Source organism: Cohnella sp. SGD-V74, from assembly GCF_003001675.1.
Classification (GTDB): Bacteria; Bacillota; Bacilli; order Paenibacillales; family Paenibacillaceae; genus Cohnella.
The window spans coordinates 115,343-173,013 of record NZ_PVYW01000004.1; the positions used below are offsets into that span (position 1 = coordinate 115,343).

At 54.6% G+C, this 57,671-nt stretch carries 48 protein-coding genes, 8 tRNA genes and 1 pseudogene (2 of these 57 running past the window's edge); 47 read left to right on the plus strand and 10 right to left on the minus strand.

The genetic code is table 11. The features are described 5' to 3' along the window. From B0G52_RS07795 to B0G52_RS07810, 4 genes are all read left to right on the plus strand, one after another. Positions 1-484, plus strand: partial view of a helix-turn-helix domain-containing protein gene (locus B0G52_RS07795; protein ID WP_094042973.1) — the 3' end only. It extends 1,748 nt beyond the left edge of the window; 484 of the gene's 2,232 nt are visible here — the last part of the coding sequence; the start codon falls outside the window, past its left edge; its stop codon occupies positions 482-484. Positions 485-825: 341 nt separating this feature from the next. Beyond that, the gene (locus tag B0G52_RS07800) at positions 826-1,269 is read left to right on the plus strand and encodes an SPASM domain-containing protein (RefSeq protein ID WP_158223621.1); all 444 of its coding nucleotides are present in this window, start codon (positions 826-828) and stop codon (positions 1,267-1,269) included. Between the two features lie 211 nt (positions 1,270-1,480). Continuing rightward, positions 1,481-3,229 (plus strand): AraC family transcriptional regulator, encoded by a 1,749-nt coding sequence (locus B0G52_RS07805; RefSeq protein WP_158223622.1) that lies wholly within the window; start codon positions 1,481-1,483, stop codon positions 3,227-3,229. 225 nt (positions 3,230-3,454) lie between these two features. Beyond that, the gene (locus B0G52_RS07810; RefSeq protein ID WP_094042976.1) at positions 3,455-4,282 is read left to right on the plus strand and encodes a YitT family protein; all 828 of its coding nucleotides are present in this window, start codon (positions 3,455-3,457) and stop codon (positions 4,280-4,282) included. Between the two features lie 156 nt (positions 4,283-4,438). Here the strand turns inward: B0G52_RS07810 and B0G52_RS07815 are convergent, their stop codons facing one another. After that, positions 4,439-5,278 (minus strand): alpha/beta fold hydrolase, encoded by an 840-nt coding sequence (locus B0G52_RS07815; RefSeq protein ID WP_094042977.1) that lies wholly within the window; start codon positions 5,276-5,278, stop codon positions 4,439-4,441. 23 nt (positions 5,279-5,301) lie between these two features. Continuing rightward, positions 5,302-5,553, minus strand: a complete 252-nt coding sequence (locus B0G52_RS07820) for a ribbon-helix-helix domain-containing protein (RefSeq protein WP_233162469.1) — start codon at positions 5,551-5,553, stop codon at positions 5,302-5,304. Between the two features lie 215 nt (positions 5,554-5,768). On the opposite strand from B0G52_RS07820, the gene B0G52_RS07825 reads away from it, so the two are divergent. The 7 genes and pseudogenes from B0G52_RS07825 (at position 5,769) to B0G52_RS07850 (ending at position 15,410) form a co-directional block, all read left to right on the plus strand. Beyond that, positions 5,769-6,836, plus strand: coding sequence for a fibro-slime domain-containing protein (locus B0G52_RS07825; protein WP_158223623.1), 1,068 nt, complete (start codon positions 5,769-5,771; stop codon positions 6,834-6,836). Between the two features lie 8 nt (positions 6,837-6,844). Beyond that, complete coding sequence (locus B0G52_RS07830) at positions 6,845-7,978, plus strand: S-layer homology domain-containing protein (RefSeq protein ID WP_233162508.1); 1,134 nt, start codon at positions 6,845-6,847, stop codon at positions 7,976-7,978. Positions 7,979-8,448: 470 nt separating this feature from the next. Further along, positions 8,449-9,195, plus strand: a pseudogene (locus B0G52_RS36835) (Kelch repeat-containing protein); the annotation flags it as partial. An 87-nt stretch (positions 9,196-9,282) separates the two neighbouring features. Then, on the plus strand, positions 9,283-11,805 hold the full coding sequence (locus tag B0G52_RS07835) for a chitobiase/beta-hexosaminidase C-terminal domain-containing protein (protein ID WP_233162471.1): 2,523 nt from the start codon (positions 9,283-9,285) through the stop codon (positions 11,803-11,805). Positions 11,806-11,944: 139 nt separating this feature from the next. After that, positions 11,945-13,177, plus strand: coding sequence for an aminopeptidase (locus tag B0G52_RS07840; RefSeq protein ID WP_094042981.1), 1,233 nt, complete (start codon positions 11,945-11,947; stop codon positions 13,175-13,177). A 269-nt stretch (positions 13,178-13,446) separates the two neighbouring features. Next, entirely contained in the window at positions 13,447-14,493 is a 1,047-nt protein-coding gene (locus tag B0G52_RS07845; RefSeq protein WP_094042982.1) for a hypothetical protein, read from the plus strand. Positions 14,494-14,867: 374 nt separating this feature from the next. After that, on the plus strand, positions 14,868-15,410 hold the full coding sequence (locus B0G52_RS07850) for a DoxX family membrane protein (RefSeq protein ID WP_094042983.1): 543 nt from the start codon (positions 14,868-14,870) through the stop codon (positions 15,408-15,410). A gap of 692 nt (positions 15,411-16,102) precedes the next feature. Here B0G52_RS07850 and B0G52_RS07855 read toward each other — a convergent pair. Continuing rightward, entirely contained in the window at positions 16,103-16,405 is a 303-nt protein-coding gene (locus B0G52_RS07855) for a type II toxin-antitoxin system Phd/YefM family antitoxin (protein WP_094042984.1), read from the minus strand. A 375-nt stretch (positions 16,406-16,780) separates the two neighbouring features. On the opposite strand from B0G52_RS07855, the gene B0G52_RS07860 reads away from it, so the two are divergent. From B0G52_RS07860 to B0G52_RS07895, 8 genes are all read left to right on the plus strand, one after another. Beyond that, entirely contained in the window at positions 16,781-18,538 is a 1,758-nt protein-coding gene (locus tag B0G52_RS07860; protein WP_094042985.1) for a sensor histidine kinase, read from the plus strand. Beyond that, entirely contained in the window at positions 18,531-20,204 is a 1,674-nt protein-coding gene (locus B0G52_RS07865; protein ID WP_094042986.1) for a response regulator transcription factor, read from the plus strand. The genes B0G52_RS07860 and B0G52_RS07865 overlap by 8 nt, the downstream gene beginning before the upstream one ends. Positions 20,205-20,327: 123 nt before the next feature. Continuing rightward, complete coding sequence (locus tag B0G52_RS07870) at positions 20,328-22,043, plus strand: extracellular solute-binding protein (RefSeq protein WP_233162473.1); 1,716 nt, start codon at positions 20,328-20,330, stop codon at positions 22,041-22,043. Positions 22,044-22,172: 129 nt separating this feature from the next. Next, positions 22,173-23,063 carry an ABC transporter permease gene (locus B0G52_RS07875; RefSeq protein WP_094043308.1) on the plus strand — a complete coding sequence of 297 codons (891 nt, stop codon included), beginning with the start codon at positions 22,173-22,175 and terminating at the stop codon, positions 23,061-23,063. Between the two features lie 20 nt (positions 23,064-23,083). After that, a complete protein-coding gene (locus B0G52_RS07880; RefSeq protein ID WP_233162475.1) occupies positions 23,084-23,971 on the plus strand; it encodes a carbohydrate ABC transporter permease in 888 nt (295 codons plus the stop codon). Further along, positions 23,968-24,771, plus strand: coding sequence for an HAD family hydrolase (locus tag B0G52_RS07885; RefSeq protein ID WP_094042987.1), 804 nt, complete (start codon positions 23,968-23,970; stop codon positions 24,769-24,771). Before B0G52_RS07880 ends, B0G52_RS07885 begins: the two co-directional genes overlap by 4 nt. A 90-nt stretch (positions 24,772-24,861) precedes the next feature. Beyond that, positions 24,862-27,843, plus strand: coding sequence for a lamin tail domain-containing protein (locus tag B0G52_RS07890; RefSeq protein WP_158223624.1), 2,982 nt, complete (start codon positions 24,862-24,864; stop codon positions 27,841-27,843). A gap of 126 nt (positions 27,844-27,969) precedes the next feature. Continuing rightward, a complete protein-coding gene (locus B0G52_RS07895; RefSeq protein WP_233162477.1) occupies positions 27,970-28,644 on the plus strand; it encodes an HAD family hydrolase in 675 nt (224 codons plus the stop codon). Positions 28,645-28,657: 13 nt separating this feature from the next. Here B0G52_RS07895 and B0G52_RS07900 read toward each other — a convergent pair whose 3' ends face one another. Beyond that, positions 28,658-29,494 carry a WYL domain-containing protein gene (locus B0G52_RS07900; RefSeq protein ID WP_094042989.1) on the minus strand — a complete coding sequence of 279 codons (837 nt, stop codon included), beginning with the start codon at positions 29,492-29,494 and terminating at the stop codon, positions 28,658-28,660. Beyond that, complete coding sequence (locus B0G52_RS07905; protein WP_094042990.1) at positions 29,469-30,791, minus strand: helix-turn-helix transcriptional regulator; 1,323 nt, start codon at positions 30,789-30,791, stop codon at positions 29,469-29,471. Before B0G52_RS07905 ends, B0G52_RS07900 begins: the two co-directional genes overlap by 26 nt. 328 nt (positions 30,792-31,119) lie before the next feature. On the opposite strand from B0G52_RS07905, the gene B0G52_RS07910 reads away from it, so the two are divergent. The 21 genes from B0G52_RS07910 (at position 31,120) to B0G52_RS08010 (ending at position 44,537) form a co-directional block, all read left to right on the plus strand. Beyond that, positions 31,120-31,320, plus strand: coding sequence for a cold-shock protein (locus B0G52_RS07910; protein ID WP_094042991.1), 201 nt, complete (start codon positions 31,120-31,122; stop codon positions 31,318-31,320). A 74-nt stretch (positions 31,321-31,394) separates the two neighbouring features. After that, positions 31,395-31,613: a cold-shock protein gene (locus tag B0G52_RS07915; RefSeq protein ID WP_369827024.1), complete on the plus strand. Its 219-nt coding sequence runs from the start codon at positions 31,395-31,397 to the stop codon at positions 31,611-31,613. A 144-nt stretch (positions 31,614-31,757) separates the two neighbouring features. Then, complete coding sequence (locus B0G52_RS07920; protein WP_094042992.1) at positions 31,758-32,534, plus strand: hypothetical protein; 777 nt, start codon at positions 31,758-31,760, stop codon at positions 32,532-32,534. Between the two features lie 137 nt (positions 32,535-32,671). After that, on the plus strand, positions 32,672-33,184 hold the full coding sequence (locus tag B0G52_RS07925; protein ID WP_369827030.1) for a hypothetical protein: 513 nt from the start codon (positions 32,672-32,674) through the stop codon (positions 33,182-33,184). A gap of 237 nt (positions 33,185-33,421) precedes the next feature. Beyond that, the gene (locus tag B0G52_RS07935; RefSeq protein ID WP_094042994.1) at positions 33,422-33,862 is read left to right on the plus strand and encodes a DUF1641 domain-containing protein; all 441 of its coding nucleotides are present in this window, start codon (positions 33,422-33,424) and stop codon (positions 33,860-33,862) included. A 37-nt stretch (positions 33,863-33,899) separates the two neighbouring features. Further along, a complete protein-coding gene (locus B0G52_RS07940; RefSeq protein ID WP_094042995.1) occupies positions 33,900-35,078 on the plus strand; it encodes an NAD(P)/FAD-dependent oxidoreductase in 1,179 nt (392 codons plus the stop codon). A gap of 989 nt (positions 35,079-36,067) precedes the next feature. After that, positions 36,068-36,142 (plus strand) — tRNA-His (locus tag B0G52_RS07945). Positions 36,143-36,147: 5 nt separating this feature from the next. After that, positions 36,148-36,221: transfer RNA gene (locus B0G52_RS07950), tRNA-Gln, on the plus strand. Between the two features lie 83 nt (positions 36,222-36,304). After that, positions 36,305-36,381 (plus strand) — tRNA-Glu (locus B0G52_RS07955). A 4-nt stretch (positions 36,382-36,385) separates the two neighbouring features. Continuing rightward, positions 36,386-36,460 (plus strand) — tRNA-Asp (locus tag B0G52_RS07960). Positions 36,461-36,464: 4 nt separating this feature from the next. Further along, positions 36,465-36,543, plus strand: a tRNA-Pro gene (locus B0G52_RS07965). A 6-nt stretch (positions 36,544-36,549) separates the two neighbouring features. Next, a tRNA-Glu gene (locus B0G52_RS07970) sits at positions 36,550-36,626 on the plus strand. A gap of 6 nt (positions 36,627-36,632) precedes the next feature. Beyond that, a tRNA-Asn gene (locus tag B0G52_RS07975) sits at positions 36,633-36,708 on the plus strand. Position 36,709: 1 nt separating this feature from the next. Further along, positions 36,710-36,784 (plus strand) — tRNA-Trp (locus B0G52_RS07980). 72 nt (positions 36,785-36,856) lie between these two features. Beyond that, positions 36,857-37,447 carry a ribonuclease H-like YkuK family protein gene (locus tag B0G52_RS07985; RefSeq protein ID WP_233162479.1) on the plus strand — a complete coding sequence of 197 codons (591 nt, stop codon included), beginning with the start codon at positions 36,857-36,859 and terminating at the stop codon, positions 37,445-37,447. A 413-nt stretch (positions 37,448-37,860) separates the two neighbouring features. Further along, complete coding sequence (locus tag B0G52_RS35240) at positions 37,861-38,838, plus strand: hypothetical protein (protein ID WP_143762539.1); 978 nt, start codon at positions 37,861-37,863, stop codon at positions 38,836-38,838. A 157-nt stretch (positions 38,839-38,995) separates the two neighbouring features. Next, positions 38,996-40,222 carry an RtcB family protein gene (locus B0G52_RS07990; protein ID WP_094042997.1) on the plus strand — a complete coding sequence of 409 codons (1,227 nt, stop codon included), beginning with the start codon at positions 38,996-38,998 and terminating at the stop codon, positions 40,220-40,222. A 355-nt stretch (positions 40,223-40,577) separates the two neighbouring features. After that, complete coding sequence (locus tag B0G52_RS07995; protein ID WP_094042998.1) at positions 40,578-42,008, plus strand: RtcB family protein; 1,431 nt, start codon at positions 40,578-40,580, stop codon at positions 42,006-42,008. 8 nt (positions 42,009-42,016) lie between these two features. Continuing rightward, positions 42,017-43,318, plus strand: a complete 1,302-nt coding sequence (locus tag B0G52_RS08000; protein WP_094042999.1) for an AAA family ATPase — start codon at positions 42,017-42,019, stop codon at positions 43,316-43,318. Positions 43,319-43,342: 24 nt separating this feature from the next. Then, the gene (locus B0G52_RS08005) at positions 43,343-44,083 is read left to right on the plus strand and encodes an NAD-dependent protein deacylase (protein WP_094043000.1); all 741 of its coding nucleotides are present in this window, start codon (positions 43,343-43,345) and stop codon (positions 44,081-44,083) included. A 235-nt stretch (positions 44,084-44,318) separates the two neighbouring features. Further along, positions 44,319-44,537 carry a cold-shock protein gene (locus B0G52_RS08010; protein WP_094043001.1) on the plus strand — a complete coding sequence of 73 codons (219 nt, stop codon included), beginning with the start codon at positions 44,319-44,321 and terminating at the stop codon, positions 44,535-44,537. Between the two features lie 28 nt (positions 44,538-44,565). Here B0G52_RS08010 and B0G52_RS08015 read toward each other — a convergent pair whose 3' ends face one another. Further along, positions 44,566-45,915, minus strand: coding sequence for a sensor histidine kinase (locus tag B0G52_RS08015; RefSeq protein WP_094043002.1), 1,350 nt, complete (start codon positions 45,913-45,915; stop codon positions 44,566-44,568). After that, on the minus strand, positions 45,912-46,598 hold the full coding sequence (locus B0G52_RS08020) for a response regulator (protein ID WP_094043003.1): 687 nt from the start codon (positions 46,596-46,598) through the stop codon (positions 45,912-45,914). Before B0G52_RS08020 ends, B0G52_RS08015 begins: the two co-directional genes overlap by 4 nt. A 167-nt stretch (positions 46,599-46,765) precedes the next feature. On the opposite strand from B0G52_RS08020, the gene B0G52_RS08025 reads away from it, so the two are divergent. Then, positions 46,766-47,134, plus strand: coding sequence for a DUF6220 domain-containing protein (locus B0G52_RS08025; RefSeq protein WP_094043004.1), 369 nt, complete (start codon positions 46,766-46,768; stop codon positions 47,132-47,134). A gap of 29 nt (positions 47,135-47,163) precedes the next feature. On the opposite strand, the gene B0G52_RS08030 is transcribed toward B0G52_RS08025, so the two are convergent. Further along, the gene (locus B0G52_RS08030) at positions 47,164-47,637 is read right to left on the minus strand and encodes an ion transporter (RefSeq protein WP_094043005.1); all 474 of its coding nucleotides are present in this window, start codon (positions 47,635-47,637) and stop codon (positions 47,164-47,166) included. A gap of 162 nt (positions 47,638-47,799) precedes the next feature. On the opposite strand from B0G52_RS08030, the gene B0G52_RS08035 reads away from it, so the two are divergent. From B0G52_RS08035 to B0G52_RS08050, 4 genes are all read left to right on the plus strand, one after another. After that, positions 47,800-49,389 carry an AraC family transcriptional regulator gene (locus B0G52_RS08035; protein WP_158223625.1) on the plus strand — a complete coding sequence of 530 codons (1,590 nt, stop codon included), beginning with the start codon at positions 47,800-47,802 and terminating at the stop codon, positions 49,387-49,389. Positions 49,390-49,472: 83 nt separating this feature from the next. Continuing rightward, on the plus strand, positions 49,473-50,504 hold the full coding sequence (locus tag B0G52_RS08040) for an ABC transporter substrate-binding protein (RefSeq protein WP_158223626.1): 1,032 nt from the start codon (positions 49,473-49,475) through the stop codon (positions 50,502-50,504). 177 nt (positions 50,505-50,681) lie between these two features. Beyond that, on the plus strand, positions 50,682-52,436 hold the full coding sequence (locus B0G52_RS08045) for a methyl-accepting chemotaxis protein (RefSeq protein WP_158223627.1): 1,755 nt from the start codon (positions 50,682-50,684) through the stop codon (positions 52,434-52,436). Between the two features lie 105 nt (positions 52,437-52,541). Next, positions 52,542-53,567, plus strand: a complete 1,026-nt coding sequence (locus tag B0G52_RS08050; RefSeq protein WP_094043009.1) for a S1C family serine protease — start codon at positions 52,542-52,544, stop codon at positions 53,565-53,567. 90 nt (positions 53,568-53,657) lie between these two features. On the opposite strand, the gene B0G52_RS08055 is transcribed toward B0G52_RS08050, so the two are convergent. Further along, positions 53,658-55,478, minus strand: coding sequence for an alpha/beta fold hydrolase (locus B0G52_RS08055; protein WP_094043010.1), 1,821 nt, complete (start codon positions 55,476-55,478; stop codon positions 53,658-53,660). 57 nt (positions 55,479-55,535) lie between these two features. After that, positions 55,536-56,123: a TetR/AcrR family transcriptional regulator gene (locus B0G52_RS08060; protein WP_094043011.1), complete on the minus strand. Its 588-nt coding sequence runs from the start codon at positions 56,121-56,123 to the stop codon at positions 55,536-55,538. 164 nt (positions 56,124-56,287) lie between these two features. Here B0G52_RS08060 and B0G52_RS08065 point away from each other — a divergent pair, with 164 nt between their 5' ends. Next, positions 56,288-57,496 carry an MFS transporter gene (locus tag B0G52_RS08065; protein ID WP_094043012.1) on the plus strand — a complete coding sequence of 403 codons (1,209 nt, stop codon included), beginning with the start codon at positions 56,288-56,290 and terminating at the stop codon, positions 57,494-57,496. Between the two features lie 109 nt (positions 57,497-57,605). Then, positions 57,606-57,671, plus strand: partial view of an SLC13 family permease gene (locus B0G52_RS08070; RefSeq protein WP_094043316.1) — the 5' end (the start) only. It continues 1,797 nt past the right edge of the window; only the first 66 of its 1,863 coding nucleotides appear in the window; the start codon lies at positions 57,606-57,608; its stop codon lies beyond the right edge, outside the window.

Consider the following 57,671-nt stretch of genomic DNA (forward strand, 5'->3'; position numbering starts at 1 on the left):
CTTCGACGTCCGCTTCCATGAGCTGTTCGCCGAGTTGTCCGAGCTGGAACGGCTGGAGGACATGAAGATGAAGTTCTCGGAGCTCTTCCATCATATGGAGAGACGGATGAACGAGAAGAAGAATGCGAAGTACGATGAACTGATGAACCGAATTACCGAAATGATCGACAACCAATTCATGAATGAGGACCTGGGCTTGGACAGCATCGCCGACGCGCTGAACATGTCCCCGGTCTACCTCGGCCGTCTGATCAAGAAGTATACCTCCAAGTCTGTGGTCGATTACATCAACGAGGTACGAATCGAGAAGGCGGCGGGCATGCTGCGCGATTCGGATAAATTGATCGCCGCGATCGCCCGCGATACCGGGTTTACCGGCAACAGCTATTTTGGGCGCGTTTTCAAAAAATACAAGGGCATCACGCCGAACGAGTATCGGCTGCAGTCGAGAAATTCAGCGCAAGAGATGGAGGAAGCGGAATGAAACCGGATAGGCTGATCTATACCTATGTAAGCAGGCCTCCCATTACGAAACCTCCTGGGGAAACGGGACGCCTATAGAGGGCGTAGAGCGGACGGCCGCGACGGCTCATCGACACGATATTCCAGTAACCTGGATCGTGAACAGCGGATCGATCAAGGTGCTGGGCGAGCGGATTCGGGAGTGGCATGAAGCATACGGCGACGACGTGATCTTGAAATGTCCGAACTATTACAGAGACGCCGGGCACTCGAAGGAAAAGCTCAAAGAGCTTCTGGAGCGGGAGTGGAAGATGCTTCAAGACGCGTTTCCTTGGGCGGAAACCCGAATCCTGCTCGAAAACGTTGATTCTGGAGCGCAACGGCGACGCTTATCCATGCGACTTCTATATCCATCCCGATTGGAAGCTCGGCAATGCGGGGACGGATTCGCTTACGGATCTTGTCGCTCATCCGCTGTACGGCGATTTTTTGAAGCTGAAATCCAAGCTGCCCGATGCATGCCAAGCATGTCCGTGGCTGGAGCTGTGCTTCGGGGGTTGTCCGCGAAACCGGCGGTGGAACGAGGCGACAACGGAATCGACAACGGATTATTTTTGCCGCAGCTATCGCCAGATTTATGCGTATGCTCATGACAGAATGGCGGAGCTTGGAGTTCGGCTTCGCCGGCAACTGTACGAGCAAGGAGCCGCGCTTCAGTATAACGGGAAGAGACCGGGGAGAAATGAGCTGTGCGCTTGCGGCAGCGGCAGGAAGTACAAGGATTGCTGCATTGGACAGCAAAAATAAGCGCTTGTAAAATGAATATCTAGAAGAAGCGGAGTGGATCGGCTGCAGAGGGAGAGAGAGTATGGATTGGGAGGCCCACGTCGAGCGTTGGAGTCGAGCCGCCGTCAGGCTGCTGGATATTCGACAGTTTCGTGCTGAGAATGGAACCGTGCCTGATCGCTATCCAGCGCATACGGGCTTTTTCGTAGTTACTACCCGTGGAGAGGCGAGAGTGAGTCTGTCGGGAACCGTCTATCGAACCCGCTCGCCCTACATTTTGCACGGAGGGAAGGATGCAGAGCTGGGCTTTATACCGTTGGGAGATGAATTCACCTGCTATTTGATTTTGTATAAAGCCGATTGTGAGTCGCCGGAGGACGGAGAAAGCTTCCATGTGCCGTATGCATTCGCTCCTCATGCGTTGCTGCCTTTGCAGGAAAAGTGCCAGACGATGCAGCGCCTATGGCAGCAAGGAGCTCCAATGGACAGGCTGCAGGCGCAGTCCGTCTTTTTTCCGTTCGTCTACGAGGTCATGCGGCAAATCCGCAAGTCGGCAACCGAAGGCGGAAGGCCGAATCTGGTAACCGAAGCGATTCACTATATTCAAGAGCATTACAAGGAATCGATTACTGCCGAGGAATTGGCCGGGATCTACGATTGCAGCGCAAGCTACTTGGCTCGCTTGTTCAAAAACCAGCTGGCAGTCGGTCCGATCGAATATCTGATTCATGTACGCATTCACAAAGCGAAGCAATTTCTGCTGAAATCGGAGGCTCGTATCCAGGAAATAGCGAGCAGCGTGGGTTATGCTGATGTCTATTATTTCAGCCGCTTGTTCAAGAAGCATACCGGATGTTCTCCGCTCCAGTATCGGGAGGACCACAGGCAGGCGGTTCAGCATAATCCATTGCGTCGGTTAAAATCGTCTATTGTATCCCCATTGCCTGCTTCCCATAATGAGAATGAGATTTATTATCAATGGGATGAGGAAGGGGACACATCGATGTTCGGATTTTCAAGACCAGCGGTCGGAGCCAAGATGCTGCTATGCACAGCTTTGCTTTTGAGCGCATGCCAGGCAGGCGGCAATACAGAGACTCCGGCCTCCCAACCTGCTTCAACGAATGCCGCGGAGGAGAGCGGCACAGCGGAAACAACTCGTATTTACGAGCATCTGAAGGGCCAGACGGAAATTCCCGTGAAGCCTCAGCGCGTCGTCAGTCTGTTTCACTTGGGAGAACTGATGGCGATTGGAGTAAAACCGGTAGGAGCTACTACCTACATTCTGAATAATCCGCTGATAGGCGATACGTCAGATATTGCGGATGTCGGAGTGCCGCCCGATGCGGAGAAGATTCTGTCCCTGGAGCCCGACCTGATTATTACGACGGCGCCGTTCGCCGAGGTAGTCGAGGGCGGTTATGATGCGCTGAGCCAGATCGCGCCGACAATTGTTGTGGAGCAGTACAACGATCCGATCAAGGACGTTGAAATGTTCGGCGATATTCTCGGCAAGCAGGAGGAAGCGCGACAATGGAACGAGGCATTCGCGACCAAGATTGCCGAATACAAGGACAAGATTAGCCCGCTGATCAAATCCGACGAAACTTTCTCGATATTGAATGTGCGTCCCGGCTCGCTATTTGTTTACGGCGACACGAATATGGGAGGCAACATTATTTACAAGTATTTAGGCTTGAAGCCGAACGAGAAAGTCAAGACGGACGTCATTAACGGCGAAACCTGGGAGATATCCGCCGAGGTGCTCACTGATTTCATAGGCGACCATTTGTTGTTGGCCGTGAATGAAGGCGCGGAGGAAGATTTGAAGGGAGTGGACAAGTTTATTCAAAATTCTCCGGCAGGGAAAGCCGGGAACGTCTACAACATCGATTTCAATCAATTCCTGTTCAGCGATCCGATTTCAGTAGAACAGCAGTTGGATATTATCGCGGGTTTGCTGGTTGAAAACAACAAGTAGGGATTGCAGCAGCCTCAAGCGCTTGGCGGCGAATACCGTTTTATAAGCACGTTTCGAGCATGACGGTCTATCGGACCGCTCATGCTTTTTATATATGAATTTTTTTGAAAATCTTGCAGTTATACGTTTTTACGCAGTAAAATTGAAAGGCGGTTTGACGAGATAAAGAAAAGAGGAACTTAAGTGGGAGTAGTTTCTAAACAAGCTTTAATCAGAAAAAAGATCATGAAGGCAGTTACCGTGATTGTTGGCGGTTTTATTACGGCTTATGGCTTGGAAGCGGTGCTTATCCCCAACAACGTATCGGATGGAGGCGTGACCGGCCTAAGCATCGTCGGCTCGCAATGGACGGGCTTGCCCTTGGCGCTGCTGCTCGCACTGATCAATATTCCTTTTATTTTCTTGGGTTATAAGCAGATTGGCAGAAGCTTTGCGATTTATTCCGTGCTTGGCATTGCATCGCTTGCGATCGGTACGACGGTGATGCATCATATCCCGACGATTGTTAAGGGAGATACGCTATTAATTACCGTCGTCGGCGGTATTATTATCGGTTTCGGCATGGGGCTGGCGCTGCGCAACGGCGGCGCTTTGGACGGGATCGACATGCTGGCCGTATTGCTGTCCAGAAGGCTGCCGTTCGGAACGAGCGATCTCATTTTATTCCTGAACCTGTTCGTATTCATGGTCGTCTCGACGGTGTTCGGGCTTCAAGGGGCTATCTTGTCGGGGATTGCTTATTTTATCGCTGCCAAGGTCATTCATATCGTGGAAGAAGGATTCAGCGGCTCCAAAACGTATAAAATCATTACGAGCCAGGCGGAAGAGATGATCGAGACGATTCGCGATCGATTGGGTCGAAGCTCGACCTACACGTTCGTCCACGGCGGCTATTCCAACGAGCAATTCAAAGAAATCACCTGCGTAATCAACCGGCTTGAGGAAAGCAAGATGAGGGAAATTATTAACGAGGTCGACGATAAGGCCTTTATTATTGTATATGACATAGCGGAAGTGAAGGGCGGCAGCTTCCGTAAGCACAATATCCATTAGATGGAATCTGGCAAAAGCTAAACTTCGACCTGCGCGGTCGGAGTTTTTTGTGGGCCGAAGCAGTTCTCCGTTTCTTCTGTTGTGCGATCCCCACCTGAACGCAGCGAGGCTGTACGAGTTTGATGTGTTCGGTTCGCTCACACAGCGGCCTCTGGGCTATTGGCGTTGAACGGAAGAGTCTTCCCGATTGCCAGAGTCGGTAGTCGAGATGAAATCGAGAACCCGTCGATTGAATTCGTGCGGCTCCTCTACAAAAGGAAGGTGGCCGCAATCCCGCATGATCGTTTTGGTCGACAGCCTTAAGCTCGCATGCAAGGTTTCCGCTGTTCGTATGTTAAATGGATGCTCCCGATCCGAAGTAACGATAAGGGTCGGAATACGAATCTCTCCCAACCGGCGGATGGCGTAAGGTCGAATAGCGACGGGCAGGGTCGGGGAGAATCGACAGAAGTTGCTTTCGTTTCTAACATTGCGAAGGACGTTGCTCCGAGCTTCTTCTTTTCTCAAAGGGGGAAAGAAGTACTGCCAGAAACGATTCGCGATGAAGGACTCAATAGCGGCTTGATGTCCTTTTGTCCGAACATTAATATAATTTCTAATGCCTTGCCATGTCATGCTAAGGGGGTAACGATTACCGTTAACGGAAGGCGACACCAGGATAAGGGCTCGAATAAGATGGGGATAGGTGAGAGCGAAGTCTATCGCAACGCCGCCACCGGACGAAGAACCGATTAGCGTGAGAGAATGCAGCTTTAGGGCATCGACCAGGGCTTTCAAATCGTCTACATTCGAGAATGAAGCTTTGGGCGTGCTGGACAAGCCGTATCCGCGCAGGTCGCAAAGAACGAGTTTATGATCTCGGGATAAAGCGTCAATCTGCTCGCTCCAGATTCGGTGATCGTTGAAGTTTCCATGCAATAACACAATCGGCTCCCCGTTTCCGACAACCGTATAAAAAATGCGTCCATCCTCTACCGTTAAATAGTTCCGAATCATAACGCTCTCCCTTTGCGGCTGCTTCACAGACTGTCTGCATGGTGCAGGTTGTCTTCTATAAGGGCTCTCAGCACTTCGGATATCGAGTAATCGCCCTTGCGGCAGCACCGGTCGATCTCTTCCCAGTATTCCTGGGGCAAGGTTAGCGAAATTTTGCGAGTGATTCCGATTGGTTTGCGGCCTGCGCCGTTTCGGGCGCCGCCTCTGCGACCGGCAAGGAGCCCCTGATCTTTGTTCTTCTTCAGTTCCACCGTCTCATCACCCCGTCTTATCATTTCACATCCTCATTTCTCGGTCAATTGATGCTACTTTTTTCAAAATCAAGATGGTGCTGGGAAAACGGTTGTCGCAGAGATCCTTCTGTGATGATTGCTTTTTTGCAATAAAAACCATTTTGTAATATGACAAAAATACAGACTAAGTTCACTATTTGCCCCTGTTTCTTTGTACTATAGTAGTTCCTATGGCAGATGGAAAGGATGGAAGAAAGGTGACAGGGACAAGCAGAAAGTTAGCGATCGCGATCTTGATTATTCTTTTTACTATAGGTCTGATTCCAGGGAAGCTCGGCGCGGGCATTGGCGGCATATCGAACGTTGCGGCGGCTGCAAACGTCTTCAGTCAGGACGGGATCGGATATAGCGGACCTGTGGCCGGAAATGAAGTGGCGGGGAACGCTTTTACGGGATATCGAAGTTGGCCCAACGGATTTACAATAGGATCCTCCGCCTTCGTTGGAGGCGTCTATGACGACACGAGCATATGGATGATCCCGTTTGCGGCCGACCGTCTGATGAAGATCGGAGCTAGCTCCGATCTAAGAGGTCTGACGCTTAGCTCAGGAACGTTGTCGCCGGTGTTCAACGCGGAGACGACGAGCTACACGGCAAGTGTCGGGAACGAAGTGACGAGCATCGACGTTACGCCGACGACGGCAATCGAGCTGCCGGTCACGATTCGCGATTTTTCCGTGCAGGCTCCGAACAGCCATTCTGATTTCGGTAAAACCGGCTTCGGCCCTGAATCGGGTATCGTGAGACCGACGTTGGCTGCGGACCGAACCCCGGAGTTCAATGCTTCGCTCTCGGGACAAGTCGCAAGCGCGAATTCTTTCTACCAATGGTTCCATGACGACGATTCGGTGAACCAGAGAAAGGATACTACGCTTACGCTGATCAGGAACGCAGGAAGCGGCGATTATGAGTTCATTAATCCGACTTATGGTGCTTCCGGAAAGGGTTTCTATCCAATCGACGGGGAGCTGTGGGGGAACGAGGGAAGGGACGGGAATGGGAATGAGCGTAACTTCGATTTTACGCTGGAGGCCCACAGTCAATTCGTCTACCAGGCAGGACAAGGTCAGCGGATGATGCTTGTCACCGACGATGACACCTGGCTGTTCATTAACGGAAAGCTGGCTCTCGATTTAGGCGGAGTACGGGGCGCTACGACCGGCATCGTGTGGCTGGATGGTATGGCAACAACGTTGGGCCTGGTCTCCGATCAAGCTTATGCCATCGATATCTTCCATGCGGATAGAGGGCCGTCGATACGTTAAAGCCGATCATTACACTTAACGGGGCGGCCTCCGTTCAGGTCGTTGCAGGAACAAGCTTCACGGATCCGGGCGCAACGGCTCTGGATAACGGAAGCATAGATCTCACATCGTCAATCGTCGTGTCCGGGGATACGGTGAATACGAGCGTTGTCGGCAGCTATACGGTAAATTACGACGTTACTGATCTCGCCGGCAATTCGGCAGATCGGCTAAGCCGCATCGTAACGGTCGTTGCGCCGTCGTCTGGGGGTTCGTCGCCGTCTGGCGGTTCTCCGTCTTCTACCGCTTCCAGCAACGCAGGGCTGAAGTCGCTAACGTTATCGGCTGGCGAAGAGGGCATGCTGAAGCTAAAGCCGGAGTTCCGGACGGATGTATTTACCTACGAGGCCGACACGAATGCGGCTCAGATCGTCGTCGGCACAGCAACGGATCACGGGGCTGCGAAGACAACGTATCGGCTGAACGGACAAATCGCAGCCGCGGGCACGAAAGCGGATTTGATCGTGGGTAAGAATGAGTTGATTATCCAAGTTCAAGCAGAGGATGGCACGACTCGCACGTATACGGTAAATATCAATCGCAGCTCTCAAGCTGAAGTGCCGGCGTATAGCGACACGGCGAGACACTGGGCAGCGCGGCAGATCGAGCAAGCGTCGCGATTGGGCATTGTCAGTGGATACGCGGATGGTTCGTTCGCTCCGAACAAGTCCGTCTCGCGCGCTGAATTTCTGGTGATGCTGATGAACGCATTGCAGCCGCAGACGAACGGCATCGAGTTGGAATTTGCCGATGCAGGCAGCATTGGAGCCTGGGCGCGCAGCGCCGTGGCACAAGCGCTGCAGGCGGGTATCGTAACGGGGTACGGAGACGGGACTTTCCGTCCGCATGCTGAGATTACGCGTTCCGAGATGGCGGTCATGATCGCGAGGACGCTCGGATTGTCGGCTAAAGGGAATGCAAGCGATACCGGCTTCGCGGACGATCGGGACATTCCGGCTTGGGCCAAGGAGGCAATCGCGGAGCTGAAGCAGCTCGGCGTCGTCAACGGCAAAGGCGCGAACAGTTTCGATTCCGCGGGATTGTCGACCCGGGCAGAGGCCGTGACGGTTGTCTTGAACATGTTGGAGCAGTTAAATAAGTAGGTTACGAGCATGAGCGGTCTGTCGGGACCGTTCATGCCTTTTATGTATGTGCGGCAGAATGCGTCCAATCGCGTGAGGAGATCGGCACCGTCGACAAAGTCGTGCTTGGATGGCTGCAAAAGAGGGGAGCTGACGTAACGCCGGCTCGGTAACGAGCGGCTATTCGATGTTTAGAAAATGTTTAGAGTGACTAGTATAGTTTATGTTTATGATTAGCGCGAAAAATGACTATTTTTGTCGAATGAGAGGAGGAAATGTGAGAAGCCGCAAAGCAAGATTCGTATCGAATACATCCTTGACCATCACATCGATAGAGGAGAACCAAGAATATGAAAAACATCTTTCAGAAACTACTTGCATCGTTATTAATTATGGCGCTCATGTGGCCAGCCGGATTCAACGGCGTATTGGCTGCCGATGATCTCGCTTCAATGCCCGGGGATGCGCGACAGTTGCTTGGGGCGGTTACAATGGCCGACGGCAAGGTGATGGTAATCGGGGGGAACAATGGGATTAACCATTTGACCTCAACTCTGATCTATGATCCTGCAACCAATACATGGTCTTCGGGCACTTCCCTGCCCAAACCTATTTTCAGCCATGCTGTCACTTTGCTGAAAGATGGGAGGATATTGGTAGCTGGTGGAAACAGCTTCAGCAACGGCGTCTCATCGGATGTCTTTATCTATAATCCTTCTACGAGTACATGGAACAGTGCTGCCTCATTGTTGACGGCACGAGCCAGTGCCGCTGCATCGACTCTGCCCGATGGTAAAGTATTGGTTGTCGGCGGCGGAAATGATGAAGGGGATTTGCAATCCACCGAGATTTATGATCCGATTAACGATACTTGGTCTGCGGGGCCGGATCTGCCAGGCACACGCAAAGAAACCAGTGCCTCGCCCTTAGGGGACGGCCGCGTGTTGGTAGCGGGCGGTACGGTAAATGGAATGATGTCCGAGAGTGCGCTCATTTATGATCCCGTCCTTAATAGTTGGTCGGCAGCGGCCAACATGCCGTCGCAGAGATACGTCCATGCTTCCACTTCTTTGCTAGATGGAAGAGTTGCACTCAACGGCGGACTCAACTCCAATTATGAGATGCCTACATCGACAGCCATCTACGATCCCGAAACGAACGAATGGAATATTGGGACGACTACGAATGTCGGTCGGGTTGGCCATGCCGCTGTTCTGCTTCCCAACGGTAAAGTATTCGTTATCGGAGGATCTGGCGTTAGTGGCCCGGTCCGGAGCAGCGAATCTCATACCCAGACGCCTCGAACGCCAAGGCCGACGGCAAACGTGTCTTCCGGCGAGATCTCACCGGGGACGAACGTTACGCTGTCCTCGATTGTGACGGGTTTGAATATCCATTACACGACGGATGGCAGCACGCCGACTCTTGCAAGTCCAATCTATACAGGTCCGATCCCGGTGAATGAATCCATGACGATCAAAGCGATTGCGCATCATGCGAGCTGGGGGATCAGCCGCATGTTGAGCGTCGACTACACGATCAGCGTTCCGCGCGCCGCAAAACCGACGGCAAGCCCGGCAAGCGGAGCCGTAGCGTTCGGAACGATGGTCGCTTTGACGACCGAGACGGAAGACGCAGTCATCCACTACACGACGGACGGCAGCACGCCGACGGTGAGCAGCTCCGTATACAGCTTCGTGTACAGTACTCCGATCAGCATTACGGGCGCGATGACGATTAAGGCGATCGCGGTGAAAGCTGGAATACTCGACAGTGCCGAGATGACGGAGGCGTATATAGTGCTGCCTCAAGCGGCTGCTCCGACGGCCGCTCCGGCAGGCGGAGCTGTAGCGTCCGGAACGACGGTTGCTCTGACGACCGAGACGGAAGACGCGGCGATCTACTACACGACGGACGGCAGCACGCCGACGGAGAGCAGTCCAGTCTACAGCGCGCCGATCATCATCACGAGCGCAACGACGATTAAGGCGATCACAGTGAAGTCAGGCATGATCAATAGCACCGAGATGACGGAATCCTATACGCTGATGTCTCAAGTCGCAACGCCGACAGCGAGCCCTTCAGGAGATGCTGTAGCATCCGGGACGCTGGTCGCCTTGACAACCGAGACGGAAGACACGACGATCCACTATACGACGGACGGCAGCACGCCGACGACGAGCAGTCCTGTCTACAGCGCACCGCTAAGCATTACGAGCGCGATGACGATTAAAGCGATCGCGGTGAAAGTCGGAATGATCGACAGTGCCGAGATGACGGAGTCGTATACGGTGCTGCCTCAAGCGGCTGCTCCGACGGCCGCTCCGGCAGGCAGTGCCGTCTCGTCCGGAACGACGGTCGCCTTGACGACTGTGACGGAAGACGCGGCGATCCACTACACGACGGACGGCAGTACGCCGACGGAGAGCAGTCCAGTCTACAGCGCGCCGATCATCATCACGAGCGCAACGACGATTAAGGCGATTGCAGTGAAAGCCGGCATGACCAATAGCGCTGTCATGAGTGCGAGCTATACCATCGCTGCCCCGCCAACAGGATCGACGCCAACGCCCTCGGCTCCAACACAAGTGCAACCTACGGACGCGAGCGTCCTGGTAAACGGTAAAGTCGAATACGCAGGCACGGCAATCACCGCTCAGAAGGATGGCCGGTCGATCACGACCATCGTTATCGATCAGCAGAAGCTGGAGCAACGATTGGCAGCGGTTGGCGCTCGTGCAGTGATTACGATTTCGGCCAACGCGGCTGCGAATGTGGTTGCAGGCGAACTGACCGGTCAGATGGTCAAGAATATGGAAAGCAAGCAGGCTGTTGTAGAAATCAAGACGGATGCTGCAACGTACAGTCTCCCCGCGAGGCAGATTGACATTGATGCTGTGTCCGCAGCGATCGGAAGCAACGTGAACTTGCAGGAGATTAAGGTGACGATTGAAATCGCGGAGCCGAAGAGCGAGACCGTAAAGGTCGTTAACCAAGCTGCTTCCATGGGGAATTTCACGCTCGTCGTGCCGGCGCTGGAATTCAATGTGCGTGCGACATATAATAGCCAGACGGTGGAGGTAAGCCGGTTTAACGCTTATGTGGAACGAACGGTAGCTATCCCTGAAGGCATAGATCCAAGCAAGATTACGACCGGGGTAGTCGTCGAAGCGGATGGAACGGTACGCCATGTTCCGACGAAAGTGATCCAAATCGATGGAAAATATTACGCTAAGATCAATAGCTTAACGAACAGCGTTTATTCCGTCGTATGGCATCCGCTGGAGTTTTCGGATGCGGCTAACCATTGGGCAAGAGAAGCCGTTAACGATATGGGATCGCGTATGGTGGTTAACGGTTTTGAAGACGGGACGTTTAAACCGAATGAGGACATGACACGAGCAGAGTTTGCAGCTATCGTGGTTCGCGGGCTAGGACTTAAGTTGGTTAAGGGGAGTGCTTCCTTCAGCGATGTCCGTGCTAACGATTGGTATAACGATGCGATTCATACGGCTTTGACCTATGGCTTAATCGATGGGTTCAAAGACGGCACTTTCCAGCCTCAAGACAAAATTACCCGTGAACAAGCGATGACCATTATCGCGAAGGCTATGGAGATAAGCGGGTTAAAAGACAAATTGGATGGTCGGGACGCAGTGGAGATAGCGGAACGATTCCAGGATTTCGATACTGTCGCTGGGTGGGCCAAGAGCGGCGTCGGCGAGACGATTGCTGCTGGCATCGTTACGGGCAGGAAGAACGATACTTTGGATCCCAAATCCCACGTAACTCGTGCGGAGGTAATGGTCATGATCCGAAAATTGTTGATCCAATCCGAATTGATCTAGGTTAGGATAGCTTTCTGCAAAAAAAGATGGATATTGCAATGGCGGCATCAGGGAGGCTATCCCTGGCCGCCGTTGCGCGTTTTTGTGTGCCGTATGGATCTGTTACAATTGTTCTGTATCTGATCAAAGGAGCCTCAACATGAACAATCTCGAAATTCTTCTCAACAAATACGCCGAGCTGGTCGTCAAGGTCGGAGTGAACATCCAGCCCGGGCAAGTGCTTATTGTTCACTCCCCGATCGAGACCGCGGAGCTTGCCCGAGCCATTGTCTCGCATGCGTACGAGGCAGGAGCCAAGTACGTTATGGTCGAGTGGGACGACGACGCGGTAACACGGGCACGGTTCGAGAAAGCCGCGGACGATTCCTTTGACTTTTACCCTCAATGGCAGGCGGATGCTATGGTAAGGTTCGCTGAAGAGGGCGGAGCGATTTTGCATATTAAAGTGCCCAATCCGGATTTGTACCAAGGCATCGATTCCGGCAAAGTATCTAGAGCGGTCAAAGCTGCCGCAGTCGCCCGCAAGGAATACTCGAAGTATACGAGGAGCAGTAAAATCAGTTGGTCGCTGATCAAAGCGCCGACCCGTGCATGGGCGGACAAAGTGTTCGCCGACCTTCCGGAGGAAAAGCGGATCGAAGCGATGTGGGAAGCGATCTTCCGCATGGTTCGCGTATATGAGGACGATCCGGTTGCCGCGTGGCGCGAGCATATCCGGCAATTAAAGACGAGGCAGAATCTGCTGAACGCCAAGCGCTACAAAAGTCTTCGCTATCGCGCTCCCGGGACGGACATTCGCGTGAGTCTCCCCGAAGGGCACTTGTGGCGGGGAGGCGGCGGGGAGAACGAGAAGGGCATCTACTTCGTGGCGAACATGCCGACCGAAGAAGTGTATACGATGCCGCACCGGTTGGGCGTGAACGGAACGGTGAAGAGCACTCTGCCGCTTAACTTGAACGGCAGGCTCATTGAAGGCATTACAATGACCTTCCAAGATGGGAAAGTGGTTTCCTACGATGCGGAGTCCGGCAAGGAGCACCTTGCTTCGCTGCTCGACACGGACGATGGCGCTTCGTATCTCGGCGAGATTGCTTTGGTTCCGCACGATTCGCCGATCTCCAACATGAACCGGATTTTCTACAATACGGGGATCGACGAGAACGCTTCTTGCCATTTCGCCCTGGGCAGCGCATACCCTGTGAATCTGGAAGGCGGAACGAAGCTTGCTCCGGAGCAATTGTTGGAACGGGGGGCGAACGTCAGCCTGACGCACGTCGACTTCATGATCGGATGCGCTGAACTCGATATCGACGGCGAGCTTCCGGATGGTAAGCTCGAACCTGTTTTCCGCAAAGGCAATTGGGCCTATTGAAAGTGGAGAGGTCGGCTGATTCTTCGTGGTGGCGATCTCGCACCGACCGTCCATTTTCTGGAGAAATAACGCTGCGCCACTCGTAGAATTCTTCAATTATTGGTAAAATATTGGAGTATAAGCGGGAATATTGGCGAAGGCGGTGCCGCATGTCTCTTGTGTTTAATAAAAAAAGCAAGTCGCAATCCTCCTCCGGCAACAAAACCGGCAGTCACCAGGACAGGAAGTTCGGCCTGATTCCTCAACCGAGTACCGTTGGAGATTCACTCTTGGAGCTTCAGCAGTCCATAGGCAACCAGGAAGTGGAGAGGTTGTTGAAGGGCGATTCTACCGATGAGCTCTCGACGAAGTCCGGGTCGTCGAATGACATGGAAGATTTGCTGCTTGATTTCGGAGAAGAGGAGAAGACGCGGGAGGACACGGAGAAGGTGAACCGTTCTCTCAAACCGTCGGTTCCGATGGAGACGCTGCAGGATCAATTTGCGGAGGTGCTTGAGGAAGCTTCCGACTACGAGAAGATGCCGGATTACATCCAGATGCTGGCTCAATCGAACGAAGAGATGTACGACCTGCCTCCCGATGAAGCGCGGGCCGAGATGAACAAGCTGGTGCACCTGCACAAGCTCGCCCAGGCCAAATATGCCGAACAGAACGTCAAGGTGCTGGCGAGATTTTTCGTCCAGGACGAAAACTCCGGCGTGACGCATCCCGGTTTGAATTCGTGGGCGCACTTGGCCGGGGAGCGGTCGAATCTTTCCGACGAAACCGTCCAGCAAAGCGCGAAGCAGCATATGAAGTATGGGCACGACGTTCCCGGCAAGGAGGGGATTATGAAGAACAGTCCCTTCGTGTCGACGACGGAGGATCTTGGGATGGCCTTGCTGGCAGACAGCAAGTATAACAAGAAGAAAAATATGGCGCGCATGACGTCTCGGTTAGACGCTCCCGGGGACAATCGCAAAACCGACCTGCGGAAGCAAATGATGATGAAGAAATCGTCGTCCGCTCCGTCCGAGCAGGTTGGGGGAAAATATTACTCGGAGCGGATCGATCGGCTGATCTACGGACACGGGAGCGAGGGGATGAATCGGAACTTGATGAGCCAAGCTCCCGTGGCCAACAAATTGGCGTTTATCGCGGTGAACTCCGGGGCCGATCACTTGTACACGCCGGAGGATGTCCAGGGCGAACCGATGGATTGCTGCACGCTGGAGGCGGAGAATACGGTGTTTGCTCCCGACCAGGACCTGAATGAGCTCGCGCTGCATATTCAGGATAACAGCATGGTCGCGCTGAAAAACGAGGGCAAGCTTTGAAGCTCGAGTCATCCGGGAATGCACTCGGCTAGTGTGGCGAAGAAGCTCGATTATTTCGAGCTTCTTTCACTTTGTCGCGGCTCTCTAAGGGGGCTCTAACTTTACCTGAACTTCCTGAACCTTTTTTTGGCCGGGGCACACGCTCACGAATGTGTCATGTTGATGAATACGTCACGCTTTGTGATTTTAATCACAATCATTTTCTGACAATGGCCTTACAATAAAGACATGAAAGACAGACAGCCAACGAGGATGGTGATCCCGATGTCAGCGAAACGATCTCATACATCGGTGAATATGACGATACAGACCAACGGATAATCGGAAGTCGAGCAAATCTCCGCCAAAACCAAACCCAATAGGGAGTGAGTACGATGATGAAATTTTGGAGAGAAAACCGCATAGCGGCGGTCATTATAACAATTGTAAGATTCGTAGTCGGATATGCTTGGTTGACGGCCGGATGGCACAAACTGACCGGCGAGACGCCGTTTAACGCAGCAGGCTTCCTGAACAACGCGATCAACAACCCGATCGTCGACAAGGCGACAGGCGAAGCGGTCTACCCGACCTACGTAGCGTTCCTTGAGCACTTCGCCCTCCCGAACGTCAAGCTCATCAACATTATGATTCCTTGGGGCGAATTCCTGGTCGGACTTGGACTCATCCTTGGAACGTTGACCTTAACGGCCGCATTCTTCGGGCTCCTGATGAACTTCATGTTCCTCTTCGCCGGAACTGTAAGCACGAACCCTTGGCTCTTGCTCCTGGGCATGCTGGTTGTCGTCGCCGGAACGAACGCAGGGCGCTTCGGACTTGACCGCTACGTGCTCCCGCTCATCCACAAAGGCACCGACCGCCTCTTCCACCGCAAGCCGAAAAACCCGACAACCGGTGAAGGGGCGCTGGCCGAGTAGAACCAAGTAGATTCAAATAGATTACACTTTCCATCTCTCATAGTCAGGCAACAAGAGGCGCTTCCGATATCCGGAGCGCCTCTTGCACATAGGTTGCAGCCTTCCTCCGGCCTTCTAATTTTACGCAGGTCAGTGGAGGGGCTTGGATCGGGTCATTGCTGCATCACTCCAGCTTGGTTCCGGCAAACCAAACACCTCGCAGTGAACCCTTGGCTGTGGCTTGCGGTAAGATAGAACAAGTCGTTCTATTTCTTGGACAGATCGTGTTTATTTTCCTTAATTGGGTCTCCCTTTACACGTATCATATCCTTCCACCTTTTTTGTTTCTCGTGGAGCTTACGAGATTCTTCTTTGGTTAGTTTCCTTAATGTCCTCATCCGGGAATGAGCGATTTTAAATGCCGCATCACGATTACGTCGCTCAATGGTCAGTACAAGGACGATACGAAGCACATGAACGACTTGATCCGTCACGCGGTATACGATGCGAATACCTGCGTCACTTAGCTTTATCTCTCTGCAGCCTGCGAGTTTAGTATCAGCTATTATTCCTCAGCGACTTGCCGACTTCATCTGCTCGCAGGATTAGTTCGTCGATCGATTTGTTTACTATGCTGAGAACAGAACCATCCAGCCGGTTTTACTCCTCTTCGGCATCGGGATCGAATCGAACATCAAAACGATCTTCGGACATCATGACTCCGGATTTCTCCTGATGTCTTTCCATGATTTTGCGGCTGATGGATTCTGCTCGTTCCGTTCGATGCGCTGTAACAAGAGACGGTTCTCTTCTTCATTCTCTAGCTGAGTGAGCCGATCGTACATTTGCTCGAAGAGTTCATAGCTAATTAAGACGGAATCGACAGTACCGTTATCCGTAATAAATTGAGGGAGTTTCTTGGCTTTTTTTCGCAGGTCGCCAAACTTTTTGGCTGCTTCCGACGAGGTAATTAACTGATCAACGGTAAGTGTTGGTTTGGTCATCGTCTTCACCATCCTTATTTCTCCTTCCTAATCTTATTATTTTATGCTCATTTTTAAAATAGTCATACTTACTTTACTCATTATGTTACGGAAAATTATGCGCAATTACAAGGGAGCTGACGGGAATCTATCGCAAGCAAGGGCCACACAGTCCCCCAGTTAAAATCCACAATCAACTCCGCTGAACACGCCCGCAAAATGCAGGATGTACAGCGCTTAGCGACATACGCCCGATGACCCAATCAACAAGTCAACAAATCGAAAGAAAGTCATTCGATTGAGATTGCACGCGATTTGTTCAGGCTATTAATCTTAAGAAAACGGGCCTTATAATAGAACAAAAACGAAAATTGTCGAAGGACAGTCTGCATCCGAAGGAGCGATCGCTTGAAGAAGACACCCTCGATTTGGCCCAGATTATTCGTGTACCAGAAGATCATGATCGTGTTTTGCGTACTGGTCGTTCCGAGCTACGCCCTCAGCCTGTGGCTGAATACGACGGGCATGAATTTTATCCGCAAGCAGTATTCCGACTCCATCGTCTCCAATGCAACCTTCTATGCCGACCAACTTAATCGGCAGATCTCCTTTATCCGCAGCCAGCAGCTTCAGGTCATGAACAATTCCGACGTCCAAAATTTAAGCTTTCTCGCGGGAACGCTGAACACCTATGAATTGCTTCAATACTTCAGAAAAATATCGGAGCAGTTGGCGGCGATTCAAAGCTCCGACGATTTTGTCGTCAATGCCGGCATATACGTCCGCTCGCTGGGCAGGGGGATCTCCATTCGGGAAGGCATGACCGAGCCGTCCGATAGCGTATGGAAGCTCGTCTCCGACTATTCTTCGATATCGAATCATACTTCCATGATCGATATCCAAGGAAGGTTATTTTTCATAGAGACGTCCAACAGCGGCAAGATTGTCTCGTTCGTAGAGCTGTCGGCGGCCAAGTTCGGCGAATCGCTGGCCAGTCTCGTAAAACCCGATAACGATGCGGGGGCAGTGCTTTCCATCGATCGGGAGAGTCCGGGAATTTCTACTCAAGAGGATAACGGGCTTTTTCGAAATTTAATGCAGCCCGGCGATTGGGATGACGCGAAGCGGCAGACGGGGGCGTTCAGCGACGTTCGCGCTTTTGAAGGAAAGCGCTATCAGATCACCTCGGAACGAATCCGTTCGATCGGATGGGTTTTATTTACGTATACGGATCAGAACAAAGCGACGGGACCGCTTAAGCTGTTCCTGAAATGGTTAACGGCGCTGACGGTCATTTCCGTCGTCGTCATTTTCCTGTTTTCCTTTTCGATCCATGCCATCATTCATCGTCCGCTTCGCAAGCTGATCCGATCCTTCGAGTCGTTAAAAGGCGATAACCGAATGTTCTCCGACAGATCCGCCAAGGACAACGAATTTCTATATCTTTTTCGCAGCTACGATCAAATGGTCGAGAGATTAAACGATTCCATCCGGCAAAATTACGAACAGAAGCTGGCCCTGCGTCAGTCCGAGCTTAAGCAGCTTCAATCGCAGATCAATCCTCATTTCCTCTACAACGGATTTTATAGCATCTACCGGCTTAGCAAGACGGGGGATATCGAAGGCGTCGGCACCTTGTCCCAGAAGCTGTCCAGCTATTATCAATTTATTACGCGCAGCGGTGCGGCCGAGGTTCCATTAAGCGCGGAATATCGGCATGCGATGGACTATTGCGACATTCAGCGTATCCGGTTCTCCAATCGCATCCGCATCGACGCCGCCGCGCTCCCGGAAGCCTGCGGCTCGATTCAAGCGCCTCGCCTGATCATACAGCCGATTATCGAGAACGCCTTCGAGCATGCATTCGACTCGGAACCGGGCAGGGGCTATATTCGAATTCTGGCGAGCTGCGCGATGGATCGATTGGTCATTTCCGTAGAGGATGACGGACGCTCGTTAACGGACGATTCCCTAAGCAAGCTCAAGACGAGGTTGGCCGACGTGTGGAGTGCCTCGGAAACGACTGGGCTCATTAACGTAGCCCGACGGATCGTGCTTCATTATGGAGAAGGCAGCGGGCTAACCATATCGAGAAGCGAGCTGGGAGGCTTGAAAGCGGAGATTGTCATTTTACCGAACGACTCAAGGAGGACGGCCGATGTATAGACTGCTGATCGTAGACGACGAGCCCGTCATACTCGAAGGCCTCGTGCAATTGTTCGAACAACTGGACGAGCCGAAGCTGGACGTATGCCAAGCCTATTCCCCGGGGGAAGCCATCGAGCTTGCGAAGAGAACCAAAATCGACATCGTGCTAAGCGATATCCGCATGCCCGGCAAGACCGGACTTCAAATGATCGACGATATCGTATTTTACTGGCCCGATTGCCGGATTATTTTCCTGACCGGGTACAGCGAGTTTGATTATATTTACACGGCTTTTCAGAAAAACGTAGAGAGCTTCATCCTGAAAACGGAGGAGGACTCCGTCGTAATCGCAGCCGTGAGGTCGGCGGTCGGCAAGCTGGATTCCGAGCTGAACGAGCGAATGCTGGCGGAGCAGGCGGAGGTGCGCAATCGGGAGATGAATGAGCTGCTGAAAGCCGAGACAATCCGCGCTTTTCTTGCCGGAGAACGGCTCCCTCATTCGATTCACGACTGGTTCCCAACGGGCCAAGAGCGGGAAGGAGCGGACCGCTCGATCTTGCTGCTGGTCGGACGCGTAATCGATTCCTCTTCCGAGATGGGCTACGCCGCCAAGCTGAAAGCTTTAACGGTCGTTCGGGGGTTATTTGACGATCTGTTCCCCCGGTGGCTTCTCGCCGAATCCGCGGTATACGACTCCTCCACGCTAGTCTGGCTGGTACGTTGCTATCCAGGGGATGAACGATTCGGTTCGGCGGACGGCGCGGTCGATTGGCCGGGAGTAGCCGCGCACTTGAGGGGCGTGCTCGAAGCGGTCCAGAACGGCTGCCGCGATACGCTGGACCTGCACATCTCGTTCGCGATTACGGGGCCTGCCGTCCATGAGGAGGGCATCCCCGATTTATTTCGCCAAGCCCAATCCTTCATCGGTCCTTCGCTCGCGCGCGAGCCTTCGCTCGTCGTCATCGGCGCCCATTGGGAAGGTGCGGAATGGCTAGGGGGCAAGCTGATTTCCCTCGACCTCCAACCTTTCAAGCAGCGAGTTAAACAGTTGGAGCAAGCGCTTGCGGAAGCCGATGAAGCGCGCGCCGCAGCTTTATGCCGCGAATTGTTAACCCGCTTAAAGGAGCAGATGCTCGCCAACCCCTGGACGGGAACGGAGCTGTATTACGAATTTGCATTGCTCTATTTCGCCAAACTGGGCGACGTGGAAGGGGAGGATGCGAGGCGGGTGCCGCTGCGGCTTCAATTGCTCACGTTATTGTCCGTTCCCAAGGACTGGGGCAAAGCCGAGGAGGACTGGCTGCGATTGACTTCAGAGCTATGCGCCCTGCAGCAGTCCCGCGAATACGACCGTGAGCAGAAGATCATAGAGCGGGTTCACCGGTTTGTGGACGATAATATTGGGCGGCATCTGTCTTTGGCTCAGATCGCGGAGGCGGTCTACTTTAATCCGTCCTATCTGTCGAGGTACTACAAGAGGATAACCGGGCGCAATCTGTTTGATTATATCAACGGCTCGAAGGCGGATGCGGCATGCGCTTTGCTGGAGAATCACCAGATGAAAATTCAGGATATCGCGATGAAGCTCGGCTTTGAATCCGCTTCGTATTTCACGACGTTTTTTCGCAAAATGTTCGGCAGAAGTCCCCAAGAGTACCGGGAGGAGCTTCAGAACAGGAAGTAAACGGAGTTCAAGGATGTCAACCGTTTGTGATTGTCCGCTCCCCGCGCGACCTTCTATCATGAAGAAGTAAGGCTCGAGACTTACGCAGACGCTTGAATTTCATATAAGGGAGTGGTCAACGGTATGAAAATAAAATCGGGCTCCGGCCTGTTCTCCGTGCTGATGGTCGCCGCACTGATGCTGGCGGCATGCAGCAATTCCAACGGTTCGTCTTCTCCGTCCGCCTCCGGCCCGGCAACCTCCGCTTCCGCGCCGGCTTCGGAGTCGGCTTCCCCCTCTGCGGAGGAACAACCGAAGGACCCGCTCGGCAAGTATCCGGAGCCGGTCACCGTGTCGATGGTGCTGGGCGCAAGAACGCCGGAGTCCAAGGACGTCCCTTCCGGACTGACGCCGGACCAGAACGGCTATTTGAAGAAGCTCAAAGAAATGACCAATATCGAAGTGAAGTATGCCTGGACCGTACCTTACGAGCAGTTTAACCAGAAGTTCAAATTGTCCATCGCTTCGGGCGATCTGCCGGACGTGATGTGGGTCGATCAGGTGACGTTCGAGCAGTTCAAGGAGCAAGGCATTCTGGGCGATCTCACCGAAGCTTATCGGGATTATGCATCGCCGACGATCAAGAAATGGATGGAGTTCGACGGCGGCGCCACGCTGAACATGATGAAGTCCGAGGACGGCAAGCTGCTCGGTCTGCCGAGCTACTCCGACGCCAACCAATCTTTGCAAACCGTATGGATTCGCGCCGATTGGCTGAAAAACGTCGGTCTTGAAGTTCCCCAAACGTTCGAGGATTTGGAGAGGGTGGCGGACGCTTTTGCGCACAACGATCCGGACCAAGACGGCCAGCAGGACACTTACGGCTTGGCGCTTATGAAATCGCTTAACTTCTGGGGATTCGACGCAAGGGGATTCTTCAATACGCTTGGCGCCTATCCCTATAACTTTATTCCGGGAGCGGACGGCAAGCTGGTGGCCGGAGAGACGCTGCCCGAGACGAAGGATGCGCTCTCCAAGCTGGCCGACTGGTATAAGAGGGGCTTGCTCGATAAGGAATGGGCGTTCAAGGACGAGAACAAGGTCGTCGAGGACATGATTGCGGGCAAGGTCGGCATGTCGTTCGGCGAATGGTGGTACCCGAACTGGCCGCTTAATCTGGTCAAGGATAACGATCCCAAGGCCGAATGGATTAACGTGCCGCTGCCTTCCTATAACGGGAATCCGGGCAAATCGCTCGTTCCTCGCGCCCGGCTTGGCAAAATCGTTGTCGTGAACAAAAACTTCGCCCATCCCGAGGCGGCGATCAAGATGGCCAATTTCTATCCGGAAATGACGAAGAAGGAGTACAACGATGTCGCCACTCCGGCCAACGGTTACGTGTACGAATGGTATGAGCCTAGGGTCAGCAATCCGACGGAGATGGAGACGAACTACATTCAAGTGAACGAAGCGCTGAAGACGAACAACGACGGCTACGAGTTCGAGAACGGCTCGGGAGCGCTGCTGTACGAAACCGCCAAGAAGTATGCGAACGGCGATCAAGCCAGCTGGGGGCTGACCTTCAGTCGGGCTTCCGAGGACGGCGGCTGGGGCATTACGCGCCAGGTTCGCGACTCGGGTCAGATCGTGCGCAGCGGCTTCGCGGGACCGCCTACGCCTACCCAGGTGGAGAAGGGGGCTTCGCTGCTCAAGCTGACGGACGAAACTTTTACGAAGATTATTATGGGCTCCGCGTCCGTCGACGAGTTCGACAAGTACGTAGAGGACTGGAAGAAGCTTGGCGGCAACGACATTACCGCTGAAGTGAACGACTGGTATGCCAAAAATCCGATGAATTAGCACAGACCGGGTAACAGATTCAGATTAGGGAGAGCGGATGGATGCGCGGCTCTCCCTTTTCTTATAGCCATTATGATCATTGAAAGTCTGCAAGGAGGGATGCCAGGCATGAATCGTACGTCTAAAAGAATGCTCCGTCTCAAGGAAGAGCTGCCGTTTCACCTGCTGCTTTTGCCGGGAGTCGTGTTCATAGCTATCTATCATTACGGGCCGCTTGCCGGACTTGCGATGGCGTTCCAGAAGTTTCAGCCTATCGCCGGCTTCTTTCATTCCAAGTGGGTCGGGATGAAAAACTTCGAATACATTTTCAATTTGCCGGATTTCAGTCAAGTATTCTGGAACACCCTGGAGATTGCCGTACTGAAGATCGTATTCGGCTTGGCCGTGCCGCTCCTTCTGGCGCTGCTGCTCAACGAAGCGACGAAAAGCTGGTTCGTGCGCTCCGTGCAGACGAGCGTGTTTCTGCCTTTTTTCTTATCGTGGACGATTCTGGGGGGAGTTCTGTTCGAGCTCTTCTCTTTCAAGGGGCCGATCAATGCGCTGTTTGCCTGGCTGGGTGTCGATCCGGTGCTGTTCATGGGCGATGCCGGGTGGTTTCGCGCCATCCTTGTCGGTTCCGACGTGTGGAAGGGGATGGGCTACAACATGATTATTTTCCTCGCATCGATCGCGGGCATTAATCAGAATCTCTATGAAGCGGCGCAGGTAGACGGGGCGGGCAGATGGAAGCAGGCGATCCATGTGACGCTTCCCGGGATGGCGCCTATGATTATTCTGATCAGCACGCTCAGCATCGGAGGAATTCTTAACGCGGGCTTCGAGCAGGTGCTTGTGCTCTACAATCCGACCGTATACAGCAGCGCCGACGTCATAGATACCTTCGTATACCGTCTCGGCTTGTTCGACCAGCAGTATTCTCCCGCTGCGGCGATTGGATTGTTCAAATCCGTCATTTCCTTGTTTCTGGTCAGCCTGTCCTACTATCTGGCCTACCGGTTCAGCAAATACCGTATATTCTAACCTGCATTGGGGGAAAACGCATGCCGTTTCGGAGAATGGCGTTCAGCCGCCAATTGTTCATCGTTATCAATTCGATCGTGCTTGCCAGCTTGTTCGTGCTGGGACTGCTGCCTTTTATCCATCTGCTGTCCGTATCGCTAAGCTCCAATATCGCCGCCTTGTCCAACCAAGTTAAGCTATGGCCTGTCGGCTTTACCTTCGAAGCTTATCGGTTCCTCGGCCAGAAGCCGGAATTTCTGGATTCGTTGGTCGTCAGCCTGCAAAGGGTCGTACTGGGGACAGCGATCAATATGGCGCTTGTCGTCATGGCGGCGTATCCGCTGTCCAAGGAAGTAGAGAGGTTTCGTCTGCGGACGCTGTACGTGTGGTTTTTTGCCGTGACGATGTTTCTCGGCGGAGGTCTTATCCCGACTTATATCGTCGTGAAGGAGACCGGCATTATGGACTCGATCTGGGCTTTGATTTTACCCGGCGCGTTGAGCGTATGGCACATGGTCATGCTGCTGAACTTTTTCCGGTCGGTGCCCAAGGATTTGGAGGAAGCCGCGATCGTGGACGGAGCGGGCCAGCTCAAGATTCTGGCGAGGATCTACTTGCCGATATCGCTGCCGGCAATTGCCACGATTCTGCTGTTCACGCTGGTCGGCCACTGGAATTCCTGGTTCGACGGGATTTTGTATATGAATTCCCCGAGCCATTATCCGCTGCAGAGCTATCTCTACACGCTGGTTACCAAAATCAACATCGAGGCGATCTCCACGGAGGATCTGGGAGCGTTGAACCGTCTGAGCGAGAAGACGCTTCGTTCGGCGCAGATTTTCCTCGGCGCGCTGCCGATTATGGTCGTCTATCCGTTTCTTCAGCGTTATTTCATTAAAGGCATTACCGTCGGGAGCGTGAAAGAATGAACCGTACAGCGTCCTTCCCTCGATTATTCGTAACGGACTTGGACGGAACCGTGCTTGGCGGCGGGCTCCGTCCTTACTCCCGCATTCCGGACGCGGTCTGCCGGCTGCTGGATCTTCTGGACCAGCGCGGCTGCCAATGGATGACGAACACGGCTTGGGAGGCCAAACCGCAGATCGATCTGATTGCCGCAAGCTCCGCAGTGAGCCGTCCTCTCTATATATCGGGCAGCGTAGGCATGGAACTGAGCGCGCTGAAGGGAGGTGAATTAACGGAGATTCAGCCCTATACCGCACAGCTTAGGGAGCGTCTTGCAGAGGTATGCCAATCCGTACTGCATCCGTTCGTCAAGGAGATGTGCGGGCGTTTCGATTCCGTTTTTACCCTGTTTAACGGATTTTGGTTTGCGCTTACGCCGGTAGAGAATCAGCTCGACGCCATGTTCGCCTACTTGCGCGAGCGCCAGCCGCAGCTGCCGGAGCTTGTCATCAGCCTTTTGCCTCATGAGAAGAGATTTCATGCCCATCCGGCGTTTCTGACGAAGGACAAGCCGATCAGGGAAGCGATGAGGCTTCACGATCTGACTCCCGATCAAATCGTCGTAGCCGGAGACGAGCTTCCCGACTTGTCCATGATGGACCCTGCTGTGGCGGCGCATGCGATCTGCCCGGGGAACGCCCATCCGGAAGTGAAGCGGCGAGTGCGGGAGATGGGAGGGGTTGTCGGAGAGGCCGATTGCGGGGCGGGAATCGTTCAGGCTTTCGAAGCATTGTGCGCAAGGAATGGCTGGCAGTTGAACTAACGATCTGCGAATGGAGGATATGACATGAAAAAGTGCTTGGCTCTGGTACTTGGATGTCTTCTCTTACTGTCGTCTTTGCCAACTGGGGGAATGGAAACCGTCAGCGCTTCCGCTGTTCCTCAAGTGATCATTACGGAAATGGTTCCGCAGCCGGACAAGTCGCCTACCGACACTACGGACTCCTATGAGTACATTGAGCTTCACAATACCGGCTCGAGCAGCGTTGATCTGGCCAATTATCGATTGAAGGTTTGGACGACGCCTACGACCAGTCTAACCTGGGATTTCACGGCCAGCAAGACGATTCCGGCGGGAGGCGTAATGGTTGTATGGGTGTATAACACCTACGCTTCGGGGCTGACGCTTGCCAACTTTAACGCGCATTACGGCGTGAGTCTGACGACGGCGAACAGTTATATTCTCACCGTGCATGGAACGGAGAGGCTGCAGAATACGGGCATCCAGAAGGTCGTGCTCGAATTGGATTCGGGAGAGGAAGTGTGCATCGCGAAGTACAACGATGCCGTCTTCAACAATACAGGCAACTGGGAAGATACTGCGATTGCCAACGGCGGTATCGTCTACGAGTATCCGGAGTACGAATTTCCCGGCAATATCACGATGCGCAAGATCGCTTCCAACCAGAAGGCGACGCCGGGAACTCTGCCGTCCTATCCGGCCGTCTGGATTACGGAACTTATGCCGAATTCATCCGCGGGAGGCGGCAGCTCGAACGATGCCTACGAGTATATCGAGCTGTACAATCACTCCTCTTCCTCGATCGATCTGGCAGGCTACAAATTCCAGTGGTATTACAATACGGCCAGCCCCTCGACCTATGTCACCTGGAATCTGTCCGCAAGCCGCATCGTGCCGGCGAAGAGCCGGGTCGTCGTATGGCTGCAGCGCACGGAAAGCGCGGGGAAGACGATCGCCGACTTCAAAAACCATTACGACGTATATGTCGACGACTCGGTCATTTATCCGTTCGCGACGGGAGCCGAAGGACTGGCGAATACGGGGAAAAAGTCTCTGGCGCTCTACACGGACGGGGGAACGGAAGTCAGCCGCGTCACCTACAACGACGGGACGTCGAACGATACGACTGCAACAATCGATACGGCCGAGGACAAGAGTATCGTCTACAGCTATCCTGTCGATAACACGAGGAACATGCGTAAGATCGCCTCCGGTCAGTACGCAACGCCGGGAGAAACGTACAACTGGTTTTACGGAGACGTTCACGGTCATACAGAATATGATACGGAAGGGACGGGCACGCCTGCGCAAGCGTACCAGGTGTCCAGGAGCCGAGGAGGAGATTTCTTCTTTCTCTCGGAGCACGCGGAAGAGTTGGATAACCGGACCGACTATACACAGAGCGCAGAATGGCACGATATCCGGCTGCAAGCCGATCTTCATAATGCTCCGTCCGCCTTCTCCGCTTTCTCGGGTTTCGAGGTCGCGTATAACCATAATACCGGTTATTACGGTCATTTGAACGTGTTTAATACCGAATGGTTCTATGAACGCTACAACAAGAGCTTCGCGGGCTTATTCGACGAGCTGAGGGCGACCCCCGAAGCGGTGGCGCAGTTCAACCATCCGGAAAATCATTTCGGCGACTTCAACGACTTCGTCAATCCGAACGGAGACCCTTCCACGTATGACTTGATTCCGTTGATCGAGGTACGGTCCGACAATCAATTCGAGTATTTCAAGAGGGGATTGGATAAGGGCTGGCACTTCGCCCCCGCCTTCGGCGGAGACGACCACGCGGCGAACTGGCTGGGCACGCAGAGTCGTACGGTCGTATTGGCGGAATATAATACGCGCGACAGCATATTGGACGCGATGCGGAACCGAAGGGTGTATTCCAGCTATGGCGACGCCGACTTGCGGGTTAGCTTCAAAATCAACGGCGCGCAAATGGGCTCCAAGCTCACTTCCCCGGGAACGCTCAACATCGACGTTACCGCGGTGAATCCGACTGCGGACAATATTTCGAAAATCACGGTGTATTCCAATAACGGAAGAGTCGTCGCGTCCCAGTCGTTCAGCAGCCGCAAAGCGCGATTGACCGCCTCGCTTCCGCCCCAATACGGCTATTATTTTGCGCGAGTGGAGCAGAGCGACGGGGATTGGGCCGTGACGGCCCCGATCTGGATCGTCGATCCGATGCCAATGGAGCTGAGCATGGGAACGCGCCAGACGCCGGGAGCCGCGCCGGTTCAAGTCGAAACGACCGTTCATAATAACGGAGCTTCCGCGCTTTCGAACGTGCTTGTGGAATTTTTCAAAGACAGCTTCGATCCGGCGAACAAGATCGACGAAACGACTGTATCGTCGATTGCCGCTTCGGGATCGGCGACGGCGGTTACAGCGCAGGTTCCGGCATCGGCGGGAGCCAAAATATTAGTCCAAGCCACCGCGGCGATCGGCGGCGTATCCCGGACGATCTCCAGCTCCGTTATCGTTCCGGAACTGCTCATTACGGAACTGGCAGGCAATTCTCCCGGAGGCGCCGGTCCGGATGTCGACGAATTTGACTTCATCGAAGTCTACAACAACACGAAGAGCGCGATCGATCTCGGAGGCTATGCGGTTCGCTACGATTACACCGACGTTTACGACAAGCTGGACGTGACGGGAAGCTTCGTCATCCCGGCCCAATCGGCGAAAGTGCTGTGGCTGCGCCTGCCCGGCAGCACCAAAACTTTGGCGGATTTCAATACGGCCTACGGTACGTCGCTCACCGCATCGGACGTCTATATTCTGAATGCCACCTCGCGGCAGAACAAGGCGCTGAACGGCAACGCGACATGGGTGCAGCTCGTACGCGATTCGAATGACTCCGTTGTATCCATGGCCGTGTATAACGAAGGCGCAAGCGCCGAATACGGCTCGATCGTGAACGGAGAGCATGTCATTTCGTATTTGGATACGGTGGTGGATGGATCAAGCATTGTCTACGGCAACCCGTTGGACGGAACCTACAAGATGAGCAAGCTGTCGACCAACCAGCCGCCTACCCCAGGCAGCGTATTGAGCTCTCAATTACCTCCCAACTGAAGCGCTTGGCAGCGAGGGGCTTAGTCCGATTCGACGTTCAGGCGAACTTCAAGGGGGCACAATGCTCCAACTTCCGGTACAATAGAAGCGTTAACGCAAAATAGAGAAACGGGAGTGTGGAGCAAAGTGGCATTAAGAGCGGTCGTATTCGATTTTGACGGGACGTTGATGGATACCGAGACTAGCGCTTACGAGTCCATCTGCAGCATCTACGCGGACCATGGGCAGGAGCTTGCGCTGGAGACTTGGGCGGTATGCATCGGAACGCACGGGGTGTTCGATCCTTATGCGGACCTGCAGAGCAGAACGGGTAAAACGTTGGACAAGGATGAACTGCACAAGCTATTCCGGGAGAGGCACGTCGAGCGGCTGCAGAGCGCGTCCCTCCGTCCGGGCGTGATAGACAGGCTGGAAGAGGCGCGCGGCTTGGGCTGGAAAATCGGTCTTGCCTCCAGCTCGGATCTTGCTTGGATAGAGGGGCATCTCCGCAGGCAGGGGATAAGAGACTATTTCGAGGTCATTCGCTCCTCCGACGACGTAAAACGGGTCAAGCCGGACCCGGAGCTATATATTCTTGCCGCGGAGGCTCTGGGAGTCAAGCCGGACGAAGCGATCGCCATAGAGGATTCGATGAACGGACTTCGCGCTGCGAAAGCCGCCGGCCTGTGGGGTCTGGCCGTCCCGAACCCGGTGACGGCGCAGATGGACTTCTCGGAAGCGGACATCCTCGTCGACGGTCTGGACCGGATTGCGTTCGCCCAAGTCGAAGCGGAGCTGCAATCGCGCGTTGCTCGGAAGTAAAAGGAAGCCGGCCTCAAGGGGCCGGCTTTTCTGTCTGTTCTGCGCGATGAGCTTCGTTCCCATACCTTGCCAATGCTTTCTCCGCCGACTCCAGCATTCTCCTGCGCAGCTCGTCGCCTTCCACGATTTTCACCCGGAGACCGAGAAACCGGATTCTGGACAGCAGAAACTCGCCTTCGTCGGCCAGGTAAGTGACATGAATGCGATACAGGTTCTCTTCCTCGTCATAGCTGACGGACTTATCGAAGCACGAGAATGCGTACAGAATTCGTGACAATTCGGCGCTATAGGTGCGAACGACCTCGATGACTGCCTGCCTCCTTCGTTCTTCCAGCAGGGCAGACACTCGCCCTCTCAGCTCCTCAACCCGCTCGGCAGGAAGGACGGTTTCCTCGAACGAGACGATGCTCTGCAGCTTGGTCGCCATGAAGGATCGGCCTCGCGTACTGTACCAGAGCAGGTACCATTCCCTCTTGACCATGCTGTATTCGAGCTTGACGGGGAGTCCGGGCTGATTCGTCTTCGTTCCGCCATGTTTGATCCTCGAAGTGAGCAGCATTCCCTTGTCCTGCATAATCAGACGTCTTAGCGTGCGCAGGAGCGGGTGGTAGACTTGGCGTTCCGCGTGTTTGGCCTTCTCGACGATCATATCGCGGTGGTCGATGCCGGATTCGTCTTGCAGGAGCTGTCTCAGCTTACCCAGCGTCTCCGGAGTGAATGCGTCGACCGAGGAGTCGTGCGCCAGCGCCGTTCGGAGCCAGGCTCGTTCCTGGGACGTCAGCGCAATAGCGTTAGATTCGTCCAGACGCGAAATGATCTGGTAGTTAAATATTTTCTCGAACGGATTCATAATACTTCCTGATCTCCTCCCATTCCGCGCTCAACTCCTTGCGAAGCCAGGCCGGCTCCAGCACCTCGCAGCTCGACCCGAAGCTTCTGAGCCACGGCTTGATCTCGTAAATGCCGTTAACCGTTATCTCATAGAGAAAAGTCGACTCGGACTCCTCGCGGATCGTACCCCACTGGCCCTGCGCCTCCACTCTGTCCCGAACGAAGTTGGCTCCGGAGCGATCGGGGTTGTAGAAGCGGGCCACGACCTTCACCGGCCGCAGCGTATCCGTGACCCAGCTTCGTTCAAGCTGTGCCCGCGCACGTTCGAGTCTTTCGACGAAGTCCGTTTCCGGCACCGCATCCCCAGTCTCGATCTGCGTAATGCCCTCCATGCGGTACTTCATCATGCCGAGCTTCGCGCTATGGCCGATCAGATACCAGCGTCCGTATTGGTGATCGTAGATGACGAGCAGCGGAAGAGTGGTTTCGTCGCTGCCTTCTGGCTCGCGCTCGAACAGAGGATTCGTATTTTTCGAGGCGTAGTTTTTCCCCTTCTTGGGCGACAGGTAGAGAAAGCGCAGTCGTCTCCGTTCCCGGATCGCTTGGAAAATCGTATGCAGATGCGCTTCGTCGAGAATACGGGAATGGTAGTGGTACTTGTACAGATGGGTTTCGGCCGCTTCCGGGGCGAATCCTCGTCGGCCGAGCGCCTTCTTAAGCGTATCGCGGAGCAGATAGCCCTGTACGGCTGGCGCCTGAGTGTTGGCCATGACATCGACGTAGTCGTACAGGTCGAGCAGCTCTTCGTCGGTCAGGCAGTCAATTAAGTCGTTGGAGGCCCGGTACCGGTAGGGGCGCCCGCCTTCGCAACGTGTAACGACGCCGACCTCTTCCAGATACTTCAGGTCTCCTCGAATCGTTTTCTCGTCGGGACAGAGGAAGTCCGAGGGCATGCTTTCGCTGCAGGCATCGAGCAGCTCCTTGGCGGTCAGCTCCCGATCCTGCAGAAGGGTGATTGTCAAGGAAAGCCGCACGCTTTCCGACTCCTTAAGCGACTTGGCACGGAACAGGAACAGAAGCAGCGGGTCTGCCGATTCGTAATGATTGTAACGAAGCCCTTCCGCGAGGTCGGACTCCTGAGTCGCCGAGAGAGGCTGAAGGGACGTTCTCATGTCCTTGAGATAGCGAAGCGTTTTGTCGTACGTATGAACGGAAATCCCCAGACGGGAGGCGAACTGCTGCCGGTTATACGCGCCGCCCGCTAACGCCAGCAGCCTGAGAAACTGCACCTCTTTGTCGAAGCTTTCCCGAGCCATCCACGTTTCCTCCGTTCTCTCCGTTTTCCATATAAGTTTCATTGTAGCAATTACGGAAGGTGGGGGAAATGGAATTTTGAGGTTTTGTTTGATTGCGAAGCCCTCTGGTTGCCGTCGCAACGGGCTTTATTGGCCGAATAGCCAGTGAATCACATTGATGCTGGCTATTTGTAAGGAGATGGGGTATAATAACTCTATAGAACATATGACCTAATTCACATAACGTAGAGGGTTATTCTTTTATGTTAATAACCTTGTACGATATGTGAATTTTTTATTTTTAATCGAATAAGAAGATCATGTAAATACTATTAAGGTGGTAATCAGTATGGAATCCGGAACAGTAAAATGGTTTAACGCAGACAAGGGCTTCGGCTTTATCGAAGTTGAAGGCGGCAACGACGTATTCGTTCATTTCAGCGCAATCGTCGGCGACGGCTACAAAGCATTGGACGAAGGTCAACGAGTCGAATTCAACATCGTTCAAGGCAACCGCGGCCCGCAAGCCGAGAATGTCGTCAAGCTGTAAATAAGAACGTGCCCCGAACCAAGGTTTGGGGCACTTTTTTTACCGCGGCATCCATTTCAAAATAGAGAGTGGGAATGTACTTGTATTATTCTCGGAAAAGACCGTTGGAAGAGCTGCCGGAAGAGATCACCGCCATTTGGACGTGCGCCGGAGAGAACTGCAAGGGCTGGATGAGAGATAATTTCACGTTTTCCATCGTTCCCATCTGTCCCCAATGCAAAGCCGAAATGGTCAGAAGCGAAAAAATGCTTGCAACGATAGAGAATACGAGCCCTAACCAGCTTAAAGTGTGAATTTGCGGAAAAGACTACCCCTTTTTCCGAATAAGTGGTATAGTGAATAACAAATCACGAATCGGACGCGGAAGCACCGCGTATGCAGTTTTATTCTGCATGCGCGGTGCTTTTTGTCGTTCTTGAAAATCAGGAGGGATCAGGATGTACGCAAAGGTGGATTATCCGAAGAAAGTGACGATGAGGTGGCTGGACAAAGCATTCGCCCCGCTCAAGGACTACCTGCAGTCGCAATACCCGGGGAAGGAGAAGCAGATTCTTTCCTATATGAGCTTTGTGGAAAATGAAAACGGCCAATTCCTGTATCAGCACCGAATTACCAGGGACCGCATCATCTTCGATCAGTCCGGGGACTTGCTTCACTGCGGAGAATCGGCGTTGCAGCATGAGTTCGCTCCGTTTCACGATCATCAGACGCCTGTCGTTACGGACTTTTTTCATCCTAATATCGATCAATGGATTCAACGGGCGGTCGGCAGGAGGAAGGCGGAGACTTTTCGTAAGGAGCTTCGCATTTTCTTGCAGTACGTTTGGGGGCCGCTCTCGAACTTCGACTTCAGCGACTTGAAGGTCGGCTATCCGCTCAAGGGTTCCGGTTCGTCGTTTTGCCTGTACGTATATCCGTCGAGATTCCATAAGCTCATTGCGTTTCAGTTCGTCGGCGACGAGATCGTGGAGCGTCATTGCAGCTTAGGGGAGTACCAGACCTTCGAGAAAAGCGAGCGAGCGTTCATGTACGAGGGGTGGCAGCTGATGACTTTGATCCGGGAACATCTTGAGTTCGAACCGGAGTTGTCCACGACCCGGGAAGTCTTGAATAGATACATCGAAATGGCTTTCCAGCGCGTAGACGAGGATACGGAATTCGTGCTTTCTGCTAAGGCGCTCAGGATGCGGGGCGACGACGAAAGCGGGGATTGAGTCGGGAAGCAGCGGCACAGCCCAAGCGTGTATAGGCAATTGTTCATAGAATGGAGGAAGACATCCATCTGTGAGGTGCTTCTATGGTTAAAAGGACTAAGCCAAAGCGGTGGATAACGGCCGACGTATTGATCAGCGTGTCCAAAGCGATGCTGCCTTTCTATAAAGCAATTGCTAATCGTCCCACATATGCCGCTGAGTGGAGCAAGGCGGTGAAGTCAGGCGAGCTGGCGCGGATGCAGAAGCTGCTGCGGCTTGTATCCCCATCCCTTGGGGATGAGCTCGGCACCAATGGCATAGGCTATTTCATTACGTTTCCGTTTCCCCGATCCCACGTTCATTTCACGAACGGGACGACGATTCCTCCCGGGGCTGTACAATTTCAGTTCGAAACGCGGGTACATCGTTCCATCGCTCGCAGCGTGCTGCCTCTGTATCGGAAGCTTGCTGCCTGCCGTACTTTTGCTCTGGCGCTAGCCAGAGCTATTCGTCGGCGCGACGTCAGAGTCGTAGCCCGGATGATCCGTTTGTACGTCCGTACTCCTGCTTTGAAGTCGGTTTCGATTGAAAGCTCGGGCTTTGCGCTGCTGTTTGATTATAAGTTCAGTAAGTACCCGTACCGGAATCTTTTGATTCGGGAGGAGTTTTAGTTAAGTTAATCAATCATCTCCCGAATGTCGCTGATGCTTAGAGCATCGGCGATTTTTTCGATAGGGGAGAAGTTGATGTTGACGCGTTTATCGCCCACATATTTTATTCTCAAGGTTCCGCCGGATTACCTATACGAAATGTCATTAATGAGGTAAAATATAGATATAAATGTGATTTAATTCACAATTCATGCTTTGAATTAGGTTTTTATGACATCACCTAGGGGAGGAAACAGAATGTCCGAAGCTACTGTAGCGAGTGTCGAGAGAGAGACGGCCGTATCCGAAGCGGCTGCCAAGTTGGATGTGCTGGATCAATTAATGAAACCGGAAGTGCAGCAGGCGATTACCGTCTTGGTGGATCAATTGCCGAAGTTGGCCGAGATGATGTCCGTGCTGACCAATATTTACGATGTCGCCCAGAAGGTGGCCGCGGATCGCGTGCTGATTCAGGATATCGTCGGCGGCATTCAGGAAGTTGCCAAGCCGTTGGGCGAGAAAGTAAAGGAATACGCGTCCGCGGCAATCGAAGCAAGCGATCGGGCGGAAAACAGCAACGAAACGATCGGCGTATTCGGCATGTTGAAGCTGCTGAAGGATCCGGAATTGCAGAGGATGCTTCGCTTCAGCCAAGCTTATTTGAACATCCTGGGCGAGAGAAAACAAGGCCAGAACTAAGACGACCCACACACAGGCGAAGAACGGAGGACTATAGATGAGCAAAGAAATTTTGATTCTCGGGGGCGGCTACGGCGGCTTGCTTAGCGCCCTGTCGGCAAGAGCGCACTTGACGGTTGGCGAGGCGAACATTACGGTTATCAACCGCGCAGGCACGCATCAGATTATTACGGAGCTGCATCGGCTAGCCGCAGGCAACGTGTCCGAGAAAGCGGTAGCTCTGCCCCTGGAGAAATTGCTAAAGGGCAAACAAGTCAATATCGCGGTAGGGGAAGTACAATCGATCGACGTCGAAGGCAAGAAGGTGATGTTAACGAACGGCTCCTCCTATCGTTACGATGCGTTGGTGCTTGCGCTGGGAAGCGAAACGAACTATTTCGGCATTCCGGGGCTGCAAGAGAATAGTCTGATCCTGAAATCGGTGTCGGATGCGAATCGCATTTTTGCCCATGTGAAGGAACGGATCAAGGCGTACGCCCAGTCTAAAAATAAAGCGGACGCGACATTTGTCATCGGAGGGGGCGGTCTGACCGGCGTGGAGCTGGTAGGCGAACTGGCCGACGAGCTGCCGGCTATCTGCCGCCAGAACGGCGTTGATTTTGCGGATATTTCGCTATACCTGGTCGAAGCGATGCCGACCATTCTGCCGATGTTCTCGCCGGAGCTTATTCAACGGGCCGTGACCAGCTTGGAGAAGCGCGGCGTGGAATTCCTGACGAGCCTTCCGATTACCGAAGTGAAGGGCCAGACGGTAACCTTGAAGGATGGACGGACGATCGATACGAACACGTTGGTCTGGACCGGCGGCGTACAAGGCAACTCGCTCGTCGCCAATTGCGGCATCGAAGTCAATCGCGGCCGCGCAACCGTCACTGAAGCGCTGCAATCCACGTCCCATCCCGACGTCTTCCTGGCGGGCGACTGTGCGGTCGTTTTTGGGCCGGAGGGCAGGCCTTATCCGCCGACCGCACAATTGGCTTGGCAGATGGGCGAGCTTGTCGGCGCCAATATCGCCGCGGCTTTCAAGGGAATGACGATGGACAGCTTCCAACCGGTATTCTCCGGTACGCTGGCCAGTCTGGGGCGGAAAGACGGCATCGGCTCCGTAGGCGAGACGGGCATCGAGCTGCGCGGACTTCCGGCTTCCCTGATGAAAAAAGCGAGCAACGCCCGCTACTTGAGCCACATTAACGGACTGTTCACGCTTGCCTATTAGCACAAATTGAAGCATAAACGAAGCAGCCCTGATTCGGCAATTCGCCGGATCGCGGCTGTTTTTGTGTTGGCCTCACGGCGAAAAATGAATCATTTTCTGGGTTTGCCATACTTTCGCCCTGTTCGATCCCTCGATAATCGGCGAAAATCAGGTTGTGAAGCCGAGGCCGCAAGGCGGCGGATTCGCAGAATTGCAGAGGCGCTCGGAAGGGTTACTTCGGTGGTGTAAATTGGTTCGAATCCAATCCGCGGCCATCGCATGATAAGTGCGGCGGATCGCGTGCTTCAAAAACCTTTCCAAACTTTTTCCTTCGCAATTCAAGAAATTAATGGTTGACATGGTTAAAGATGAGATGTTAGGATTACGAACAAATCTTGAATCTAGAAAGGAGTGCAGAACCATGCAAGCGATGAATCGACTCGATTGGACAAATCAACCGGCAGTCTATGGGGAACAGTTCCATGAACAGTGGTTGGAGACGCATGATTCCTGCATTCCATTTTATAGAGGCCTTCTTTACAAACGCAGAACATCCGTTGCGGCTGGCCGGCTGTATTCTACAGCCTGACTCCGTTCGCGATCGTATACATAGCGTTGTTGTAAAGACTGCCGAGGCCGGTAGTCTTTTTCTATGGGGCACAAGCCTGAGCGTAGGAGAAGACGAAGGCGACAGGGGTCTTTTTTTATACTTGATCCCTCCAAAGTACATATCGCATCAAAAATCCATTTCAGAAGAGAGGCTAGTCCCATGAAAAACAATTTGTATCCGTACGAACGGAATTGGCGTCATCAGGATCACGAGATCGAGACAGAGGATAGCCGATTTGCGAGAGAAGGACAGCGACGGCCGGATTACCGGCAGAGGTGTCGCAGCTTCTCCTAAGCGGGAGCAATCTCGCGGCGCGATTCGAGCTATCCGGTTTCCGAATCCTTCTTCCCGGTTCCAACAGGGGAGCGAGGTGCAGGACAACGGATAGCTTTTTATTTTGGAGACCATGGCGAAAGGGCGAACGCGGCGGTTTGTGACTCCGTTAGTACCAGTTCGAGTCTGGTTGGTCTCCCCAATTATTGCTCGGTAGCCAAGCGGCAAGGCAGATGACTTTGAATCATCGATTGCAGGTTCGATTCCTGCCCGGGCATCCATATTACGGATAGGCGTTATCAGATAGGCTGCCGCGATTCGGCGGCCGACAGATCGGCGGGGTGCACCCGCTCCTGTCCTCCACGGCGTGGTGGTGAAAAGGAATAACACACGGGCTTTTCACGCCCGGATGTGCGGGTTCGAGTCCCGTCCACGTCTCCATTACGGTCTCATAGTTCAGTGGAAGAACGCCGCGTTGTCAGCGCGGAAGCCGGGAGTTCGATCCTCCCTGGGACCGCCATTATCGGGACGTAGCTCAGCTTGGTTTAGAGCGCTTGCCTTGGAAGCAAGAGGCCGCAGGTTCGAATCCTGCCGTTCCGACCAACTTAAGGCGTGGTGGTGAAAAGGAATAACACACGGGCTTTTCACGCCCGGATGTGCGGGTTCGAGTCCCGTCCACGTCTCCACTTTATAGGGTTGTAGCTCAGAAGGTAGAGCGTCCGACTGTTAATCGGACGGTCGCAGGTTCGAGCCCTGCCAACCCTGCCATGGGGGTATAGTTCAATGGGAAGAACACCGGTCTCCAAAACCGCACATGCAGGTTCGACTCCTGCTGCCCCTGCCAAAAATCATAAGCAGAAAGGAAGAAGCCGACCTTGTTTTACAGGTGACCCTCATGCAGAGAAGACAAATCCCTATGATTCACGAAAAAACCTTCCGCAATGTCTCCGAAAAGGATCTGACGATGGACGACGTGTTCGCGCGTATTCGCAGCTTTATGCTCACCGATCCGCGCGCGGCCTATCAACTGATGGTAGGCACGGATGCTCAGGTTCACGCCGGGCATACGAAGTTCGTGACGTCCGTCGTTATTTTCCGGCCGGGCAGAGGCGCTTGGTTCTGCTATCGGCAGGTCATTCTGCCGCGGGAAATCCGTTCGCTCCAAGAGAAGCTTGGTCTGGAGACGACGTTCAGCCAGGAGATTGCCTCGTATTTCGACGCGAGCAAACGCGCCGAGCTGGAGGATATTCTCCTGCCCTACGTTTATCAAGGCGCGGAGCTGAAGCTGTTCATCGACATCGATGCAGGCACGGATGCCAAGCGCAACCGGACTTCGGCGTTCGTCGCGGATTTGGTCGGGCGGATCGAGGCGATGGGATTGTCGGCCCGGGTGAAACCTGAGGCAATTGCAGCTTCTTCCGTATCGAATCGATATACGAAAGTGCCTTACAGAGAGTCAAAACGGCAGTCATTGTCGCTGCGTGGGAGTGTCATTTCTCCATATTAAAACATACAGACAACGGGATGGCGCGATAATTAGTGCTATTCGAAACAATAAATTGTTACGTTGTTATACTTACACCATGTTCAATCGGGCTGAAATAAGTGAAGCTGAAAGCAAGCATGAAATAACAACTTCAAGATCAGGGGGGGGGGCTATATTTATTTTTTTACTATATATAATTATTATGACAGTGGATTAAAAGATTGCTATCACCCAAATAAAGTGAGGAGTTAGAACTGAAGAAGTTTTTTTGGAGAGATGACTAAAAAAAGGAGCGATTGGAGGGCCAATCCGCTCATTTAAAACTTTGATTCAACCTAGTGTCCAACTGATAGCTATTTATTGAACGCTACTCGATATATGGACGGTAATTCGTCTAACCGTTTTTTGGGGTAAAAGCTGAATGGAGGCATCCGATGAAGGTTACTGATAAAGACTTTCGAAAAATGGTGCAAAGTGAACTGAGGAAAATTAGACGTGCTTTTCCGAAAAATCTTAGTGACGAACTAGGCATCGGAAGGTTTCATCTTTCGCTTCTAGATGATATGACTTATTTAATTAAGGATAGGCATGCAGAGTCAAGACTGAATATAAAAAATAATGAAGAATTATCTAAACAATCTCAACTTGCCTTAATTGGATTAATATCAGTAGGTTATTTATGTTTAGCGATAGACCTTCGTGAAGATAGCTCTTCTGGGAGGACATTACTACCGGCAGATTTTATTAAACCTGAAGTTACGGTGGATCCCAACTTAATAATTAGGAGTTTTTTGGTTCAGATAGTTAATCACGGGCTTTCAATATTAGAACTTGTGAATTGTGGACTTGATAATTCGGCAAGAGTTTTAGTGCGTGTTTTGAATGAAACAAGTTGGCTATCCTTGGTTCTTTTCTCAAGTAGAACGAAATTAATACAATATTCGAGTCATATTAATGATCCAGAAAAAGAAAAAGAAATTTGGAGAAAGTCCTTTAGTTTAGGACAATTAACGAAAGAATTGATTAATTTGGAATCTAGATTTGGTCTTCCAAATGATATTGTTAGGGCAATTGGGGATACTAGGAATGAACTGTATAGAGCTTACTCACAATCAATACATTCGTCATATGTCCCTACTGTACTTGGCTCTTTTGGCCTTCCATTTTCGAATTCTGAGGATGAGATAATGAGTTTTTCTCTTTTTGGAACTGCAACAAAGGCATCTAATGGGACACTTGAGGATTTGAATTGGTGTTTATTTTATTATCATCTGATGTTTTTTGCGATAACTAAAGAGATTCATAAATACAAAGCAACTCCACATAATGAATTATGGAGAGCTGCATATGCTCTATCAATTTGTTACAGGCATATTTATCTTTCGGAATACAAAAAGAAATTCGATGAGTAAACAAAATGCTTCAGCCCTATTGCCAAAGTCGTATGCTGAACTATAGTTCTTTGGTGGGGGTTGAATGGAGCAATATCGGTTATTGTTTAGTGTCTCGATAATTTGTTTAATGGAAAACTAGCTATTAGCAGATGAAATGTGCAAGGAGAAAACAAAAATGACTTACCAAACCATAGACGGAGTGCGGGTATGGGGCAATCCTGATGCCGGCGCGCTGTCGCAAGCCAAAACGTGCGCGGAGCACGGCAACGTCGTGCAGGCGCTGCTGATGGCGGACCATCACAAAGGATACAGCCAGCCGATCGGCGGCGTCGTAGCGTACGAAGGCCAAATCTCGCCCTCGGGCGTCGGGTACGACATCGGCTGCGGCAACAAGGCAGTGCGGACGAACCTGTTCGCAGCAGACATCAAGCCGATTCTGCCCGCCATAATGGATCAGATCGCAAGGAAAGTGTCCTTCGGAGTAGGGCGCGTCAATAGCGAAAAGGTGGATCACCAACTGTTCGACGATCCCGACTGGGCTGTGTACGCGGCGATCGGAAGGCAGGAGCACGACAAGCTGAAGGCGTTGGCTCGCGATCAGCTCGGCACGGTCGGCAGCGGCAATCATTACGTCGATCTGTTCGAGGAACCGGAGACGGGCCGCCTTTGGATCGGCAATCACTTCGGAAGCCGCGGCTTCGGTCACAAGACGGCGAGCGGGTTCCTGAACCTCGCAGCCGGACGCGACTTCCTCGCGAGCGCACCGGGAGAGAAGATGGATCAGCCGCCTGTGCTTCTCGATCTGGACAGCGAGCTCGGCGATCTGTACTACCGGGCGATGAAGCTTGCCGGACGGTACGCTTACGCCGGACGAGATTACGTCATCGCGCAGCTGTTGTCGCTCTTGGGCGCGAGCGCCGACTTCGAAGTGCACAACCATCACAACTACGCCTGGAAGGAAACTCATGCGGGGAAGTCGACGATCGTCGTTCGCAAAGGCGCGACGCCTTCCGCACCGGGCCAGCTTGGCTTTATCGGCGGAAGCATGGGCGACATCTCCGTTATCGTGAGAGGGAAGGACACGGACGAGAACCGCGATTCCTTCTACAGCACCGTGCATGGAGCGGGTCGGATCATGAGTCGTACGCAAGCCGCAGGGAAAATGAACTGGAAAACCCGTAAGCGTACGGGTGGCCAGATCACCATCGAACAAATGAAACAAGCCGTTCGCGCCTTCGATGTGGAGCTTCGCGGAGCCGGTACGGACGAGAGCCCGTTCGTCTACCGCAAGCTGCAGGAGGTGCTCGACGCGCACGCCGACACGATCGAGGTTCTGCACGTGCTGAAGCCGATCGGCGTATGCATGGCCGGCGCAGACGAGTTCGATCCGTACAAAGATTAAACAAACAAATCCGGGCAACCGAGACAGACTGAGCCGACGGGATATTGACAAAGCTTCCCAAACCCGTATATGATAGACACTATCTTATTGAAGAAAGGAGGTCGAAGGACATGACCGCAGTTATCAACCGCCGCAACGTCGTTACGCCGCAATCGAATACTTCGTTCATTGTCCATCGGCCTCTACGGGCCCTAGCCAAGGAAGGAGAAAGCTAACGCCCCGCCGGCGTATCGTCGGAAGGGGATGTCAGTCTTTCGTTTTCACTGCGCGCAGAAGACCGTAAGCGATGAGGCTTGCGGTTTTTTTGCGTTTTCTTTTTTGCTAAATTACGATTAAGAGAGGGTTTATATCATTTATGGAACAAAATGTTAACGAACTTTATTATCGGCGAATCGATCTCCCTGCCGGGGATCTCCACGTATTCGCGCACGACGATCTGTTCTATGCCATGGGGGCCAAGGTGCTCGAGATGGCGAACAACAACCTGCAAATTCCGAATATCCGCTATATGAGCTATACGCCCGACGCCCATGTCGGAGTCGGCACCTGCATCGGCACGACGGCGGTATGGGGCGTGGAGGACGGCTTCGTCTCCCCCTCCATCGTCGGCAGCGACATCGGCTGCGGGATGCGCGTGCATCTGACGAATTTGCAGGCGGAGGACTTGCAGGACGTCAAGCTCCGTCGGAAGCTGGTCAAAGCCATCGAGAAACGTATCCCGGTGGAAAATCATGCGAGAGGGCACTTCTCCGACGTTCGTCTGGAGGACGTGCTGCGCAAAGGACTTCACGGTCTGCCGGGCAAATACGTGCCGGACGCGTATACGCCTAGAAAGGCGACTTCCCTGACCCATGTCGAGTGCAGCCGATTCCGGTTCGACGAAGGAGAGCTGGACCGCATCCCGATGCCGGTGTGGCACAGGGCTCATCGCCAGCTCGGCACGCTGGGCAACGGCAATCATTTTATCGAAATTCAAGCCTTGAGCATTCCCGAGGACAATCGCGCCATCGCGGAGCGGTGGGGACTCCGCGACGGCCAGGTCGCGGTCATGATCCATTCCGGCTCCAGGTCTTGGGGCGGCGCCGTTAACCAGCATTGCGGCTCGCAGGTGGCGAAGACGATGAGCCGGCTCGGGCTCGGCACGGCCGATCCGAAGCTGGCCTACGCGCCGCTGGACAGCGAGGCGGGCCGGGCGTATGCGAATTTGATGTATTCGGCGCTGAACTTCGCGGTCGCGAATCGGCATCTGATGGCGTTCGCCGTTCGCGACGCGTTCAAGGAAACGTTCGGATCCCGGGCGGAGATGAGCACGCTCTACGACCTGATGCACAACTACGCCTGCGAGGAGAGCCATGGGGACGAGGCGATGCTCGTTCACCGCAAAGGCACGACGCGCGCGCTGCCGGCCGGACACGCCGGCAATCCCGAGCCCTATCGCGAGACGGGTCATCCCGCGCTCATACCCGGCTCGATGGGAACGGCCTCCTATCTGATGGTCGGAGCCCCGGAAGGCTCGCGCAACTACTACTCTATCTGTCACGGAGCGGGCCGTATTCGGTCTCGCAACGCGACCAAGCAGCTCGTCACGGTAGACGAATTTGCTTCCTCCCTGCGGGTCGGTCACGACGACGAGGTCGTGCTGAATCACCGCGCGCTCGAAGCGCTGGTGGACGAATCGCCGCAGGCTTACAAAGATGTAGACCAAATCATCGATAGCGTCGTCCAGGCGCGGCTGGCCTCCGTAGTGGCCAAATGCCGTCCTCTGGCGGCCGTAAAAGGAGTGTGATTTCGAACATGACGATAATAACCGCCAATACTGCCGCCAAGCCTCCTTTTCTGATCAAGTCGATCGGGGCCGGCGAAGCGCTGAATGCAGAACGCTATTTCAACTATATCGCCGTCGTTCAGGAGATCGTCGATTTTCTGAGCGGGCGGTATGGCGAAGGCTTCCGCCTCTATTACCAGGACGACGGCAACGAGGTGTGGAACGGACTGGAGGAAGACTTGCGCGACGGCTATGCCGGAGTGGAACACGCGGCGAGCCTGTTCGATCTGGTCGAGACGGAGGTGTTCGAGTATGCCGCCGATTCCGATCCGCAGCGGGCGGGTTATGCGATCCGGCCCGCCGTGCGCAACAACCTGTTCGTGTACCGCGAGCAGCTTGTCGCGCTGGCCAGAATTCCGAGAGTGACCCAGCACGGTCTCGGTTACGAGGATCTGATTTTCTGCCGTTCGGACGAGGGGCTGGTGCGTTTTCTGGAGGAATTGCGGGCACGCAGGCTTGCCGACCCGAAGATCATCGTGTTCACCGACACCCGCGACGGTTTGGAGCAGGAGCGCAAAACGGTCGGGTACGCAGTCGGCCGGGAAGAGGTGTTCATGGAAGGGGAGCTGAAGACGCAGGTTTACCGTTCGATCGACGAGTTTTTCTCCAAGGATCGCGCTTTTTTCCAAACCTACGGACTTCCCTACAAGCGGGGAATTCTGCTGTACGGCAAGCCGGGCAACGGCAAGACGACGTTGGTGAAGTCGATCTCGTCTACGACGAGCGCCCCTGTCGCCTATTGGCAGATTACCGAGTATACGAGCAGCGGCTCGATCAAGGAAGTGTTCGATACCGCGTCGCAGATGGCGCCGATGGTACTCGTTATTGAAGACATCGACTCCATGCCCGATTCCTGTCGTTCTTACTTTCTCAACACGCTGGACGGAGCAACGTCGAAGGAGGGCATCTATCTCATCGGAACGACGAACTATCCGGAGAAGATCGATCCGGCGCTGATGAATCGGGCCGGTCGCTTCGATCGGGCGTACGAGGTGAAGTCTCCGGACGAGGAGATGCGTCGCGCTTATTTGGCCCATATCGGTCTGCGCCGCGTCGCAAGCGAGGAAGAGCTTGAACGGGCGGCACGCCGAACGGACGGATTCACGCTTGCCCAGCTCAGTGAGCTGTACGCCTCGGCCGCGCTGCAGATGCATTACGAGAACGAAGTCGATCTAGAGCGGCTGATCGCCGGAATGAAATCCGACTACGCCAAGGACCGCAGCAAGGAGTGGATGACGGAAGACAAGTCGCGTAAAATGGGATTTGCATAAGACGAGCGATGCGGAGGGGAAGAGATGGAGTTCGAGCGATTGAAGAAAGTGGCGGCCGAGAGCCGGAATATCGTGTTCTTCGGCGGAGCGGGTACTTCTACGGAAAGCGGAATCCCGGATTTCCGTTCGGCGGATGGGCTGTACCAGGCGGCTGGCGGGGGGCGGATCGCTCCGGAAGAGATTTTGAGCTATGATTTCTTCCTGGCTCGTACGGCGGATTTCTACTCTTTCTATAGAAGCAAAATGCTGTATCCCGACGCCCAGCCCAACGGAGCCCATTACGCTGTTGCCGAGATGGAGAAGGAAGGACGTCTCGCCGCGGTCATTACTCAGAACATTGACGGGCTTCATCAGAAGGCCGGCAGCCGCAACGTGCTCGAGCTGCACGGCTCGGTACATCGGAACTTCTGCATGGATTGCCGGGAGGCTTACTCGCTCCAGCAGGTGTTGGAGTCGAAGGGGGAATATCCCCGCTGTTCCCGCTGCGGCGGCGTCGTCAAGCCGGACGTTGTGCTGTATCAGGAAAGTCTGGACATGGATCTGCTGCAGCGAGCGGCGATGTATATCAAGCAGGCGGACGTCCTGATCGTCGCGGGCACGTCGCTGACCGTTCAGCCGGCAGCCGGACTGGTCAGACTGTACGAAGGCGACAAATTCATCCTGATCAACAAAAGCGCGACCCCGATGGACGGCATGGCCGACTATTTGATTTCCGACAGCGTGGCAAAGGTGCTGGGGATGATGGTCGGAGGAGAGCGGCTCTGACAACAATCCCGCGAATGGGCGGTTGCCGTTCGCTATTTCAAGCCGAATGAGCTATAATGGAACTATAGACGTGTCGTCAATTCACATAACGTATAGGGTTATTCTTTTATGCAATAGCCTTGTACGCTATGTGGTTTTTTATTTTTCATTCAAATGCAGGGGTCATGCTCAGAATCCGCAGTTTGGGGCATTATTATTCGTTGTAACCACCTCATAACAGAAAGAGGGAATGCACGTGTATTATTCTCGGAAGAAACCGTTCGAAGAGTTGCCGGAAGAAATGACCGCCATCTGGTACTGCTCCGGGGAGGACTGCAAGCGATGGATGAGAGATAATTTCACGTTTTCCGTCGTTCCCGTATGCCCTGAGTGTCAATCCGAGATGGTCCGGGGAGAAAGAATGCTCGCCACGTTGTCGAATACGAGCCCCAATCAGGCCAAAGGGCGCCGCTGAACGGATACGCGCAGACCCGCAGCATCCGTCAGCGGGGCAGCTTCAGCACGAAGGTCGTGCCGACTCCCGGGCGGCTCTCCGCCTCAAGCGTTCCTCCATGCGCGAGCGTCAGCTCCTTGGCGATCGCCAGACCGAGGCCCATCCCGCCGCTGTTCCGCGCGCGGGCTTCGTCCGTCCGGTAGAATCGGTTGAAAATGTGCCCAAGCTGTTCCGGGTCGATGCCTACGCCTGTATCCGCAATCGCAATTGTCAGCGCCGAGCCGCTCCCGCCATGAGACGGCTCTTCCTGCACGTTCACCGCAACGCTCCCGCCCTCGGGCGTGTAGCGAATGGCGTTAACCGTCAGGTTGAGCAGCACCTGGGTCATCCGATTCGGATCGACCCGGAGCGGCCGCTCGTCCGCTTCGACGTTCAGCGTCAGGCGAACGTTCTTGCGAGCCGCATCCGATTCCAGATGTCGAACGACCCTGTGTGCCAGCTCGGCCATATTCGTCGGCTTCAACTCCAGCGGCAGCTTGCGTGCCTCCGCCAGCGAGAGCAGGTGCAGGTCTTCCACGAGACGGGACAGGCGAATCAGTTCGTCCTGAAGCGGCAGCAGACTTTCCGGTTCGACGGCGTCTCCCGTCTGCTGGATTAAATCCAGCTTGCCCCGGACGATCGTCAGCGGCGTTCTCAGCTCATGGGCCGCGTCGGCGACGAGATTGCGGCGCAGTTCCTCGTTGTTCCGCAGTTGAGCGGACATCGCATTAAAGGCGTCGGCGACTTGGCCGTATTCGTCCTTCGAGACGACGGGGGCTTGAACTCCGAGCTCGCCCTGCCTCAAACGATCGATGGCCGGGATCAGCTTTCTCAGCGGGGACGTCATTCTTTTGGCGATCCAATAAGCGGCCAGCAAAGAGATGAGAACGATCAGGACGGTCGCGGCCAAGAGCAGGAAAGTGACGGACACCGGAATGCCGACTCGCAGTCTGGACATGTCCGCGATTTCGGAGTCGTAATAATGCAAGTAAGCGATCGTCCCGTCGTCCGTCCGCAGCATCCGTTTTATCCCCAGATTTTTAATCGCTTTCGGGGGCGTAGCGCCCAGCGAATACAACTCCGTCCGATCGCTGGCCAGCAACGAGAGGCTGACCTCCCGTTTATCCGCCAGCACTGCTTCGTCCAATTTAATCCCCTGCACTCCGCTCCACGAATTCCCGTTACGGCTATAATAGCCGACGAACTGCTCCGACAGCGCGTCCAGCGTTTCTCCCCGCGTTTTGTCCGCCATCGCTTCGAACGATTCTCTAATGACGAAATGCGTGACCAGCACGAAAAGAAGGGCGACGACAGTTACGAACGAAGCGATCGAGAGAAAGAGCTTCCGCGTAACCGTCATTGGCCGATACCGAAACGATAGCCGAAGCCGTAGACGGTCTGGATGTACCGCGGATTGGCGGGGTCGTCCTCGATTTTTTTGCGGAGGCGGCTGACGTGTGCGTCGACCGTCCGTTCGTCGTTCAGAATATCGTCCTCGAGCGCAGCCTGAAGAAGCTGAAGCCTGCTGTACACGATGCCGGGCTTGGCGGCCAGCGTCAGCAACAGCTTGAATTCGGTCGGAGTCAGAGTCAGCTCCTCTCCGCGTTTCCACGCCCGGCATTGTGCTTCCGACAGCGACAGCTCGCCCCGTTCCATCGTCGCGGTTAGCGGATCGTTCCCTTCCATACGCCGCAGCACGGAGCGGATTCTCGCGGCCAGTTCCCGCAGGGAGAAGGGTTTCGTGAGATAATCGTCGGCTCCGACCTCCAGGCCGATGATTTTATCGCTCTCTTCCGCCCGCGCCGTCACCATGATGATACCCATCCGCCCTATTTTTCGCAGCTCCCGGCACACTTCGATTCCGCTCATTCCCGGCAGCATCCAATCCAGCACGGCCAGCGACGGGTTGGATTCGCGGGCTTTGCGCAGCGCTTCCGGCCCGCTTGATGCGGTGACGATGCGATAACCCTCCTGCAGCAAGAAGGTTCTCATGAAGGCAATGACTTGATCCTCGTCGTCGACCAGCAGCAGCGTTCGCGTCATAATCCGTATCCTCCTCGGTCTTGTCCCCTACATTATATAGGCTGCCGCGAAGCATCGGGGAAATTTCACGAAACCCGTAACGCTTCGTCACAAGTCCGCAACATTGTGCTGCTAGTATGGCGTTGGGGCGGATGGACGCGCGGCAAAAGCCGGGGAGGAGGAGAAGGATGGAAGAAGTGAAATCGAACGCCAAGGGGAGAGTCGGCCGAACCGTATTTCGCGTTCTCGCATGGGCGCTGGTCGCCTGCATCGTCGCGCAAACCTTTATTGCGGGAATGGCCTTGTTTCAAGACTCGTCGCATTGGAAAACTCATGTCGTTTTCGTGCATCTATTCGAATTTATTCCGCTGCTCATGATCGTATTTTCCTTTAGCGGCGGTCTTCCCATAAGAACGCGCTGGTTAAGCTTGGCGTTGTTCGGGTTGATTTTTATCCAGTATATGACCGCCAATCTGCCGGCCGCTGGCGGCATGCATCCCGTGATCGCTTTGGCGCTGATCGTGTTGTCTCTCCACGTAGCCAGACGCCCTGCCTGATGGGCCGGCGGAGACAAGGACAAGCCCGGTCAAATGCGCCGGGCTTCCTGCTCCAACAGCTCGACTTCCTTGGCGGCCTTGGACGCCTTTTTGCCGATTTTATACGACTTCGCCACTTTGACGCCTTTCGTGGCTTTGAACAGCTTCAGCGATTTCAATGCTTTGAGCCCCCGCAGCCCCTTCAAGCCCTTCAAAGCGCTTAACCCCGTTAACGAACCGAGACCGACGACCGCATCGACGAACTGAGTCACGGAAATCGAAGACACTACGGCGAGAATACTCAGCCATTGTTCCTTGAAGAACCTGCGAACATCTTTCGTCATCAAGAACAGCACGCCCAACTCAACGATGAACAACCATAGAATGTAGTGGGCGGCCGTTTCGAGCGGCGCTTTAATTTCCTTGGAGACGGATGTGAAGCTTACAATCGTAACGCCGACTAGATAAAGGGAGAGAATCAAGGATACGATCAAATACCACTTTTTAAAATAAGCTTTGGACATGACGGACCGGGGCCTCCTGCTCGAAACTGGAATTAGTGTAGCACGTTCCGGGCAGGCAGGCTAGAGGTCCAAGGAGTCGGCCGGATGCGCGCATGGCAAGCCGTCGGGTATAATGAGCTATCGATATCAGCGCGGAGGAGCACGGAGAGGGGAGCGAACGTAATGGAAGAGATGGCGAGTAGCTCTTTGCGGCGGTGCGAATCGCAGACCGAATTGACGGACGAGCGCGCTCACGGTCTGTTCGTCGTCATCGGCGGAATGGGCGATTTGACGATTCGTCACGAGAAGATTCCCGTCTCGATGGGGAGGTGCTACTATGCGGCCCCAGGGGCCAAGACGACGGCGTCCCCGCATTTCAACAGCTTGGATCTGTACCATATCCGGTTCGAACGATGGAGAAAATCGGAGAACGATCGTCGGGAGCCGATCTGGATCGCCGACCTATCGGAATGGCTGCCGGAGGGCGAGCTGAATGCGGGGGACGAAGGACGTTATTTGGAGCTGGCGAACGCTCTGCACGGCATCGTCGAACGGGACGAGCTTGCGATCCATCGTCGGCGCTTGCTGTTCCAAGAGCTCCTCTACGAATGCTTCCGAGCCTGCGTTGGCCGCACCGAGGAGCAGAAGGATTCGCAGGGAGCCATACGGCGTGCGATTCGCTACATTCGGGAGCATTACCGCGAAGAATTGCATAGGGACGAGCTGGCGAAGATGGCCAACCTCAGTCCGGAGTATTTTTCGCAGCAATTCAGGGCCGTTAGCGGGAGCAGTCTCACCGACTACTTGGCAGACGTGCGCATCGGGCACGTCAAGGAGAGACTGCTGTTCACCAACGAGCGATTGGCCGAGATCGCTAAGGCGGTCGGGTATCGGGACGAATACTATTTGAGTCGCAAATTCAAGAACGTCACGGGCATGTCTCCAAGCGCTTATGTCAAATCCGACAAAAAAATCGTGTCTCTGAACCCGCACTTAACCCGCCATCTGCTTGCGCTCGGAATCGTGCCGGCAGCGACTGTGACATTTCCGTGGGGGTTCGGCGACTATCAGGAGCGGATGGACGAGCAAGGCTGCGTCTGCCGCAGCTGGGACAAGGGCTTCTCCGACGAGGAACTGCTGCGGATGGAGCCGGAGTTGCTGCTGTGCATCGACAACGTCTCCCCGGAACGGTTGAGCTTCTATCGCGGCATCTGTCCCACGTTGGTCGTCCCTTGGTATTTGTCGGATTGGCGCGGGCATTTCCGGGAAGTGGCAATGGCCGTCGACCGGCAGGCGGAAGCGGAGGGCTGGCTGAAGGCGTTCGCCGCCAAAGCCGACGCAACCCGGAATGCCATTCGCGAAGCAGCGGGAGCCGAACTGACCGTCCTCATTTACAATGTTAGGGGAGACGCGGCTTTTGTCTATCGGAACCGCGCGATGGGCAGCCAAGTGATCTACGACGAACTGGGGATGAGGATGCCCGTCAGCGTCCAAGCCCGATCGATCCAAGGCAATTTTATCCCGGTCGAGCCGGAGGATGTGCTTCCCGCGTTTTCCGCAGATTGCATTTTACTATCCGTAGACAGGTCGCCGGAAGCGAGAGATCGCGCGGAACGTATGCTGGAATCTTCGGAATGGGCGGCCTTCGGTAATCTTCCCGGCAAATGCGTCCGAGAGGTGGATATGGCGAGATGGCACGGCTACGATCCGCTGTCCATCTTATGGCAGCTGGAAGATGCTTCTCGGCTGTTCGCCTTACGAGAGTGCAAATAAGTTCTTACGCCCGTACATGGAGGGCGGATGCCCGCTTTGATATGATTCTTATGATAATGAGAATCAGTATCAGGAGGATGAATATGAAGGCAACATCACGTTATCGACTGCTTATCGCGGGGGCACTGATCTCTCTTCTGCTTCTCGCCGCATGCGGCCAAGACAAGGGCACCGAAGCTTCGCCCTCAGCCGCTCCTTCCGCGGAGACGTCCGCGCCCGCGTCCGCAGCGGCATCGGGAGCCGAGACACCCGCAGCGGAACAGGAAAGCGGCAAGAGAATATACGAACATGCCTTGGGAAGCACGGAAATTCCGACTCATCCGCAGCGCGTCGTATCCATTCAATATACGGGGGCCATGCTGGCGCTTGGAGTGAAGCCGGTCGGCGCCGACGACGAATGGTCCGTCTATCCGCTGCTGAAGGAGGAGTGGGCAGGGATCGAAGACGTGGGAGATCCTTGGACGGGATTGAATCTGGAGAAAATCATTTCCCTGCAGCCCGATCTGATCGTCACACACGTCGAGCAGACGTACGAGCAACTGGCGAAAATCGCGCCGACGATTTTCATTCCCTGGCTCAAATATGATGTGCGCGGGCAGATTGCCGAATTTGGCGACATACTGGGCAAGCAGGAGGAGGCCGCCGCATGGCTTGCCGGCTTCGATGCCAAAGTGGATGAGGCCAAGCTTAAAGCGGCCGAACTGATCGGCCCCGACGAGACGGTCGCCATCTTGAACATTCGGCCGAAAAATCAATTCATCTACGGCAATAGCGCCATGGGAGGCTACGTGATTTATCAGGCTCTCGGGCTCAAGGCTCCGGAAGCGATTCAGCGGGACGTGATCGATCAGAAGCTGGCGATGCTCGAAATCTCGGAAGAGGTCATCGGAGACTACGCGTCCGCGGATCACGTATTCCTGTCCGTACTGGAAGCGGACGGCGGCAAGGAGAGAGCGGAGGAAATCAAGAAGAGCGGAATATGGGCCAAGCTGCCGGCGGTTCAGAACAACCGGGTGCACGACCTGGATTGGGACACTTACTTTACGACGGACCCCATATCGACCCTGAAACAGCTGGATACGTTCATCGAATTGCTGGAGCGGGATCGCGGCTAGGGCGACCAGGGCGACCGCAACTCGTGAATTGAAATAGCGATTATGGAGCCGCACCGACCTTGACCGAGGCTGGTGCGGCTATTTGTCATGTTTCTCGGAAGGAAAAACCAGGAATCATGTCGAAAGTACTAAGGATTTCTTTAATTCCTCGACTAAAGTCAGAGAGGTATGGACACCATGATCAGATTCAGGAGTCGTCTCGTATCGAAGCTATCGGCGTTTATTCTGGCAATATTGATTCTCTTGTCCGGTTCGCTCGTCTACATGCAAATCGCGAACACGAAGAAGGCGAGCGAAGAGGCGATCGGCAACTTCAGCATTCATACCGCGGAGGCTTATGCGGGGCAGTTCGACCTGGGAGCTTACGAAAGCTTCCTGCAGGACGTTCAAGAAAGCGACCTATATTGGAGCATACGCGAAGAAATGAACCGGTACCGCGCGCAGATCGGAGCCATGTACGTGTACACGGTGCAAATAGACGAGAACAAGCAGCCGCTGCTGCTGATCGACGGCCAGCCGAGAGATTCGGACGCGGCTTCCCCGATCGGGGAAGTGACGGATATGCCGGAGCAAGCGATCGAAGCGATCATCAGCGGCCGTTCGGCCAAGTCGGGCATTATTCGCAACCCGGAATACGGCAACTACATCTCTTCCTACGCGCCTCTTCGCAACGGGAACGGAGAGATCATCGGCGCGATCGGAATCGATACGGACGTCAGCGTATCGGAGACGATCTACAAGGATGTCATCGGGAAGAGCACGGGGCTGTTCGTGCTGATGGGCGTCTTGACGATCGCCTTCTTCGGCTTGATCGTGCTGTTCCTCTCCCGCGCGCTGCGCCCTCTCGGTACGATCGTTCGCGGCGCCGAAGCGATGGCCCGGGGAGATCTCGCGGAAGCGAAATCGCATCTGGGAGCAGGTCGCTCAAGCTCGAACGACGAGATCGGCCAGGCTTATTCCGCCATGATGAAGATGATCGAGAGGCTCGGGGTTACGCTCGGGGAAGTCATGAAGGATATCGCGCTCACGGCCCGGGATCTCGTGCATTCGACCGAGCGGTTCGGCTCCGAGGCGGAGCGGATGGTCGCGCTGAACGTCGAGCTGGAGCAAGCGGCGGCGCAGCTGGCGGAGGGGGCGAGCAACCAGCGTATCGGCGCGGAGCAGAGCGCCAGGTCGATGGAGGACATTACGGCCGCCATCCAGAGGGCTTCCGACGCGTCGGGCAGCGTGACCGGAGCGTCTGGCGAAGCTTTGGATTCCGCGGAAGAGGGCGCCGGTTCCATCCGCAGCTTGAAGGAGCAAGTGCTGGCCATGGCCGACGTAGCCATGCAGACGTCCCAATCGGTTCAGGTTCTCAATTCGCATATGAGCGAGATCGAGCCCGTGCTGAGATCGATTACGGACATCGCCGACCAGACGAAGCTTCTCGCGCTTAATGCTTCCATCGAAGCCGCGCGCGCGGGCGAGCACGGAGCGGGATTCGCGGTCGTGGCCGGAGAGGTGCGCAAGCTGGCGGAGGCTTCGGCCGTATCCGTCGGGCGGATCACTTCCCTGCTCTACCAGATCAAGCAGGAGTCCGGGCAGATCGGCGAGAGAATGCAGCTCGGCAACGAAGGGATGAGATTGGGCTCCGAGCTGTCCGATCGGGCGGAGACGCTGTTCGGCCGCACGATGGAACAGTTCGGACATGTGAACGGGCAAATCCAGGAAGTATCCGCGGTTATCGAGGAAGTGCTGGCCAGCTCCGAGGAAGTCGCCGCGTCGGTGGAGCAGATTTCGCACATTTCCGCGAGAACGGCGGAAAGCACGGAGTCGATCGAGCGAATGTCCGCCCACCAGTTGGAGGCGGCGAAGGTGATCGCCGATACGACCGAGATGCTGAAGGAGAGAAGCGCTCGCCTGGAAGCCGCGGTAGCCAAGTTCAAGCTGTAACGATCCGCGTTATCCATCTTCATCTATCTTTTACTTCCGTTTAAGTTCCGTTTAAGCTCCATCCTCCATGATAGAAGCATAAAGGCAACGGGAGGATGGTAGAAGATGAACGAACGCAACTTGACGGATACGCAGACAACGAACGACGGGCGCGAGCCGATGACGGTATATCAATCCCCGCTAATGGCATCCTATGAGAAAGAAATGGCCGGTTATCGGCCCCAGCCGTCCCCTGGGGACGTCGGCCCGAGCAAACGCAGGAACGGCACTTCTTTCGCGGCTTATTTGACTTCCTTCCTGGTCGGAGCGATGCTCGTCGGTGGATTCGGATATGCGGCGGACCGCGGCAATCTGTTCGGCGGGCAGGCGCCGGCGGCCGAAGCGTCCGGCAGCGCTTCGGAGGCCGCAGCGGGAATCACGGCGGCATCGGTGAAGGCCAAAGGCGATATCGCAACCGTATTCGAGACGGCCAGCCCGGCGGTGGTCAAGATCGAGAATTACGCGGTTCCGACGTATTCCATGAGAAGTCCCTTCGGAGGCAGGGGAGGCGGCCAGCAGAGACAAGCAAGCGAGCCGGTATTGGCCGGATCGGGAACGGGGTTCTTTTTCTCGACGGACGGCTATATTCTGACCAACGAGCATGTCATTGCGGACGCGGACGAGCTTAAGGTGACGGTGGAAGGCTACGACGAGCCGCTGACGGCCAAGCTCGTAGGATCGAATTACGAGCTCGACCTCGCCGTGCTGAAGGTGGAGAGCCCGGACGGCCAAGCGTTCCCTGCCTTGGAGCTGGGCAATGTCGACCAGACGAGCATCGGGGATTGGGTGATCGCCATCGGCAATCCGTACGGCCTCGATCACACGATGACGCTTGGCGTTCTCAGCGCCAAAGGACGAGAGATTACGATAGCCGACGAGCAAGGCGACCATACGTACCGGAATCTGCTGCAGACCGACGCCTCGATCAACTCGGGCAATTCGGGCGGACCGCTTCTGAACGAGCGGGGCGAGGTTGTCGGGATGAACACAGCGGTTAACTCCGAAGCGCAGGGCATCGGCTTCGCGATCCCGTCCTCAACGATCAAAGAGGCTCTGAACGAGTTGATGAACGTAAAACCTGCCGTATCCTAAGTCCGAGTGAATTCATAAATAAGGACGGGGCTGTTCCCTCCAGCGGTGTCGAGAGACCGCATAAGGGGGACAGCCCCGTTCGCGCGTTTCCTATAACCTTTCGAGAATCCAATCCGCCGCAATCCCGGGATGGGAGATCGGGAACTGGTGGGCATAAGGCAAACGCGTCACGTCCAAATGGGAGTAAGCCTCGGGCACGTCGGGCCGGACATCGGCCTGCCCCCAGGCGATAAACACTTGGTCGGGGCTCCAACTGCCCGGATCGAATCGGAAGACATCCGGCCGAGAGAGCAGGGACATGACCTCTGCTGTCGTCGTTCTCGTGCGCGGGGACTTCATTTCTTCCAGGATGAACGAAGGGTACGCCTCCGGAATTTCCCCGGCTTCGCGGAAGCTCTTGGAACGAATCAGCCGCTTCCTGATCGAGTTTTCGCTCAGCGTACGCGCGGAAGTCTTGGTCGCGAACGGATGACGATAGGTCTGGCTTACGGGCTCCAGCACGGGCTGGAGCAGGACGGCACCCGCAATGCGCTCCGGGACGGCCTCCAGCATTCTCGCGGCAAGGTATCCTCCGAACGAATGGCCCACGATCCGAACCGGCGAATCGAAGCTGCGGATCAAGGCGACGATCGCTTGTTCGAATCCTTCCATGCCGACGCCCCGATGGTGGTAGGGGGAGCGGCCGAACCCCGGAAGATCCGCCAGACAGACGGGATGGCCGGACTCGGCCAGACGCTGCGCCATTGGAAGCAGATTGTAGGAAGCGCTGAAAGCGCCATGAAGAATGACGATCGGAGTTCCGCGCCCTTCGCTCTCTATCGTGGCCAATCCGGCCCGCGCATGCTGCCGGAATGGCGGCGGCAAACGCAGCGTTCCGTGGTTCAGCCGGTAATCCAGATCCGCCACGACAAGGGGCAGCGTTGGGGAGGACACCGACAGGTTCAAGCCGTGCTTGGCTTCTACGGCGAGCTTGGAAGCGGTTGGGAACTCGGTGCGAACGATAAAATCCATAGACTCCTTAGGCAGGCCGAGCAGCTTGCCCGCCCCGAGATTAAGCAGGCCTTTGACAAGCCCATAGGGCGCGCTGCCCTTGGGAGCGCGAACGCGCACTTCCCGGGCGATCGTGCCGATAAGCTCTTTCATGCCGGGACTTTCCTTCTTGTTATCCAGTAGAAAATAAGTGTCGTTAACGGGCCGATCCTCCTCCGCCAAGGCGGCAATGAACGCCGCAACGTGATCGACGTGCACGAGAGGAAGCCAATAATCGTCTCCGCCGGGGACAAGACCCATCATATTTCTGCGCACGGCGTTCACTAGAAGACCGAAGCCTCCGGTCTGTTCGGTAATCCCGCTGCGGGAATCGCCGATGACGACGCTCGGGTTGACGACCGACAGAGGAATTCCGGATTGCTTCATCGTCCGGCGCAGGAAGAGATCGGACTCGAATTTCATTTTCTCGTACGGGGGCGCTTTGTGACCATGATCTGCCTGCGGGCTGACGCCGTCGTTCTGCTCCGAATAAGGAGATTTGAACCCGACAACGTGGATAAAATGCTGCAAACGAGGCGAGCGTCGCGCCAGGTCCGCCATCTCGCGGGCGGAGTTCAGGAACACTTGCCGCGCTTCGTCCGCGGACAGCAGAATATCCATCGGCCCCCCGGCATGGATCATCGCCTCGACGTCCGTCAATAGCCGCAAATCGGCGGAGCCGATTCCAAGAGAAGGCTGCGTCAGATCGCCCTGTATAGGAACGAGGGAAGAGAAATCCCGCCATCCCATTTCTTTTAACGTTTCCCTCAGCTTCTCCTCTGATCGGACCAGCACATAGAGCCGATGTCCTCCGCTCGCCAACGCCGTCAATACATGTCGTCCGATAAAGCCGCTTCCGCCTGTTACGAATATGGAACTCACTTAGGGGTTCCTCCTTTATTTTATAGTACTGATTAGTGCTAATTCGGTGTAAAAAAATTACTTCAGCAGGTTCGCTAAAGTATGAAGCGTATCGGACAAGAGGGTGGAATCTTGCCGGGTATGCTGCAGGAATAAGGCGCCTTCGATCGCGGATACGATCAACGCGGCCGTCTGGGGGACGGGCAGGCGCGAATTGAACTCTTCTCTGGAGACGCCTTCCCGGAGCAGATGCTCAACCGCGCCGATCTGCTTCCGGAAGAACCGGCCGATCTCCTCTCTGACCCATTCCTGCTCGCGCGAAGTTTGCACGTACAGCGTCAGGAAAGGACATCCGCCAAGGCTATCCGGCTGATTGTCCGTAAGCAGCGCGGCGAACCGCTCGATTCTCTCCGTTGCGGACAGCTGCGTTTGACCGACGGTCTCGCCGATAAGCCGGTCGTAATGGGCGACAATTCCTTCGACGATAGCGGAGAGAAGCTCCTCCTTGCTCTTGAAATGATAATAAATATTCGTTTTGGACACCTTGCTCGCCGCTACGATCTCGTCCATGCTGGTGATTTGATAACCTTTCTCCAGGAAGAGGGCGGTAGCGACGCGAATGACGACATCGCGATTGGAAGGTTTTTTTCTATTGGTTGCAGTCATATTAGAACTATATAGTACTAATTCCTCGGTTGTCAAATGTAATCTGCCGATCGCTCAGGTTCGGTTCATTCGGTCGCTCTGTTCGTTACGCGGCTCTTGCCAGCGAAAGGCATTCCTGCTATGATCGGAGCAATTTCGCGGACACGAAGGAGCAAGCACAACTTATGGCCACTTTTTTTATCCTGATTATATATTTGGCATTCATCAGCCTGGGATTGCCGGATTCCCTGCTTGGATCGGCATGGCCCGTCATGAGGACGGAACTGGGCGCGTCTATCGGCACCGCCGGGGCGATCTCGATGGTGATCGCGGGCTGCACGATCGTGTCCAGCTTGGCCAGCGGAGCCGTTATCCGGCGTTATGGCGTAGGACTGGTCACGCTTGCAAGCTGCATTTTGACAGCTGGGGCTTTGCTGGGATTCGCCTGGTCGCCTTCGTTGATATGGCTGATCGTATTCGCGATTCCGCTCGGTCTGGGCGCAGGCTCCGTCGATGCGGGGCTGAACAACTACGTCGCCCTGCATTACAAGGCGCATCATATGAGCTGGCTGCATTGCTTCTGGGGAGTGGGCGCCACGCTGAGTCCGATGATCATGGCTTTCTATATATCCGGCGAGGCCTTGTGGAGACAAGGCTATCTCACGGTTGCCGCCGTTCAGGGCGTGCTGGTGCTGATTCTGTTATTCTCCCTTCCTCTATGGGATAAGGTCGCCCGCAGAAGCAGCGCGAACCGCCCGGACGACCGTCGCGAATCCGAGGCGCAAGCGTCGGAGTCCGCCGAATCCGGGCTTTCGAAGCCGTGGCAGATCAAGGGGGTTAAGATCTCCATGATCACCTTCCTGTTCTATTGCGGTATAGAGGCCAGCGTGGGGTTATGGGGAAGCAGCTTCCTTGTCGGCATGAAAAAGCTGCCCGCATCGACGGCGGCGGAGTGGGTGTCGCTGTTTTTCGTCGGCATTACGGTCGGACGCATGATTACGGGGTTTATTACGTTCAGGATGAACAATCGCTCGCTCATCCGGTATGGGCAGCTCACCGCCTTGTTCGGCACGGTGCTGCTCGCGCTGCCCTTGCCGTCGGGATTTTCGCTCGCGGGATTCATGATCATCGGCTTGGGATTGGCTCCGATCTTTCCTTGCCTGCTGCACGAGACGCCTGCGCGGTTCGGGAATAAGCACTCGCAATCGATCATGGGATACCAGATGGCCGCGGCTTACACGGGCAGCACCTTCGTGCCTCCTCTTCTGGGGGCGCTTGCGTCGTATTCCACGATCGGGATCTTGCCTTTCTTTCTCGTGATGTTTGCCGCGATTATGCTGCTCTGCACGGAGAGGCTGAACCGCTTCTTGAACAAGAGCTTGCGGGCAGTCTGAGGGCTGCGCGGCGGGAAGTTGACGCACGAGGATTAACCGTGCTTAAATGGGAGCAAGGCAGGGAGTCCCGCGGGACGGCCCGGTCAATCTATCGAACGGGAGCCCGACCGTGAACGGACCGATGATCGTTACTCTATCTGTACTGACTCTTGCTTCTGTCCTCTTCATATCCGGC

What these genes read in the sequence shown, in the direction of transcription:
- B0G52_RS07810 (WP_094042976.1), top strand. Translation starts at nt 3,455, where the DNA reads ATGAAGGCAGTTACCGTGATTGTTGGCGGTTTTATTACGGCTTATGGC.
- B0G52_RS07815 (WP_094042977.1), bottom strand. Translation starts at nt 5,278, where the DNA reads ATGATTCGGAACTATTTAACGGTAGAGGATGGACGCATTTTTTATACG.
- B0G52_RS07820 (WP_233162469.1), bottom strand. Translation starts at nt 5,553, where the DNA reads ATGATAAGACGGGGTGATGAGACGGTGGAACTGAAGAAGAACAAAGAT.
- B0G52_RS07840 (WP_094042981.1), top strand. Translation starts at nt 11,945, where the DNA reads ATGAACAATCTCGAAATTCTTCTCAACAAATACGCCGAGCTGGTCGTC.
- B0G52_RS07850 (WP_094042983.1), top strand. Translation starts at nt 14,868, where the DNA reads ATGATGAAATTTTGGAGAGAAAACCGCATAGCGGCGGTCATTATAACA.
- B0G52_RS07855 (WP_094042984.1), bottom strand. Translation starts at nt 16,405, where the DNA reads ATGGTGAAGACGATGACCAAACCAACACTTACCGTTGATCAGTTAATT.
- B0G52_RS07865 (WP_094042986.1), top strand. Translation starts at nt 18,531, where the DNA reads ATGTATAGACTGCTGATCGTAGACGACGAGCCCGTCATACTCGAAGGC.
- B0G52_RS07870 (WP_233162473.1), top strand. Translation starts at nt 20,328, where the DNA reads ATGAAAATAAAATCGGGCTCCGGCCTGTTCTCCGTGCTGATGGTCGCC.
- B0G52_RS07875 (WP_094043308.1), top strand. Translation starts at nt 22,173, where the DNA reads ATGCTCCGTCTCAAGGAAGAGCTGCCGTTTCACCTGCTGCTTTTGCCG.
- B0G52_RS07880 (WP_233162475.1), top strand. Translation starts at nt 23,084, where the DNA reads ATGCCGTTTCGGAGAATGGCGTTCAGCCGCCAATTGTTCATCGTTATC.
- B0G52_RS07885 (WP_094042987.1), top strand. Translation starts at nt 23,968, where the DNA reads ATGAACCGTACAGCGTCCTTCCCTCGATTATTCGTAACGGACTTGGAC.
- B0G52_RS07890 (WP_158223624.1), top strand. Translation starts at nt 24,862, where the DNA reads ATGGAAACCGTCAGCGCTTCCGCTGTTCCTCAAGTGATCATTACGGAA.
- B0G52_RS07900 (WP_094042989.1), bottom strand. Translation starts at nt 29,494, where the DNA reads ATGAATCCGTTCGAGAAAATATTTAACTACCAGATCATTTCGCGTCTG.
- B0G52_RS07905 (WP_094042990.1), bottom strand. Translation starts at nt 30,791, where the DNA reads ATGGCTCGGGAAAGCTTCGACAAAGAGGTGCAGTTTCTCAGGCTGCTG.
- B0G52_RS07910 (WP_094042991.1), top strand. Translation starts at nt 31,120, where the DNA reads ATGGAATCCGGAACAGTAAAATGGTTTAACGCAGACAAGGGCTTCGGC.
- B0G52_RS07915 (WP_369827024.1), top strand. Translation starts at nt 31,395, where the DNA reads ATGTACTTGTATTATTCTCGGAAAAGACCGTTGGAAGAGCTGCCGGAA.
- B0G52_RS07920 (WP_094042992.1), top strand. Translation starts at nt 31,758, where the DNA reads ATGTACGCAAAGGTGGATTATCCGAAGAAAGTGACGATGAGGTGGCTG.
- B0G52_RS07935 (WP_094042994.1), top strand. Translation starts at nt 33,422, where the DNA reads ATGTCCGAAGCTACTGTAGCGAGTGTCGAGAGAGAGACGGCCGTATCC.
- B0G52_RS07940 (WP_094042995.1), top strand. Translation starts at nt 33,900, where the DNA reads ATGAGCAAAGAAATTTTGATTCTCGGGGGCGGCTACGGCGGCTTGCTT.
- B0G52_RS07985 (WP_233162479.1), top strand. Translation starts at nt 36,857, where the DNA reads ATGATTCACGAAAAAACCTTCCGCAATGTCTCCGAAAAGGATCTGACG.
- B0G52_RS35240 (WP_143762539.1), top strand. Translation starts at nt 37,861, where the DNA reads ATGAAGGTTACTGATAAAGACTTTCGAAAAATGGTGCAAAGTGAACTG.
- B0G52_RS07990 (WP_094042997.1), top strand. Translation starts at nt 38,996, where the DNA reads ATGACTTACCAAACCATAGACGGAGTGCGGGTATGGGGCAATCCTGAT.
- B0G52_RS07995 (WP_094042998.1), top strand. Translation starts at nt 40,578, where the DNA reads ATGGAACAAAATGTTAACGAACTTTATTATCGGCGAATCGATCTCCCT.
- B0G52_RS08000 (WP_094042999.1), top strand. Translation starts at nt 42,017, where the DNA reads ATGACGATAATAACCGCCAATACTGCCGCCAAGCCTCCTTTTCTGATC.
- B0G52_RS08005 (WP_094043000.1), top strand. Translation starts at nt 43,343, where the DNA reads ATGGAGTTCGAGCGATTGAAGAAAGTGGCGGCCGAGAGCCGGAATATC.
- B0G52_RS08015 (WP_094043002.1), bottom strand. Translation starts at nt 45,915, where the DNA reads ATGACGGTTACGCGGAAGCTCTTTCTCTCGATCGCTTCGTTCGTAACT.
- B0G52_RS08020 (WP_094043003.1), bottom strand. Translation starts at nt 46,598, where the DNA reads ATGACGCGAACGCTGCTGCTGGTCGACGACGAGGATCAAGTCATTGCC.
- B0G52_RS08025 (WP_094043004.1), top strand. Translation starts at nt 46,766, where the DNA reads ATGGAAGAAGTGAAATCGAACGCCAAGGGGAGAGTCGGCCGAACCGTA.
- B0G52_RS08030 (WP_094043005.1), bottom strand. Translation starts at nt 47,637, where the DNA reads ATGTCCAAAGCTTATTTTAAAAAGTGGTATTTGATCGTATCCTTGATT.
- B0G52_RS08035 (WP_158223625.1), top strand. Translation starts at nt 47,800, where the DNA reads ATGGAAGAGATGGCGAGTAGCTCTTTGCGGCGGTGCGAATCGCAGACC.
- B0G52_RS08040 (WP_158223626.1), top strand. Translation starts at nt 49,473, where the DNA reads ATGAAGGCAACATCACGTTATCGACTGCTTATCGCGGGGGCACTGATC.
- B0G52_RS08045 (WP_158223627.1), top strand. Translation starts at nt 50,682, where the DNA reads ATGATCAGATTCAGGAGTCGTCTCGTATCGAAGCTATCGGCGTTTATT.
- B0G52_RS08050 (WP_094043009.1), top strand. Translation starts at nt 52,542, where the DNA reads ATGAACGAACGCAACTTGACGGATACGCAGACAACGAACGACGGGCGC.
- B0G52_RS08060 (WP_094043011.1), bottom strand. Translation starts at nt 56,123, where the DNA reads ATGACTGCAACCAATAGAAAAAAACCTTCCAATCGCGATGTCGTCATT.
- B0G52_RS08065 (WP_094043012.1), top strand. Translation starts at nt 56,288, where the DNA reads ATGGCCACTTTTTTTATCCTGATTATATATTTGGCATTCATCAGCCTG.